Origin of the sequence: uncultured Clostridium sp. (assembly GCF_934754915.1) — a bacterium.
Classification (GTDB): Bacteria; Bacillota; Clostridia; order Clostridiales; family Clostridiaceae; genus Clostridium.
Genome location: NZ_CAKVKB010000010.1, coordinates 1 through 54248, shown reverse-complemented (window position 1 = coordinate 54248; position 54248 = coordinate 1). Strand labels below are relative to the sequence as shown.

49 protein-coding genes, 2 pseudogenes and 2 riboswitches are annotated in these 54248 nt (G+C 28.8%); of the genes and pseudogenes, 45 read left to right on the top strand and 6 right to left on the bottom strand.

Translation table 11 applies throughout. The features are described 5' to 3' along the window. Both Q0F58_RS03465 and Q0F58_RS03460 read left to right on the top strand, forming a co-directional pair. Nucleotides 1–128: pseudogene (locus Q0F58_RS03465) on the top strand (SAM-dependent methyltransferase); the annotation flags it as partial. A 340-nt stretch (nucleotides 129–468) separates the two neighbouring features. Then, nucleotides 469–1395, top strand: coding sequence for a chemotaxis protein (locus Q0F58_RS03460; RefSeq protein ID WP_294372624.1), 927 nt, complete (start codon nucleotides 469–471; stop codon nucleotides 1393–1395). A 105-nt stretch (nucleotides 1396–1500) separates the two neighbouring features. Here the strand turns inward: Q0F58_RS03460 and Q0F58_RS03455 are convergent, their stop codons facing one another. After that, a complete protein-coding gene (locus Q0F58_RS03455; RefSeq protein ID WP_294372622.1) occupies nucleotides 1501–1932 on the bottom strand; it encodes a MarR family winged helix-turn-helix transcriptional regulator in 432 nt (143 codons plus the stop codon). 321 nt (nucleotides 1933–2253) lie between these two features. On the opposite strand from Q0F58_RS03455, the gene Q0F58_RS03450 reads away from it, so the two are divergent. The 5 genes from Q0F58_RS03450 (at nucleotide 2254) to Q0F58_RS03430 (ending at nucleotide 8994) form a co-directional block, all read left to right on the top strand. Continuing rightward, nucleotides 2254–3408 carry an HlyD family secretion protein gene (locus Q0F58_RS03450; protein ID WP_294372619.1) on the top strand — a complete coding sequence of 385 codons (1155 nt, stop codon included), beginning with the start codon at nucleotides 2254–2256 and terminating at the stop codon, nucleotides 3406–3408. A gap of 10 nt (nucleotides 3409–3418) precedes the next feature. Continuing rightward, entirely contained in the window at nucleotides 3419–4696 is a 1278-nt protein-coding gene (locus Q0F58_RS03445) for an ABC transporter permease (protein ID WP_294372615.1), read from the top strand. Next, nucleotides 4693–5913: an ABC transporter permease gene (locus tag Q0F58_RS03440; protein ID WP_294372613.1), complete on the top strand. Its 1221-nt coding sequence runs from the start codon at nucleotides 4693–4695 to the stop codon at nucleotides 5911–5913. The genes Q0F58_RS03445 and Q0F58_RS03440 overlap by 4 nt, the downstream gene beginning before the upstream one ends. Before the next feature lie 127 nt (nucleotides 5914–6040). Then, entirely contained in the window at nucleotides 6041–7444 is a 1404-nt protein-coding gene (pepV, locus tag Q0F58_RS03435) for a dipeptidase PepV (protein WP_294372611.1), read from the top strand. 347 nt (nucleotides 7445–7791) lie between these two features. Beyond that, entirely contained in the window at nucleotides 7792–8994 is a 1203-nt protein-coding gene (locus Q0F58_RS03430) for a stalk domain-containing protein (protein ID WP_294372609.1), read from the top strand. Between the two features lie 190 nt (nucleotides 8995–9184). Here Q0F58_RS03430 and Q0F58_RS03425 read toward each other — a convergent pair whose 3' ends face one another. Continuing rightward, nucleotides 9185–10354, bottom strand: a complete 1170-nt coding sequence (locus Q0F58_RS03425; RefSeq protein WP_294372607.1) for an aminotransferase class I/II-fold pyridoxal phosphate-dependent enzyme — start codon at nucleotides 10352–10354, stop codon at nucleotides 9185–9187. Between the two features lie 397 nt (nucleotides 10355–10751). Here Q0F58_RS03425 and lexA point away from each other — a divergent pair, with 397 nt between their 5' ends. The 23 genes and pseudogenes from lexA to yedF all read left to right on the top strand — a co-directional run bounded on the left by lexA (nucleotide 10752) and on the right by yedF (nucleotide 34159). Continuing rightward, nucleotides 10752–12395: a transcriptional repressor LexA gene (gene lexA, locus Q0F58_RS03420; RefSeq protein WP_294372605.1), complete on the top strand. Its 1644-nt coding sequence runs from the start codon at nucleotides 10752–10754 to the stop codon at nucleotides 12393–12395. Between the two features lie 244 nt (nucleotides 12396–12639). Then, nucleotides 12640–13185, top strand: a complete 546-nt coding sequence (locus Q0F58_RS03415; protein ID WP_294372602.1) for a hypothetical protein — start codon at nucleotides 12640–12642, stop codon at nucleotides 13183–13185. Between the two features lie 257 nt (nucleotides 13186–13442). After that, nucleotides 13443–14420: a hypothetical protein gene (locus tag Q0F58_RS03410; RefSeq protein ID WP_294372599.1), complete on the top strand. Its 978-nt coding sequence runs from the start codon at nucleotides 13443–13445 to the stop codon at nucleotides 14418–14420. 17 nt (nucleotides 14421–14437) lie between these two features. Next, nucleotides 14438–14866 carry a hypothetical protein gene (locus Q0F58_RS03405; RefSeq protein WP_294372596.1) on the top strand — a complete coding sequence of 143 codons (429 nt, stop codon included), beginning with the start codon at nucleotides 14438–14440 and terminating at the stop codon, nucleotides 14864–14866. Nucleotides 14867–14868: 2 nt separating this feature from the next. Beyond that, on the top strand, nucleotides 14869–15885 hold the full coding sequence (locus tag Q0F58_RS03400) for a type II toxin-antitoxin system antitoxin SocA domain-containing protein (RefSeq protein WP_294372593.1): 1017 nt from the start codon (nucleotides 14869–14871) through the stop codon (nucleotides 15883–15885). A 73-nt stretch (nucleotides 15886–15958) separates the two neighbouring features. Further along, nucleotides 15959–16729 carry a PHP-associated domain-containing protein gene (locus tag Q0F58_RS03395; RefSeq protein ID WP_294372590.1) on the top strand — a complete coding sequence of 257 codons (771 nt, stop codon included), beginning with the start codon at nucleotides 15959–15961 and terminating at the stop codon, nucleotides 16727–16729. Between the two features lie 27 nt (nucleotides 16730–16756). Continuing rightward, nucleotides 16757–17953, top strand: coding sequence for an Mbeg1-like protein (locus tag Q0F58_RS03390; protein ID WP_294372587.1), 1197 nt, complete (start codon nucleotides 16757–16759; stop codon nucleotides 17951–17953). Nucleotides 17954–18213: 260 nt separating this feature from the next. Continuing rightward, nucleotides 18214–18843, top strand: a complete 630-nt coding sequence (locus Q0F58_RS03385; protein WP_294372586.1) for a histidine phosphatase family protein — start codon at nucleotides 18214–18216, stop codon at nucleotides 18841–18843. A 109-nt stretch (nucleotides 18844–18952) separates the two neighbouring features. Beyond that, complete coding sequence (locus tag Q0F58_RS03380) at nucleotides 18953–21691, top strand: AAA family ATPase (RefSeq protein WP_294372583.1); 2739 nt, start codon at nucleotides 18953–18955, stop codon at nucleotides 21689–21691. Nucleotides 21692–21737: 46 nt separating this feature from the next. After that, nucleotides 21738–22367: pseudogene (locus Q0F58_RS03375) on the top strand (DUF2238 domain-containing protein). Between the two features lie 231 nt (nucleotides 22368–22598). Further along, nucleotides 22599–23756 (top strand): pyridoxal phosphate-dependent aminotransferase, encoded by a 1158-nt coding sequence (locus Q0F58_RS03370; RefSeq protein WP_294372581.1) that lies wholly within the window; start codon nucleotides 22599–22601, stop codon nucleotides 23754–23756. A gap of 121 nt (nucleotides 23757–23877) precedes the next feature. Continuing rightward, a riboswitch (SAM riboswitch) is annotated at nucleotides 23878–23994 on the top strand. 175 nt (nucleotides 23995–24169) lie between these two features. Next, on the top strand, nucleotides 24170–25021 hold the full coding sequence (locus Q0F58_RS03365; protein WP_294372579.1) for a MetQ/NlpA family ABC transporter substrate-binding protein: 852 nt from the start codon (nucleotides 24170–24172) through the stop codon (nucleotides 25019–25021). A 39-nt stretch (nucleotides 25022–25060) separates the two neighbouring features. Beyond that, complete coding sequence (locus Q0F58_RS03360) at nucleotides 25061–26089, top strand: methionine ABC transporter ATP-binding protein (protein WP_294372575.1); 1029 nt, start codon at nucleotides 25061–25063, stop codon at nucleotides 26087–26089. Beyond that, nucleotides 26090–26752: a methionine ABC transporter permease gene (locus tag Q0F58_RS03355; RefSeq protein ID WP_294372573.1), complete on the top strand. Its 663-nt coding sequence runs from the start codon at nucleotides 26090–26092 to the stop codon at nucleotides 26750–26752. A 144-nt stretch (nucleotides 26753–26896) separates the two neighbouring features. Next, nucleotides 26897–28258 carry an FAD-binding oxidoreductase gene (locus Q0F58_RS03350; RefSeq protein WP_294372570.1) on the top strand — a complete coding sequence of 454 codons (1362 nt, stop codon included), beginning with the start codon at nucleotides 26897–26899 and terminating at the stop codon, nucleotides 28256–28258. 253 nt (nucleotides 28259–28511) lie between these two features. Next, on the top strand, nucleotides 28512–28877 hold the full coding sequence (locus tag Q0F58_RS03345) for a nuclear transport factor 2 family protein (RefSeq protein WP_294372566.1): 366 nt from the start codon (nucleotides 28512–28514) through the stop codon (nucleotides 28875–28877). A 245-nt stretch (nucleotides 28878–29122) separates the two neighbouring features. Next, a complete protein-coding gene (locus Q0F58_RS03340; RefSeq protein ID WP_294372564.1) occupies nucleotides 29123–29623 on the top strand; it encodes a CarD family transcriptional regulator in 501 nt (166 codons plus the stop codon). A 44-nt stretch (nucleotides 29624–29667) separates the two neighbouring features. Beyond that, the gene (locus Q0F58_RS03335) at nucleotides 29668–30132 is read left to right on the top strand and encodes a prolyl-tRNA synthetase associated domain-containing protein (RefSeq protein ID WP_294372561.1); all 465 of its coding nucleotides are present in this window, start codon (nucleotides 29668–29670) and stop codon (nucleotides 30130–30132) included. Nucleotides 30133–30276: 144 nt separating this feature from the next. Then, entirely contained in the window at nucleotides 30277–30549 is a 273-nt protein-coding gene (locus Q0F58_RS03330) for a hypothetical protein (protein WP_294372560.1), read from the top strand. Between the two features lie 270 nt (nucleotides 30550–30819). Next, nucleotides 30820–31530, top strand: coding sequence for a selenium cofactor biosynthesis protein YqeC (gene yqeC, locus Q0F58_RS03325; protein ID WP_294372558.1), 711 nt, complete (start codon nucleotides 30820–30822; stop codon nucleotides 31528–31530). Nucleotides 31531–31550: 20 nt separating this feature from the next. Then, nucleotides 31551–32375 (top strand): selenium-dependent molybdenum cofactor biosynthesis protein YqeB, encoded by an 825-nt coding sequence (yqeB, locus tag Q0F58_RS03320; protein ID WP_294372626.1) that lies wholly within the window; start codon nucleotides 31551–31553, stop codon nucleotides 32373–32375. Nucleotides 32376–32418: 43 nt separating this feature from the next. After that, on the top strand, nucleotides 32419–33429 hold the full coding sequence (locus Q0F58_RS03315) for an XdhC/CoxI family protein (RefSeq protein ID WP_294372556.1): 1011 nt from the start codon (nucleotides 32419–32421) through the stop codon (nucleotides 33427–33429). A gap of 133 nt (nucleotides 33430–33562) precedes the next feature. Continuing rightward, complete coding sequence (gene yedF / locus Q0F58_RS03310; protein ID WP_294372553.1) at nucleotides 33563–34159, top strand: sulfurtransferase-like selenium metabolism protein YedF; 597 nt, start codon at nucleotides 33563–33565, stop codon at nucleotides 34157–34159. A 99-nt stretch (nucleotides 34160–34258) separates the two neighbouring features. On the opposite strand, the gene selD is transcribed toward yedF, so the two are convergent. Beyond that, complete coding sequence (gene selD / locus Q0F58_RS03305; protein ID WP_294372551.1) at nucleotides 34259–35296, bottom strand: selenide, water dikinase SelD; 1038 nt, start codon at nucleotides 35294–35296, stop codon at nucleotides 34259–34261. 351 nt (nucleotides 35297–35647) lie between these two features. Between selD and Q0F58_RS03300 the strand changes: the two genes are divergently transcribed. From Q0F58_RS03300 to Q0F58_RS03265, 8 genes are all read left to right on the top strand, one after another. Further along, on the top strand, nucleotides 35648–36970 hold the full coding sequence (locus tag Q0F58_RS03300) for a uracil-xanthine permease family protein (RefSeq protein WP_294372548.1): 1323 nt from the start codon (nucleotides 35648–35650) through the stop codon (nucleotides 36968–36970). A gap of 182 nt (nucleotides 36971–37152) precedes the next feature. After that, the gene (locus Q0F58_RS03295) at nucleotides 37153–37935 is read left to right on the top strand and encodes a xanthine dehydrogenase family protein subunit M (RefSeq protein ID WP_294372544.1); all 783 of its coding nucleotides are present in this window, start codon (nucleotides 37153–37155) and stop codon (nucleotides 37933–37935) included. Nucleotides 37936–38048: 113 nt separating this feature from the next. Continuing rightward, entirely contained in the window at nucleotides 38049–38507 is a 459-nt protein-coding gene (locus Q0F58_RS03290; protein WP_294372543.1) for a (2Fe-2S)-binding protein, read from the top strand. Nucleotides 38508–38511: 4 nt separating this feature from the next. Further along, complete coding sequence (locus tag Q0F58_RS03285; protein WP_294372542.1) at nucleotides 38512–40803, top strand: xanthine dehydrogenase family protein molybdopterin-binding subunit; 2292 nt, start codon at nucleotides 38512–38514, stop codon at nucleotides 40801–40803. Between the two features lie 294 nt (nucleotides 40804–41097). Continuing rightward, nucleotides 41098–41676: a GNAT family N-acetyltransferase gene (locus Q0F58_RS03280; protein ID WP_294372541.1), complete on the top strand. Its 579-nt coding sequence runs from the start codon at nucleotides 41098–41100 to the stop codon at nucleotides 41674–41676. Nucleotides 41677–41721: 45 nt separating this feature from the next. Continuing rightward, on the top strand, nucleotides 41722–42390 hold the full coding sequence (locus Q0F58_RS03275; RefSeq protein ID WP_294372538.1) for a nucleotidyltransferase family protein: 669 nt from the start codon (nucleotides 41722–41724) through the stop codon (nucleotides 42388–42390). 96 nt (nucleotides 42391–42486) lie between these two features. Next, on the top strand, nucleotides 42487–42978 hold the full coding sequence (locus Q0F58_RS03270) for a GNAT family N-acetyltransferase (RefSeq protein WP_294372534.1): 492 nt from the start codon (nucleotides 42487–42489) through the stop codon (nucleotides 42976–42978). Nucleotides 42979–43111: 133 nt separating this feature from the next. Further along, entirely contained in the window at nucleotides 43112–43744 is a 633-nt protein-coding gene (locus Q0F58_RS03265) for a hypothetical protein (RefSeq protein ID WP_294372532.1), read from the top strand. A 98-nt stretch (nucleotides 43745–43842) separates the two neighbouring features. Here the strand turns inward: Q0F58_RS03265 and pdxT are convergent, their stop codons facing one another. The 3 genes from pdxT to Q0F58_RS03250 form a co-directional block, all read right to left on the bottom strand. Then, nucleotides 43843–44427, bottom strand: coding sequence for a pyridoxal 5'-phosphate synthase glutaminase subunit PdxT (gene pdxT / locus Q0F58_RS03260; RefSeq protein WP_294372531.1), 585 nt, complete (start codon nucleotides 44425–44427; stop codon nucleotides 43843–43845). A 1-nt stretch (nucleotide 44428) separates the two neighbouring features. Beyond that, on the bottom strand, nucleotides 44429–45298 hold the full coding sequence (gene pdxS, locus Q0F58_RS03255) for a pyridoxal 5'-phosphate synthase lyase subunit PdxS (RefSeq protein WP_294372529.1): 870 nt from the start codon (nucleotides 45296–45298) through the stop codon (nucleotides 44429–44431). 139 nt (nucleotides 45299–45437) lie between these two features. Continuing rightward, nucleotides 45438–45956, bottom strand: a complete 519-nt coding sequence (locus Q0F58_RS03250; RefSeq protein WP_294372528.1) for a hypothetical protein — start codon at nucleotides 45954–45956, stop codon at nucleotides 45438–45440. A 277-nt stretch (nucleotides 45957–46233) separates the two neighbouring features. Here Q0F58_RS03250 and Q0F58_RS03245 point away from each other — a divergent pair, with 277 nt between their 5' ends. The 7 genes from Q0F58_RS03245 (at nucleotide 46234) to Q0F58_RS03215 (ending at nucleotide 53863) form a co-directional block, all read left to right on the top strand. Then, nucleotides 46234–46716, top strand: a complete 483-nt coding sequence (locus tag Q0F58_RS03245; protein ID WP_294372525.1) for a hypothetical protein — start codon at nucleotides 46234–46236, stop codon at nucleotides 46714–46716. Nucleotides 46717–46779: 63 nt separating this feature from the next. Continuing rightward, nucleotides 46780–47028: a hypothetical protein gene (locus Q0F58_RS03240; RefSeq protein WP_294372522.1), complete on the top strand. Its 249-nt coding sequence runs from the start codon at nucleotides 46780–46782 to the stop codon at nucleotides 47026–47028. Between the two features lie 234 nt (nucleotides 47029–47262). Beyond that, entirely contained in the window at nucleotides 47263–50190 is a 2928-nt protein-coding gene (locus Q0F58_RS03235) for a helicase C-terminal domain-containing protein (protein ID WP_294372521.1), read from the top strand. 149 nt (nucleotides 50191–50339) lie between these two features. Continuing rightward, the gene (locus tag Q0F58_RS03230; protein ID WP_294372517.1) at nucleotides 50340–50912 is read left to right on the top strand and encodes a GNAT family N-acetyltransferase; all 573 of its coding nucleotides are present in this window, start codon (nucleotides 50340–50342) and stop codon (nucleotides 50910–50912) included. 21 nt (nucleotides 50913–50933) lie between these two features. Further along, nucleotides 50934–52310 carry an MATE family efflux transporter gene (locus Q0F58_RS03225; RefSeq protein ID WP_294372513.1) on the top strand — a complete coding sequence of 459 codons (1377 nt, stop codon included), beginning with the start codon at nucleotides 50934–50936 and terminating at the stop codon, nucleotides 52308–52310. A gap of 275 nt (nucleotides 52311–52585) precedes the next feature. Next, entirely contained in the window at nucleotides 52586–52750 is a 165-nt protein-coding gene (locus Q0F58_RS03220; protein WP_294372510.1) for a hypothetical protein, read from the top strand. A 132-nt stretch (nucleotides 52751–52882) separates the two neighbouring features. Next, a riboswitch (purine riboswitch) is annotated at nucleotides 52883–52982 on the top strand. 305 nt (nucleotides 52983–53287) lie between these two features. Next, on the top strand, nucleotides 53288–53863 hold the full coding sequence (locus Q0F58_RS03215) for a xanthine phosphoribosyltransferase (protein WP_294372507.1): 576 nt from the start codon (nucleotides 53288–53290) through the stop codon (nucleotides 53861–53863). The last annotated feature ends 385 nt before the right edge of the window (nucleotides 53864–54248 follow it).

Genomic DNA, 54248 nt, shown 5'->3' with positions numbered 1-54248 from the left:
GAGCATGTAAAGGAAATATTTCAAAAGATAAAAAAGAAAAAGCATTGGAAGAAGTGAATAATCTTGTTAATGAATTTAATTTTGAACCTACTCTATTAAAACTGGTTAAAAATGATAATTTAATGTAATATATAGATGTGGATATTTTATAATCATAGTTTTAAATAATTTAAATCAATATATAGTATCTGTATTTGTTTAAAATATACTATATGTTGATTTGACATTTTACATTTATTCTAATATAAGAAATGTTAAATATAAACATATGTTTTAATTCTTATTTAATAATGTGAATAAAAAGGTTTAATATTCAAATTTTTTGTAAATATAGTTGAAGTATGAAGGCAAAAGTATATATAATATAATTAAAGATGGTATAGTTTACTAGATTTTATTCGATAAATACATATATAGATAACAATAATGTCGAATGAGGAAAATTTTAAATAGTAAGGGGAAGAGAGTATGAATAATAACATATTACTAGAATCAGGTACAGGAGAATTAGAGGTAATTGAATTTGTAGCTAATAAATGTCATTATGCTATAAATGTTGTAAAAGTTAAAGAAATAATAGAAATGCCAATGGATACATTGACAAAACTTCCAGATCCAAAACCAGACATAGCAGGACTTATTTTATGTAGAGATGAAATTCTCACATTAATAGATTTAAAATATATACTTTCTAAAAATAGTGAATCAACTCTTGGTTCAAAGGTTATAATTTGTGAATTTAATAAAGTTAAAGTTGCATTTAATATTGATGATATAGTAGGAGTTCATCGTATTAAATGGGATGATATAAGAAAGCCTGATGATTTATCAGAAAATTCATTATCAGTAGGAAACATATTATTGGATGGAAAAGTTCTTATTATGCTTGACTTTGAAAAGATAGTTACTGATATTGCTCCAAGTTCAGGTATAAGTGAAGACAGGCTTGTTAAAGTGGATTATAAAGACAGATCAAACATAAAAATGGTTTTAGCTGATGATTCAGCCTTAATAAGGAAACTTTTGAAAGAAACTCTTACTAAAGCTGGATTTAAGGGGCTTACAGTATTTAATGATGGTAAACAAGCATATGATTACATTAATGGCCTTAAGGAGAGAAGAGGAGAAGATTTCATGGAGGATATAGATATTCTTATTACAGATATTGAAATGCCTCAGATGGATGGATTGACTCTTACAAGAAAGATAAAAGAAGACGACATTCTTAAAAAACTTCCAGTCATAATATTCTCATCTTTAATAACACAAGAATTAAGGCATAAAGGTGAATCTGTAAAAGCTGATGCACAATTAAGCAAACCAGAAATAGAAGCACTTGTAGATGTTGTTGATAATCTTATAGAAAAGAGCAATGCAGAAAAAGCTAAAGCTTAGTATAAAAAGATAATTATATATGAATAAATAAAAGAGATTGAAGTGGTAAAGCATTCAATCTCTTTTATTTATGATAATGATTACAATAAGCGTTATAACAAAACTTTATTCTTGAGAAACATTTTTTAATACTTTTTGGAGAAGTTCAAAAAGTATTTCAGATTCACCTTTTGTCATTCCTTTAGTAAAGCATGTTTCAAAGTTTAATGCCATTTCAAGCATTCTTTCATGAATATTTTCACCTTTTTCAGTTAAAACAATTTTTTTATATCTTTTATCTTTTTCACTAGTAGTTCTATATAGAAAGCCATTATGCTCTAATCTGCTGATTATATCAGTTACAGTAGAGCTTTTTAAATAGAAGTGTTTTTCTATATCTTTTTGGTTAATTTCAATATTTTTATTAGAAGATATAAAAAATAATATGTTCATTTGAGGTGATGTAAGATTTATTTCTTTTAGGCTCTTATCACTAACTTTCTTAAAAACATTATGAATAGCTCCAAATAACCTAGAAAATTTCAAATCAGAATTCATAAATACATCCCCTATTCATTTTACATTATGTATAAGTGTATTTTATCGCATTTATATATACTTGTGCAAGTTATTAATTCAAATGGAATATTTATGATTAAATTTCAATATAAAGTACATATTGACATTATAAGATAAAAAAACTATAATGAGTTACAGAAAAAATACATAGGATGCTAACTATTTTTAGATTATAATATACCGAATATAAGGAAAATAATACTTAAATAGATTAAAATATAGTTAGTATACTATTTATAATGATGAATTTAATAAAATAGGAATATTTCTAAAGATAAATTGCAAATCGGGAGGATTATTATGAAATTAAAAAAATTGTCAGGATTATTTTTAATACTATTAGCAGCAAATGGTTTTACAGCATGTAATCTGCCTTTTGCACATGCAACAGGAGATGAGATAGTAGCTGGAAAGGCTGATGGCTTGGTTGTTCAATCAAATATAAAAATGGAAGAAAGTAATGTAAACTCGTTGACTGGAGGACAGATTTTGGAAGTTCTTGTGAGTGAAGGAGATACTGTAACTAAAGGACAGCCACTAGTTTCTCTTGACTGTGATTCATTGCAAGCTCAGAGAGCACAGGCACAGGCAGGTGTAGACCAAGCAAAGGCAGCATTAGGACAAGCACAAGCAGGAAAAGCTCAGGCAGAAGCAGCCTTGCAGAAAGCTAAGAATGGTGCAACAGAAGAAGAAATAAATCAGTTAAAGTCTGCAATCAATATAGCACAGTCTAATGTTGAAAATGCACAGTCTGCATATGATGTTGCAAAAGCATCTTATGACAGGACAAAAGCATTATATGATGCAGGTGCAGCAACTCAGGTTGAATTGGAAGGTAAGGAAATGAGTCTTCAAAATGCTCAGACAGGATTAGATAATGCAAAATCAAATCTTAATATTAACAATGAAAAATATAATTCTGCAGTAAAGGGTGCAACACCTGAAGATATTGCACAGGCGCAGGCAGGAGTGGATCAGGCTCAAGCTGGAGTAGGACAGGCAGAGGCAGCAGTGCAGCAGGCAGAAGCAGCAGTACAGCAGATAGATGTAACATTAGAAAAATGTTCACTTGTATCGCCAGTAGATGGAGTTGTTACATCACTAAATGTAAAAAATGGAGATCTTGTATCGTCTGGAATGCCTGTTGTTGTAGTTACTGATACATATAATCCATCAATAACATGTAATATAAAAGAAACTGAGCTTGATAAGGTTGAAATGGGTCAGGAAGTTTCAATAAAAATTCCTGCATATGAAGATAAGGAGTTTAAAGGAAAAGTTACTAATATAAATAAGAATGCAGATTTTGCAACTAAAAAAGCAACAAACGATAATGGAGATTTTGATATTTTATCATATGGAGTAAAAGTGGAATTTGAAGATTTTGAAAGCCTTAAAGAAACAGGAATAGATCTTCGTGCCAATATGACATCATTTGTTGATTTTGGAAAGTAGAGTGATGTACATGAAATTAGATATAGTGGATAAAATACAAAATTATATACATATAATTTTAGGAAAATTTAAACTTTTTAAATATCTATTTAGATTTATATATAAGCGTATTTTAAAGCACAAATACATGATAATTCCAATTATAATTTTATTTATAGCACCAATTGCAATAACTCTTGTATTTGGTTTTGAATTTATAAATCTTCCTGTAAAAAATGTACCTACAGTAATAGTTAATCATGATAAATCAGAGACAGTTAACAGTCTTGTTGAAATGATTGCAGAAAATGATGCTTTTAATGTTATAGAATATGGTGACAGTGTAGAAGATATAAAGGAAAGTATGGATAGTGGAATAGCAATGGCAGGAATAATTATTCCTGAAAATTTTTCTGATGATCTTTTAAATGGAAAAGATGCAACTATGGTTACATATGTAGATGGATCAGTTACATCTCCATCAAGCAGTGTAAAAAGTGGTATATCAGAAATAATTGGAACAATAAAAAGTGGATATCTTATGAGTCTTGCAGAAGGAAAACTTGGAATGACACCTCAAAATGCAATGAATTTAATTTCTCCTATGGGATATAATTATAGATTTATAGGAAATCCCACAAAAAACATGGCATATTTTATGGTTGAAGGCCTTACTCTAAATAGTATACAGATAGCAGCAGCAACAGTTGGAGTTTTTATAAGTGAAAAGAAAAATTATCTAAAGCTTATTGGAAAAGGAATAATACTTGGAATTCTTGCATCTCTTTCATCTTTAATATGTCTTTATATATATACTAAATATTTTAATATTCCGTACAGAGGAACCTTTAAAGGGGGAGTATTGCTGACTCTTTTCTGCAATATAGGATGGGTTTTCTTTGGAATAATTTTAAATTACAGTAAAAAAGGAAACAAGCTTGAAGCTGCATCTTCATGTGGAATTGTTTCTATGACTATGCTGTTTTCAGGTTATACATTTCCAGTCTTGGCTATGCCTGATTTTTTCTCAAAGATTGTAAATTATATGCCTAATACACATTTTATTATTCCATTAAGAGATATATCTCTTCTTGGAAATACATTTAGTGATGTTCAGCCACATATAATATGGCTTATAAAGTTTATGCTCATAATGATTGGACTTGTAACTTTTCAATTTATATTAGGCAGAATTCCTAAAAAAGAAAAAATAGATCAAGAAAAGAAAAAATCAATTGGAAATCTATTTAAGATAAAATCAGGCAAAAGACAAGAAGGAAAGAATACAGAAGAGGTGATACAAAGATGACTTATTTTAAATTGGTATTTAAAAAGATTTTTTCAATATTAAAAGAAGAATCAAGTACATTAATACAGGCAGTTGTGTCACCGGTATTAACATTATTTCTTCTAGCATATGTATGGAGCAATGTATATGTAGAACACATACCATTTGGAATAGTTGATAAGGACAATACAGCTTTATCAAGAACTGTAATAGAGCAGTTATCTAATTGTCCATCTTTAAATATAACAAATTTTTTTGATTCAGATTCAGAGCTAGAGCAGGCCATAAAAGAAAGAAAAGTACATGGAGGAATTATAATACCTGACAATTTTAGTACTGATGTAAGCATGAAAAAGTCACCAAAAGCAGAAGTTCTAGTAGATGGAACCAATATGCTTATTGGAGGAAATGCATTAAGTGGAGCAGCCACAGTTTTAAGTACATTGAGTGCAGGAACAGAACTAAAAATGCTTCAGGGAAATGGATTATATCCATCAGTTGCAAAGACAGCTATAGGTACATTTTCATGTGTGCAGAGGATAATGTATGATTCCCAGGGAAGTTATATAAGAAATATGTCATATACTTTAGTTATTCTTATAATTCAAATGGTTTTTCTATCAAGTTTTTTTATACCTCTTCTCATAAAGAGAAAAAAAACATTTGCAGAGATAAAGATTGGTTCAAAAGAATTTATATTTAATCTTTTGGATATAGCTTTTAGAATTTTATTATATATAGTGATTATAACTATAACAAGTTTTATAAGTTTGTGTCTTATAAAGAAATATTTTTCGCTTCCAATGAAAGGTGAAGTATGGATATATTGTGTACTTATGGTTGCATTCTTCTTTAATCTAATTGGCTTTGGTCTTGTATTTGGAGCAATATTAAAGAAAATGGATTATTTTGTTTATACATATTCATTGTGGTCATCACCGTTTACTCTTGTAAGTGGAGTGGCATATCCATTTTATATGATGTCTCCTGGCCTTGTGAAAGTCATTAAGGCAATCGTACCACTTTCTCAGGTAGCAGTACCATTAAAGATGTTGAATATTAAAGGATCTGGATGGGAAGCTATTCTTCCATATTTAAAGGAAAGCGTAAGGTATTCTATATGCTGGATATGTGCTGGAATTGTTTTATATAGTGTAAATATAATTTATGAAAAATATAAAATTTCAAAATTAGATAATAAATCTTTAGAACCAGAAACTGCTTCTGTTATAAATTAAAGAACAAAAATGAGATTATTTTTAATGATTATGAAAAAATATTAAAAATAATCTCATTTTTGAGTTATAATATAAAAGAAATAGTATTAGATACTAATATGCTTATTTAAGGAAGGCAGGTATAGAAATGTATAAAAAGCAGATTGAAGAATATTTTGAAAAAAATAAAGAACAGATACTTAATGATATTTGTAATCAGATAAGAATAAAGAGCGATAAAGGTGAGGCTAAAGAAAATATGCCATATGGTGAAGGACCAGCAAAGGCTCTTGAAGCAGCTTTGAAATTAGCAGAAAGCATGGGATTTAAAACTAAAAATTATGATAATTATGTAGGGACTGTTGATTTTAATGATAATGAAAAGGGACTTGATATATTAGCTCACTTAGATGTTGTTCCAGCAGGAGATGAATGGACTGTAACTAAGCCTTATGATCCAGTAATAAAAGATGGAAAGATATATGGAAGAGGTTCTTCAGATGATAAGGGGCCTGCTATAGTTGCATTATATGCTTTAAAAGCAGTTAAAGATTTAAATATTCCATTAAGCAAAAATGTAAGACTTATATTAGGAACAGACGAGGAATGTGGAAGTTCTGATATAGAACACTATTATGCAGTTGAAGAGGAAGCTCCAATGACATTTTCTCCAGATGCTGAATTTCCTCTTATAAATATAGAAAAAGGACGCCTTGCACCAGACTTTACAAGTGAATATGCTGAAGACAATGCACTTCCAAGAGTCCTAAAGGTAAGCGGAGGAGTTAAAGCAAATGTGGTGCCAGACAAGGCTCAGGCTGTAGTTGAAGGGTTTAAACTTGATACAGTTTTAGAATTATGTAAAAAAGCAGAAGAAAGAACTAATGTAAGATTTACAGCAGAAGAAGATGGTTCAATTATAACAATAAATGCCAAAGGAAAAGGTGCTCATGCTTCAACACCTGAAAACGGATATAATGCAATAACTGCAATAGTAGATTTATTATGTTCAATGGATTGTGCAGATAGTGAAGGATTTAGAAGATTATGCGGTATAAATAAGTTATTCCCACATAATGACCATATAGGTGCTGGATGCAATGCAGCTATGAGTGATGAATTAAGTGGAAATTTAAGTTTAGCGTTTACTATTTTTGAATATAATACTACATCTTTAAAAGGCACATTTGATTCAAGAGCGCCAATATGTGCAAATGATGAAAATTTAACAGAAGTAATAAGAAAGAGAATGGCTGAATTTGGTATAATACTATCAGACTGCAAATTGGACCCTGCCCATCATGTAAGTGCTGATTCAGATTTCGTACGTACACTTCTAAAATGTTATGAAGATTATAGCGGATTAAAAGGTGAATGTCTTGCTATAGGTGGAGGAACTTATGTTCATCATTTAAAAAATGGTGTAGCATTTGGATGCATTCTTCCTGGAACAGATACAAATATGCATGGTAATGATGAATTTGCAGTAATTGATGAATTAATGCTTAGTGGAAAGATATTTGCACAGGCAATAATTGATTTATGTAAATAAATAGAAAACTGAGTAAATAAAAACAGAAGTTTAGAGAAAAATCTTTACTTCTGTTTTTTTTGCTTTTAAAAAAATATTTATTTAAAGTAGAAATAAAATGGGACCTAAAAGCGAAAATTAAATTGTATTATATTATGACAATAAAATAATTTAAAAAATCAGATGAAAAGTTACAATAATGTACAATTAAAGTATTATTTTTACATTTAAATTATATTTAAATATGTTCTTATAATAATAGAAGAAATTATGAGATTTGATAATTAATTTTTAATTATGAATTGTCAATTGTTAATAAGAACATATATAATATTTAAAAATATGCTTAAAAAGGAGGAAATTTATTTATGATAAGAAAAAATTTATTAAGAGGGATTCCATTTGCATTAGCACTAGGATTAATTGCAGCTCCAACAGCTTATGTACAAGCTGAAACTTCTGGAATTGAAGTTTCAAAGCCTATAGATGGTATAGAGTTAGATCCGGGATTTGGTATTGATCCTAAAGTATTTATAAATATGAAAGAAATGAGTGCTGATAATATAAAGATTATAAATAGTCAGGTTTATCTGCCAATTGAAACAGTTGCACATCAAATGGGAAATATTCTTGAAGGTTCATATGAAGATCAATATATGCTTAGAAAAACTGATAAATTAATACAAATAGATGTGAAAAATAATGTATATTATATAAATGGTGAAAAAAATAGTGCAAAATTCGAAATTATAGATGAACAGGCATATGCACAAGTAGATTTCTTTAAAGATGTTTTAGAATATAATGTACAGATGGATGGTATTAATGTTTATATTGGACAGTTTAACAATTCAGGAAATGCAGTATTATCAGAAGATCATCTTATTGATGATGCAATGCTTATTATGCCTGAAGTTTATGTTAATTCTGAAAAATATCCTGAATTTGATATAAAAATAAGTGACGGACAAGTATATCTTCCTTTAGAAGTGATTACAGAAAAAATGGGAGACAGACTTGAAGGTGATTTTACAACTGAATATTATTTAAGAAAAAATGATTCTATGCTTATGATTGATTTTGCAGAGAATAAATACATACTAAATGGTGTTGAAAATACTGTAGTTATGATAAGAGAAGGAGAAAAAGTATATGCACCATTAAGTTTTTATAAAGATGTATTAAAATATAATGTTACTGAAAATGGAAATGCTTTTTATATAGGTGAAATCAAAGAAGAAGAAAAACTTCCAAATACTATTCAGGGAGGAAAATGGTCTCTTGAAAATGGCAGCTGGTACTATTTAAGTAATGGAAACAAAGTTACAGGCTGGGTAAGAGCTGATAACAAGTGGTATTATTTAAAATCTGATGGAGTTATGGCAACAGGATGGATTTCTTTAGATGGAAAATGGTATCTTTTAAACAAAGATGGTGCAATGGAAACAGGATGGGTTATAGATAATGACAATGCATATTATTTAAATAAAGATGGAGATATGGCAAGTAATACTACTGTTGATGGAATTAAGCTTGCTGATAGCGGAGTAGCAATTTCTCTTTATAATTAATAGAATTGATAATTACAGATATTATTTGAACAGATATATATAACTAGTTTTCTTCTAAACTTGAAAGTATAAAAGATATGGCTGAATATATAAGCTGCCCCATAAAAAACACAACTAAAATTTCAAGTATTGTGTTTTTATGGGGCAATTTTTTGATTAATATAAAATTTCAAGTATTAAAATATTGTAGTTATTTCAAAATATCACTTTCAGCAATTTTATTTACTGCTTCTTCAATTACAGGAACAGGAAGTACAAGCGCAAATCTTACAAATCCTTCACCAAGGGAACCAAAGGCACTTCCTGGAGTACAGATGACTCCTGTCTTTTCCATAAGTTCCATGCAGAATTCAGTGGAAGTCTTAAATTTTTCAGGTATAGGAGCCCATGCGAACATGCTTCCTTTACTGTCAGGAACATTCCAACCTATTTTTGTAAGTCCTCTGCATAAAGCATTTCTTCTTCTTTCATATTCTTTGCAATGTTCTTTTACGCTATTCTGTGGTCCAGTGAGTGCAGCAATTGCAGCATGCTGGATTGGTGTGAATATACCATAATCTATCTGTGAACGAAGCATTTTAAAATGTTTTACTATTTCACTGTTTCCAAGAACAAAAGATACTCTTGAACCAGTTATGTTAAATGATTTTGATAATGAATAGAATTCAACTCCAACATCTTTTGCACCTTCATGGCATAAAAATGATCCACCTGTCTTTCCATCATAAACTATATCAGAATATGCATTATCATGAACTATGATTATATTATGTTTTTTAGCAAATGCTATTAGTTCATCATAAAATTCTGAAGGAGCTGTAGCACATACTGGATTCATTGGATATGATACAATCATAAATTTAGTTCTTTTTAAAGTATCTTCATCTATTGAGTTTAAATCTGGAAGATAGTTGTTTTCTGGTAAAAGTGAATAGTAAACTATTTGTGCACCAGAAAGGTAAGGCCCTATTTCAAATATTGGATATCCTGGATTTGGAACAAGAACAATATCATCTTTATTGCATAATGAAAATCCTATATGTGTAAGCCCTTCTTGTGAACCATATACAGACATTATTTCATCAGAATTTAACTTGACATTAAACCTCTTTTTATAATATGAAGCAAGTGCATTTATAAGTTCAGGCATATCTCCTAAAGAATATTTCCAATTATTAGAGTCCTTTGCTGCTTCTATAAGAGCTTGTTTTACATGTTCATCAGGTTCAAAATCAGGTGTTCCTACTGAAAGGTTATAAACTTTTTTGCCCTGTTTTATGAGCCCATTTTTCTTTTCATCTAAAATATTAAAAATTCCTGTCTGGAAGTATTTTAGATTGTCTGAAAATTCAAATTTCATAATAATTCCTCCTAAGTGTGAATGGGTTTTGTTTACTGCAAATAGAATAAAAGTATAAAACTTTTAGGTATTGCATATAAAAAATTGAAATACATTTAATATATATTTTACAATTATAAGATAATAATGGCAAATATTTTGTCAACATATTAAAAATTAAAAGAATATTCTATTTCAATGTTATCAAATCCTTTGCAACAAGGATAAGATTATAGTAATATATTATTATATATAGGCAATACATATAGAGCATATGCTAGTTTGATTTTATACTAATATGAAAAATTTTTATGTGAAAATTGGTGAAATATTGCAAGGATTTCATCATTCATTGTTGATTGAAATATATTATGAAAGAACAGGAAATGAAAAAGTAAAAAATAAAGAGGGAATTAATATGGAATTTAGTTTAGCACAAAAAAGAATAATAAAAAGCAAACCTAATGGAATAAAAGTTATTAAAGGTGAAAAGGGCTGTGGAAAGACTTTTGCTGCAATAAACAGGGCAGTAAAGCTTCAACAGTCTTATTGTGCTATGGCTGATGATGAAATTCTCATAATGGCTAAAGATAATAGACATATTAGAAGTTTAAAAGAGATTCATGAAAAGATAATAAATAAATCAGCAATACAGAAAAGTTTTTTTGATGAAGAAAATAAAAGAAAACTTGAAATGAATGATATTAATTCCCTTATCTTATTATATTTTCAAAAATATAATGATTTACATAAAACAAATTATTTAATTGCTGCTAAAGATGATATTAGAAAATTAATGAAGACAGCAGTTAAAAAGGTAAAAGAAACTGAAAAGGAATTTAAAAAGGTTAAATTTCTTCATGAGGAATATATAGAATTTTTTATAGATGAAATAAAGTGGATTAAAGAGTGTTGTTTTTTGAAACAGCAAGATTATCTTGAAGCAGATAGAAGCAGCAGAGTCAATTATACATATGGAAAAAAAGAAAAAAATATAAAACTTAGAAAAAACTCAACGGCTAGAAAATGTGTGTTCAAAATCATGAATGAATATAATAGGATTTTGAAAAGCGAAAATCTTGTGGATTTTGAAGATGCAGCTATGATGGCAGCAAAGGTATGCAGAAGGAAAAAAAGCAAAAAGTATACACATATTGTAATTGATGAAGCTGAAAAATTTACAAGAATAGAATTTGAAATAATGGATATACTTTGCAATAAGAAAGCATATTCAAGTATAACATTTGTTTTAGATGATGATAAACTTGAAAATTCTTCTGGATGGATAAACAGAAAGAGAAAATTTTCAAGTCTTGGGTACAATATAAAAGGAAAAACAGTGACTTTAAAAGAAAAATTCATATATGGTCATGAAATAGATATAAAGCAAAAAGATGTTGAAAATTTAAATAAGGCAAAAGCAAAGAAAAAGCATAGGAAAAAAATATCAGAAAAAGATGCACAATATCCTTATAGTCTTATAGAATTTGATTTTGATAAAATTAAAGAAAAGCATGTTGAAAATGTTAATTCTGTAGATGAAAATTCAATGAAATCTGAAACTGTAAAGTATATAGATTTAAGTAGAAATGTATGTCATGAATTCATATGTGATTTTTATGAAAGTGGTGAAGTATATACATCTGATGATAATTTTAAAGAAAAGGTTGAAGATGTAGTTAACATACCTGTATTCAATGAAATTGCAGCAGGAAGCCCTATTTATATGAATGATGAAATTGAATATAGCTGTAATATTCCAAAAGACTGGGTAAGAAGCAGCAAAGACCTTTTTATATTAAAAATTAAAGGTGATTCAATGGTAAACAAAAATATAAATGATGGTGACCATGTACTTATTAAAAAAGGAAGATATCCATCAAGCAATGATATTGTTGCAGTTGAAATCGAAGGTGAAGCTACTTTAAAAACTTTTAAAACAAAAGGAAAGCAGATTATATTGAAACCAGAAAATGATAAATATGATCCAATAATACTTACTGGTGAGCAAAAATGCAGCATTCTTGGTGTGGCAATTGGAATATTGAAAAACTTTTCGTAAAAATCATCAATACATATTTTGAATATTAAAATTTATATTATACATGTAAAATATGAAATACAAAAAATCTTGAGAAGATTTCATTCTTGATAATCAGGTACAAATTGTTGATTGTAATATAGATGCTTTGATTTGGAATATTTCAAAATTTTATAAAAGCAGGCATTCTCAAAATGGTTATATATTAGGAAATGACTTAATATATTGATAGTAGTGAATATTGTAAAGGGAATGTGATTTGAAGATGGGACGAAATATATTTTATAACCATGGTGACTTAAGCTATGATGAAGTATGTGAAAGATTCAGCTATGTTAATGATGAATACAGCATAGATGAAGAGATTAGAAAAGAAGTTAAAGAAGAGATGAATTGTGAGTCCCAGTACACAAAAGAAGAAATTGAAATTATTCTTAAGGAATGTATAGAAAGTATTATTAAAGAATTATCTGAAAAGGTATTAAAAATTTATGAAAACTCAAACGGAGTATATAATACAAATATAAAATCATGGAATGAAACAATAGCATATATAAAAAATAATGATAATGTAATTGAACTTAAACTTACAAATGATTTTATCTGCGATTTTAAAGATGATTTAAATTATGTGTATTTAACATTATATAAAAATGGGGAAGGAATTTTTACTGAATGCATTGAACGAGTTCATGAAGAATATGAATTTATTGGTTCAGCATTTATTCCTATCTATCAAGATGAAGTATGCTTTAAAACTCTTAATAAAGAAGAATTTGTAAATAGAGTATTAAAAGAGCTGAAAAGTTAATAATAGAAATTTGAAAAATTATCATTAAGGATGGAAAAGTGTTAATTAAAGGCACTTGAGTATAGTTAAGCAGGCTTTCTCAAGTGCTTTTTGTATACGTTTTATATATAGTGTTACAAAAAAGAAATTATGAAAAGAATATAACCACTGATTGACAGTAAAACAATTGAAATTCTATAATAATATATAATGTGATAAATAACTTTAGTTATCTGTAATGTGATTTTGTCGTAAAAGTATTAAACTGAGGTGGGGATATGGGACTAAGTGTAAAAAGGAGTGCAGTTATTTCTTTGAATTCCAGGCTTGAACTGGACAAAAAAGGAGTCGCAGTAAATCTGGAAGGGAGAAAGTTAAAGGATATTTTGAATTCCTTTTGCAAGAAAAATGCAAATAAAAAGAATGAAAACAACAAAGATTCAAAAGAGAATGAGGAACACATATCATTAGAAGATATGAAAAAAATTCATGAGAAATATCTTGCAGAAATACAATGGCAGTATTTAAAAGATGTCAATCCGCCATATGATTTGAATTGTAATGGTCCAGAAAAAGCTAAAGCATGTGAAGAATATGATGAATTTAAACCTACTTTTTTAGAAAAGATTTTTAAAAATTTAGGAGAAAAGAAAAAAGAAAAATTATTAGAAGCTGTTAAAGAAGCTGAAAAAAAGGATGAAAAAATTTTAGGTGATTATAACAAAATTCATCAACTGAGCTGCAATGTGCTATGTGGTGACATAGATAGTTATTTCCAGGTTATAGATGAAATGAGACCTTTTGATATGCTTTTAGAATTGGGAAGTGAAATTGAAATCGGAACTAATGATTCCTGCTCAATTGAAGTAGAATTTAAGGTGAATTCAGAAAATGTAATGCCTAAAAACAAATTCAATAAGGAAGTATATGAAAGTGATGAGGAAATTGAAATTGCATATTATGAATTTATTGAAGAATATGTATGCAGCAGTATACTTCTTATTGCAAAGAATATAATGAATCTTATACCTGGGATAAATAAAGTTATTGTACATGCTGTTGACAATGTAGTGGATCTTGATAAGGGAATAAAAACAGATGTAACAATTTTATCAATTGTAATTGACAGAGAAACTTTGAACAAGCTCAGTATGAAAAATATAAATCCAATAGATGCAATGGACTATTTTATATGTAATATAAGACATCAAAAGGCAGCTGGATTTAGAAGTGTTGAAAGAATAACTCAATATTAAAATAAGGTGGAAGAGATTTGATATTAAAAGATTATACTAAAGAAATGATTTCTAATTTAATAAATATTATAAAAGACTGTGCAATGGAGGGCAGAATTTCTATATCTCTTGAAGGAAGCAGAATGGAAAATATGCAGTTTATTGAAGAATACAATATAAATGAAGAAAAACTGGTTCACATTCTTTGTAATCTTAAGGAAGAAGATTTCTGCTATGGACTAAAAAATATGAAGGATGGGATTGAATATAATGACCTTTACATATTCTGCCCTATAAAAAAACTCTACAATATAACAGGCGAAAAAGAAAATGTAGAAGTGTATATGAGGTTTAATATTTTAGAGGAAGATGGAAAGGTTCAAAGAGTACTGGTTTCATTACATAAAAGGAACAAACCTATTACATATTTATTTCATAAAGAGAAAGTTCAGAAGAGGAGTCATTAAAAATGAAAAAGTATGCATTTTGTGAATACTGTTTGAAAGAACAGCCTTATACAGTAATTGAAAATAGAAAGACTGCTATCTTGAATGAAGAAGAAATATCATATAATGGAAGAGAAGCATATTGCAGCAGATGTAAAAATGAGATATTTGTAAATGATGTAAATAGAAAAAATCTTTCAGAATTATATGATGAATACAGAAGGAGATATAATCTTATAGAACCACATAAAATTACAGCAATATTAAAAAGATATAATATATCTCCTGAGGGACTATCAGCACTTCTTGGATTTGAAGCTGGCACTGTTTCAAGATACATTAAAGGTGATATGGTATCCATTGATGATTCAGAAGCTTTAAAAAAAATATACGATGACGTTCAATGTTATTCCTTTATTCTTCAGACAGAAAAAGATAGGATAACACCTGAAGAATACTATAGAAGCAGCAAAACAGTAAATTTCATAAGAAGTACAGCAAAAGTTGAAAAAAAGGTGGATAATGCAATAAAATATATACTTACAAGATATGATGATGTTACACCTCTTATAATTCAGAAACTTCTTTATTATATGCAGGCTTTTAATTATGTTTTTACAGATAATTTTCTTTTTGAAGAGGACTTTAAAGCTGGAGACAGAGGGCCGTTTCTTGAAAGTGTAATGGAAAGATATAATTTTTATGGTTTTGATTATATAAATGATGAGATAATGAAAAATGACAATCTTAAGCTTGAGGATATGGAAATAAGTATTGCTGAAGGAATAATTAAATTTTATGGATGTTATAGTGGAAAAATTCTTGAAAAGATGGTAAAAAATGAATCTCCATGGATTATCACAAGAAAAAAGATGATTCAAAAAGATAATAAAGAGAAATATATTTCAGAAGAAGAAAATGAAATAATCGATAAGGAACTAATATCAATTTATTTTAGAGGAATAAAGGATAAATTTGTGATGACAGATATTATTGACTTAGAAAAATATAGCAGAGATATTTTTGAAAAGATATATTAACTTTTATATATTTATATTCAACTGAAGAGATTATGAATATAATATTAATATAACAAGTTTCAGGGGTAAATATATGAATATGGATTTTCATGTTCATGGAATTTTAAGTAAAAAACTAAAATTTAATGAAGAACTGTTTCTTCAGGGAATTGAATTTGCAAAAAATAGCATGCTTGATGCTGTTGTTTTATGTGAGCATTTTAATGCTGTTGATATAGATTCAACTTTTTCATTTCTAGAGGAACATTATCCATATGAAAAAGAAAGATATGACATTAATGGGTTTTACGTTTATATAGGCATGGAAGTAGATATAAAATATGGAGGACATGTTATTGTTTTTGGAAACAGGAAAAATATACATGAGATAAAAGAAGTACTTAAGATTCATAGAAAAAAATCTGATTTTATTCATTTTGAAGAACTCTTAGATATGGCAGAAGAAAATAACTGTATTACAATAGGAAGTCATCCCTATAGAGAGAAACATAAACTTTATCTTCAAAGTGAGAAAAATTTGAAAAGACTGGATGGGTTGGATCTGAATAGTAAGGATATATACAAAAGGGGACTTGAAGTAGTTGAAAGAGAAGTTTCAGAATTGTCGGAAAAGCTTAGTATTCCTTATGTTACTGGAAGTGACAGCCATTATCCTATAATGCTTGGATGTGTTAAGACATGTTTTAAGAAGGATTTTCAGAGTATAAGAGAACTAAAAGAAGAAATTAAAAGTGAAAATTATGAAAGAATTATAAGTAGTGATTTGAAGTTAAAGATATATAGTGCAAAAGTTTCGAAAAATTATATAAAGAAAAAGATAAAGGAAGAAAAATTAAAAAAGTAGAGCAATAATCAGGGAGATGAAGAAAAAGTGTGCAGACTGAGTAATGATGAATTCATACTTTTAGATGAATTGATATACTTGGAATGGGATGCTTATGATAATGAAACTGTAGAGGAACTTGTACTTGATATTTTAAAAGATGATAATCTAGCAATACTTATGGATAAAATGAAGAACTGTTTGATAATATCAACAAAAGAGGAGTGGAAACAGACACTAGACTTGATTTTAAAGAAACCAGAGCTGCTGAAGCTTAAAATAGTAAATATTGAGAATCATAAAAACGGAATGAGAATAGCTTCTTTTAAGGATTTTGAAGGAAATATAATTGTTGTATTCAGGGGAACAACATCTATAAAAGAATGGGATGATAATGGTCAGGGAGCTTATGAATATGATACAAAGCAGCAGATTTATGCTCTCAATTATGTTAACAGTATAGAAAGTGATAGGATTATTGTTACAGGACATTCAAAAGGTGGGAATAAGGCACAGTATACGGCAGTATTAAGTCCTAAGGTTATAAAATGCATATCTATAAATGGACAGGGATTTTCAAATGAGTTTATAAAAAAATATAAAGATTTTATAGAAAAAAACAAATCAAAAATTGTTGCAGTTAATTCAAAATATGATTATGTAAACTGTCTTCTCAATTCAATTGCAGGTGAGAGTCATTATATAAAAACATCTTTTCAATTTAATCCTCTCTTTTATCATAAAGGAACAATAATGCTTGATTATGATGGAAACATGAGAGAAGAAACTGGCAGAAGCATTTTTGCCAAGATAATTAATGATTTTTCAACTTCATTTATATCAGATCTTCCAGATGAATTGAAAAGTCTGACAATTGATGGAGTGATAAGCGGAATTGAAGCAGTAATGTGCAGAAAGCAGTCAATAGATGCTCTCGTGAAAATAATAGGAAGTGTGCTTATAATGATGACTTATGGAAAGTATTTTAAGATAAAAGAGACTTTTGTTTTAAGTTATATGGTTATTCAAGTTCTTGTACTTCCACTTCTTTTCTGGGCAGATTTTATAAATGCAGAAGAAACTCATTCAAATGAGGTTCTTAAGGATATATTATACAAAATGAATAAAGGAGCAGAAATTATATTCAAAAAGATGAAGTATGCAGATGAAAGTCAGAATCCAATAAGAAAGAATCTTTATAATAAGTTCTGTGTATTTATGAATAAACTTCAAGAAGCTTTGTGAAAATAAATATTAATTATATTGAAATATGTATATAAAAATTATGGTAAGAACTATAGGTGAAGGCTGGAACAGTTTATATTTTTCTATGGGAAATTATATTCGTCAAGAGTTTGTGTATAACTTTAGAAAGGGATATAAACAAATAGTCTGAGAAGCAGATTTTTTTATTATAAATCAAAAAGATACCTTTGCTTAAGTTCTTACTTGAAATATGATACAATGTTAGAAGAATGAGATAAAAGGTTTTGAAAGGAGCACATATGAAGACTACAGTATTATTGATAAGGCATGGTGAAACTGAATGGAATATACTCGGAAAATTTCAAGGAGGAACTGATATTCCATTATCTGAAGAAGGAATTAGACAAGCTAAAATGCTTAAAAAAAGGCTTAACGGAGAGTTTGATTATGTGTATGCAAGCCCTTTGAAAAGAGCACAGGCAACAGCACAGATAATATGTGAAGGAAGCAATAAAGAAATAAGAATTGCAGAAGATATAAGGGAGATAAATTTTGGACAGTGGGAGGGACTGACTGTAAAAGAAATCTCAGAAAAATATCCTGAAGTTTTTAAAGCCTGGAGAACTGATAAGGAAGAAGGAAAGTTTTGTGGCGGAGAAATGAGCACATTAAATGCTGTAATAAGAGCAAAGAATTGTATTATGGATATAGTGAAAAAACATCGAGGGAAAAAAATTGCAATAGTTGCTCATGGAGGAATAATAAAGGCAGGACTTATTGGAATATTTGATTGGGATATGACAATGTATCATAAAATAGCTCTTGGAAATACATGCATAAACACAATTACTTTTAATGATGATTTGAAACCTGCAATTACAGGAATTAATGATACAAATCATCTAGATTGTGAAGTTACTCAGGTTTAATAATTATGAATGTTTCAGTTGGCAATTAAGTATGTAATGTTTTTGAAGTGCATAATAATGAAATATGAAATAATTTTTTATAATTAAAATAAAGAAGGGAGAAAAAATTTTGAAATATACAGATTTGTTTGATGTGTATCAGTTTAATAAATTCAAAAATGACATAATGTATTGCAATGATTATATGGAATTTAGTCAGTCAACAGCCATTTTGAAAAATTCAATAAATTGTTTTCCATATCATCCAGGACTTTATTATCTTCTTGCCCTTACTTATTTTAAAAGTAATGAATATATTAAAGGAAGTCAGTGTTTTGAAAAGGGAATTAAATATGATCAAAAAAGCAATAGATATCTTGGACTTATAAGCTGTATATTATTTCAGATAAATGATATAGAAAGTTCATATAGTTATGCATGCAAGGCATTAGAATTGGATAAGAATAATATTGATGCAATAATTACTCTTGGAAACATTGAACTTATTAGAAATAATTATGAGGAATCATTATCATATGGAGTAATGGCGATTGAAATTGAAAAATCTAATTTCAGAGCAATAAGACTTTTAAGCAAGATTTATATAGCAATGGGAATTGATGATGAAGATACATTAAAAATTCTTTATAGAGCAAGAGAATCTGGAAAAGATTATGATATTGATCTTGATATAATAAAGATATTGTTTCTTACAGAAAGGGACTTAAACTGTCTTAAGGAATGTAGAGATGCTCTTATAAATAATTGTACAGGTTATACTGCTGGAAAGATAACTAAATATGTTGGGAAAATATATGAACGGACTATGAAAACTCAATCTGTACAGACACAGGCTGAATCAATATCAATGCTCAGCAGTGGAGAAAGTTCTGAAGCTTCAAATGTTGGAAGTTCAAAATTTGAAAATAGCAGTACTAACAAAGCTGTAAGGAACAGATTTGTAGAAAATATAGAAAATATGATTACAACATTAGAATCAAGAAAGTGTGAAGATGAAAAAACTGATTCAAAAGAAAAAAGTATTTCCTATGATGAGAAAGATAAAGAAAATAATAATGATAACAATGTGTTTCATGACCCTGAATCAAATGAAAATTCAGTAAAAGATGATAATAAAGTTGAACTGAAAAAATCAGAAAGTCATGAAGAAAGTACAAGAAAATCATTGCATGGAAGAGAAAGAACAGGCAAAAATAAAGAAGAAAGAAAATCTGAATCACTTGAAGAAGCTTTAAATAAACTCAATAATCTTATTGGCCTTGAAGGTGTAAAAAAGGAGATTGACAGAATAGTACGACTTATAAAATATGCAAAAAATAGAAATGAGATTTTGAATATAGATAAAGAACCTAAGTTGTCATATCATTTTGCTTTTCTTGGAAATCCTGGGACAGGTAAGACTACAGTTGCTCGTCTTATTGGAGATATATTTTATTATCTTGGAATTTTAGAAAAAGGTCATATTGTTGAAGTTGATAGAAGTGATATTGTAGGAAGATTTATAGGTGAGACTGCAAAATTAACTAAAAAAGCTATAGATAAAGCTATGGGGGGAATACTGTTTATAGATGAAGCCTATTCTCTTGCAAAAGGTGGAGAAAATAGTAATGATTATGGAAAAGAAGCTATTGAAACACTTCTTAAAGCAATGGAAGATAACAGAGGAAAATTTACAGTTATTTTTGCTGGATATACAAAGGAAATGAAAAATCTTATAAACATGAATCCAGGTCTTCAAAGCAGAATAAATTTAATGATAAATTTTGATGATTATAGTGATGATGAGTTGACTGAAATTGCTGAGAGTATCGCACATGAAGAATATTATAAATTAAGTGAAGATGGGAAAAAGGCTTTTGTTGAAAGAATAAGTCATGAAAAAGTGGACGAAAATTTTGCAAATGCACGTGCAGTAAGAAACCTTATTGAAGAAGCTGTAAGGGAAAAAGCTTTTAGAACAGGAGATGAAACAGCAAGTGAAGAGGAACTTACTACACTTACAAGCGAAGATTTTGGAGTTGATTTAAGTTTCACAGCAAGGGATAATGTAAAGAAATATGAGAATGAACTTGAAAATCTTGTTGGACTTGAAGACGTGAAGAAACTTATCAAGAATATTCTTGATAATGTTGAGCTTATACATAGAAAAAAAGAAATGGGAATAAAGTGTGAAGATATATCACTTAATATGATCTTTTCAGGTAATCCAGGAACAGGCAAAACGACTGTAGCCAGAATTGTGGGAAAAATACTCAAAGCTATGGGTATATTAAAGAAAGGACATATGGTAGAAGTAACACGTTCAGATCTTGTTGGACAATATGTTGGACAAACAGGGCCTAAAACTCTTGCTAAAATAAAAGAAGCGTATGGAGGAATACTGTTTATAGATGAAGCTTATTCTCTAAACAGCGGAAGTGAAAGTGATTTTGGAAGTGAGGCTATAGCAACACTTATAAAAGAAATGGAAGATAATCGTGATAAGCTTATTGTAATAATGGCAGGATATACAAAAGAAATGAAAGAACTTATGAATGTTAATCCAGGGTTGGAAAGCAGAATTAAGTTTAATATTGAATTCAATGATTACAGTGGAGAAGAATTATTCAAAATTTTTAGATCATTATGTAAAAAGGAAAAATATAAAATTTCACATAATGCTTATAAAAAACTTAAAGAAGATTTTGATGAGATTGCACAGCAAAAAGGAAGAAATTTTGGAAATGGACGCTTAGTGAGAAAATATTTTGAAAATATAAAAATGACTCAGGCTACAAGGATTATACGTGAAAATATTAATGATAAGGAAGAAATTTTAAAAATAACTATTGATGATATTATTACATAATCAAAAATTTTGAAAATTCAAATTAAACTGATAACAAGGAGAAAATATGAAAAATAATAGTAGGTTTCATATGACGTTATTGTTTGTAATAATTGTTCTATTGATTTGGTCAGTAATTAATCCTAAAGATTTATTTACATGGTTTTTGGAAGTAATGCCTGTACTAATAGGTATAGGCATATTGATATTTATATATCCTAAATATAAATTTTCGAATTTCACATATGTGTTAATTACAATTGAATCCGTAATTCTAATTGTAGGAGGACACTATACTTATGCTGAAATGCCGCTTTTTAATTGGATTAAAGATATTTTTGGATTTAATAGAAACTATTATGATAGACTAGGACATTTTGCTTAAGGATTTGTTCCAGCAATAATAGTTAGAGAAATACTCGTAAGAAATAATGTGATAAATAAAAAGAGATATTTATCGTTTATTGTTATAAGCATATGTCTTGCTATCAGTGCATCTTATGAACTTATTGAATTTACAGTGGCAAAATTTACTGGAAGTAGTGCTGAAGCGTTCTTAGGAATACAAGGTGATATTTGGGATACTCAATGGGATATGCTTATGGCATTAATAGGTTCAGTTATATCAACTAAATTGTTTACATCATATCATGATAAAAAATTAGCTGAGATATTAACTGAAAAAAATATTTTATGAATATTAAACAATTAATTTATAAGTTTTTTTGAGTTATATTGAAAAAATTATAATATTTGCTATAATAGAAATAAATCATATTATTCTGATATGATTTATTAAATATTAAAATATTTCACAGCATATATTGTGTAAATAATATATAATTGACAATTTATAATATGAATGAAGAAATCTTTGCAAGATTTCTTGGAAGTAGATATTACAAATAAAGGCAATGGAGGAATAGAAATGACACAATTAAGCACACGTTTAGAAGGTTTTACAGAATCAGTAATAAGAAAAATGACAAGGATATCTAATGAATATAATGCAATAAATTTATCTCAGGGATTTCCAGATTTTGATCCGCCAAAAGAAATAACTGATAGATTAAAAGAAGTTGCAGATGAAGGTCCACATCAGTATTCAGTTACATGGGGAGCTCAAAATTTTAGGGACAAGCTAGCTGAAAAGCAGAAAAAATTTATGGGAATAGACATAAATCCAAATGAAAATATAGTTGTAACATGTGGAAGCACTGAAGCAATGATGACTGCAATGATGAGTGTATGTAATATAGGTGATAAGGTTATAGTTTTCTCACCATTTTATGAAAATTATACAGCAGATACAATACTTTCAGGATCAGAACCTATTTATGTACAACTTAAGCCTCCTTATTTTAATTTTGATAAGGATGAACTTAGAAAGGCTTTTGAACAGAAACCAAAAGCTATTGTTGTATGTAATCCTTCAAACCCAACTGGAAAAGTATTCAGCAGGGAAGAACTTGAATATATTGCAGGGCTTGCTGTTGAGTTTGATACATTTGTAATAACAGATGAAGTATATGAACATATGGTTTTTCCTCCATATAAACATACATATATGGCATCACTTCCAGGAATGTTTGAACGTACTATTTCATGCAGTTCTTTATCAAAAACTTATTCAATTACAGGATGGAGACTTGGATATGTAATAGCTTCAAAAGAAGTTATAGAACAATGTAAAAAAGTTCATGATTTCCTTACAGTAGGAGCAGCAGCACCGCTTCAGGAAGCAGCTGTTGTAGGACTTGGTTTTGGACAGGATTATTATGATGAGTTAACAGCACTGTATGATAAAAAAAGAAAAATGTTTTTAGATGGTCTTGACAAAATAGGATTGAAATATTTTGAACCACAGGGTGCATATTATGTTATGGTTGATATATCACAGTTCGGTTTTGAAAAAGATTATGATTTTGCAGTATGGCTTATAAAGAATATTGGAGTTGCAGGAGTTCCAGGATCAAGCTTCTTTAGAGAAGATGTAAATACTTACATAAGATTCCATTTTGCAAAGAAAGAAGAAACTTTAAAAGAAGCATTGAAAAGATTGGAAAAATTAAAGGAATATATGTAAATAAACAAATTTGTTTTGGGTTAAATTTTAATATTTAAGTAAATAAAAGTATTAAAATTAAAAAAAGTGTTGACAAATATAAAAATGGAAATTATACTAGATTTATCAACTTAATAAAAGCAGCTTATCAAGAGTGGTGGAGGGACTGGCCCTATGAAACCCAGCAACCAATATATTGTTCATTTACATTATGTATGGTGCTAATTCCTGCAGTTTTATTTAAACTGATAGATGAGAGAATAATTAATGTGTAATAGTGATTTATTGCGCCAGAGTTTATTCTCTGGTGCATTTTTTAATTTCTAGTAAAGTATAAATATCTGAAATGGTGAAGTATTATCAATTAATTCAGAGTAACTAGATAATAATAATTAATAATCTAAAAATAATGAGAATCCAAGGAGGAATTGAAAATGAAAATTTTAAAAAAATTAGGGGCATTAGCTGTAACAGGAGTTTTAGGATTAAGCCTTGCAGCATGTGGAGGGGCAGACAATAAAACTACTTCACAGTCAGATTCAAAAGCGGGAGAAACTAAAAATATAACAGTTGGTGTATGTCCAGGCCCTTATGGAGATATGGTTAAGGAAGTATTTACACCTTTATTAGAAGAAAAGGGATATAAAGTTGAAGTAAGAGAGTTTAGTGATTATATTCAACCAGATCAAGCACTTAACAATGGAGAAATACAGGCAAACTTAATGCAACATACTGAATATTTAAATAAATTTGCAAAGGATAATAATCTTCAAATAAGTGCAGTAAAAACAGTTCCAACATTAGGAATGGGAATGTTCTCAAACAAATATACATCAATAGATGAAATTCCAGATGGAGCTAAAATAGGTGTTCCAAATGATGGATCAAATTTAGCAAGAGCATTAAATGTATTGAGTGTAAATAACATAATAAAATTAAAAGATGAAGTAGATCCAGCAAAAGCAAGCAAACTTGATATTGCTGAAAACACAAAAAATATTGAACTTGTTGAAGTTGAAGGAGCTCAGCTTGCAAGAAGTATTGAAAGTACAGATGCTTCACTTGTTCCTGGAAATTATGCTTATGCATCAGGTCTTGATTATTCAAAAGCACTTGCAATTGAACCATTAACAGAAAATTATAAAAATGTAGTTGCAGTAAAGACTGAAGATTTAGATAAGGATTTAGGAAAAGATTTTAAAGAAATTATTGAAAGTGATAAATTTAAAGAAGCAATAGAAGGAAGCAAATTTAAAGATTTTTCTAAGCCAGAATGGTGGAAATAATTACAATTATTAAGAAATGACAAAAGGAGGCTTTAAAACATGATTGAGTTAAAAAATATAAGTGTTGATTTTAAAGATAAAGGTCATACTGTTCATGCAGTTGATGATGTAAGTCTTCATATTAATAAAGGAGAAGTTTTTGGAATAGTAGGTTTGAGTGGTGCAGGAAAAAGTACTCTTGTAAGAGTTATAAATCTTCTTCAAAAACCTACAAAAGGCCAGGTGATAATTAATGGAGAAGATATTACCAACTTAAGTGGAAGCAAGCTAAGAAAAAAGAGATTAAATATAGGAATGATTTTTCAGCACTTTAATTTAATAAGTGGAAAAACAATATATGAAAATATTGAATTTGTATTAAAAGCAGATAATTATCCTAAGGAAAAGAGAAAAGAACGAATTGAAGAACTTCTTAAGCTTGTAAATTTAAGTGATAAAAGAGATTCATATCCTTCAAACCTTAGTGGAGGGCAAAAGCAGAGAGTTGGAATTGCAAGAGCGCTTGCCAATAATCCAGAAATACTTTTATGTGATGAAGCAACATCAGCGCTTGATCTTGAAAATACAGATGAAATAATAAATCTTTTAAAAGACATTAAAGAAAAGACAGATATCACAATCGTGTTTATAACTCATGAAATGGATGTAGCAAAAAGACTTTTTGACAGGGTTGCAGTAATGAGCAGTGGTAAAATCGTTGAAATAAATGATGTATACAGCATATTTTCAAATCCTCAGCATGAAGTTACAAAGTCTCTTGTTGAAAGAAATTCAAACATGGAGCTTCCTAAAGAAGTATTTAACCTTATAAAAGAAGGCGAAATTATAAAGGTAAATTATAAAGGCGATGAAAGTTTAAATCCAGTAATATCAGAAGCTGTAAAGAGTTTTAAAGTTCATATAAGCATAATTCATGGAAAGATTGACTATATTGGAGGAAAACCATTAGGAAGCCTTATAATAAACATAATTGGAGAAAAAGAAGAAATTGCAAAAGCAAAGGAATTTATAAAAGAAAATTCATTTCAGACAGAAAGAATTGTAAATCAGTATTTGGAGGTGGTTTAGATGGAAAATACAATAGAAATTTTACAGGCTGAACTTGGAGGAGCAATAGCTGATTCTTTAAAAATGATAATAGCTGCCATGGTAATATCATTTTTTGTAGGGGGAGCATTGGGACTTATATTATATCTTACTTCGAATAAGCTTTTCTTTAAAAATAAAGTTGTAAATTATTGTGCTGGATTTATTATAAATATAATCCGTTCGCTTCCATTTGTAATTTTACTTGTTCTTTTAATACCACTTACAAAGCTTATAACAGGAACTGGAATAGGACCAGAAGCAGCAACAGTTCCAATTACAATTGCATCAATAGCATTTTTTGCAAGACTTAGTGAAGGTGCATTTAATGAAGTAGATAAAGGAGTAATAGAAGCTGCTATTGCAAGTGGAGCAGGATTTTTCTTGATATTAAAAGATGTTTTGATAGTTGAAGCGCTTCCAAGTCTTATAAGGGCAGTAACAGTAAATCTTATAAGCCTTATAGGATTTTCTGCAATGGCTGGTATTGTAGGGGGAGGCGGAATAGGAGACCTTGCAATAAGATATGGTTATTATAGATATGAAACTGGTGTAATGATTGTAACTGTTGTTATTCTTGTAGTTCTTGTTCAGTTTATACAGATAAGTGGTGATTTTATAGCTAAAAAATCTGACAAGAGATAGTATTTAATATGGAAGAAAACATGATGATAAAATACAGATAGAAGTTCTATTGCAATTAAGGATAATTACAAAATATAGGAATAGTTAAATTCTGAGATTGTATGAATTCAATATAAATAAGGAAATTGAGGGGGCTCTGTACAAATGAAATATGAAAGATTGAAAGAACTTATTGATAATAAAAAAATTGTTTTTAAGGATGAGATAGAAGAAAAATATCTTACTGACGGACTAGGAATAAAACATGGTAATGCTGAAGTGCTCGTTTTTGCAGAAAATGAAGATGATGTAAAAAAAGTTATAGATTTTGCAAATGAAAATAAGATAAATGTTACAGTAAGAGGAGCGGGAACAGGACTTACAGGTGCAACTATTCCTATACATGGAGGGATAATACTTGATCTATCTAGAATGAACAAGATTATTGAACTTGATGAAGAAAATTTTACTATAACTGTAGAGCCAGGAGTTCTTCTTAAAGATCTTCAATCATTTGTAGAAGAAAGAAATTATTTTTACCCTCCAGATCCAGGGGAAAAAACTGCAACAATAGGTGGAAATGTAAGTACTAATGCAGGTGGAATGAGAGCTGTAAAGTATGGAGTGACAAGAGATTATGTAAGACAGCTTCAAGTTGTTACTGGTGATGGAAGATCAATAACTGTTGGAAGCAGCACAATAAAAAATAGTTCAGGACTTGATTTGAAAGACCTTATTGTAGGTTCTGAAGGAACACTTGCAGTAATAACAAAGATAGTTCTTAAGATAATTCCAAAACCAGAAAAATGCATAAGCGTACTTATTCCATTTAATACTCTTAAAGATGGAATAAATTCTGTTACGTCAATTATAAAAGCAGACAGCAGCCCTACTGCAATTGAATTTATGGAAAGGGACGTTGCTTCAAATGCTGAAAAGTATCTTGATTTAAAGCTTCCTTATGATGGGGGAAAAGCATTTCTTATTTTAACATTTGATGGTAATGAAACGTCTATAAATATCAACAAGGAAAAAGCTAAAAAAGCTGTATTTGATAATAAAGCATTAGATTTTATTGAACTTGATAGTAAAGAATATGAAGATACTTGGAAAATAAGAGGTGCTTTATGTAGTGCAGTTACTGCTGGAAGTGAGCAGATTCCTATAGATATTGTAGTTCCTATTACAAAAATTTCTGATTTTGCAGAGTCTGCTGCTTATCTTGGAAAAAAACACAATATAAAGGTCATATATTTTGGACATGCTGGTGATGGTAATATTCACTTATGCGTGGTACGTGGAAACCTTGATGAAAAATCATGGAATGAAAGATCTCATAATTTCCTTGTTGATTTATATGGAAAAAGTCATGAATTTAAAGGAATACCATCAGGTGAACATGGAATAGGACTTGATAAAAGGGCATATTTTATTAAGTATGAAAATGAAGAAAACATAAATATTATGAATCAAATAAAAGGTGTTTTTGATAAGAATTTCATATTAAATAAAAATAAGGTTTATTAAAATTATTATGTTATGCGCGATTTAGCTCGAGATACTACTGTGCACATTTAAAATCTATCCTGCAGTTATGTGACAGTTAATACCTTCCGCCTAAGTGTCATAACAGAATATTATGAAATGTTAGCAAGAAATCTGTTCTTATTTAAAACTGCATATAATTCAATATGCAGTTTTTATTTATTTTATAATTTTTAAAAATAGCAGAAGTATATAGAGATGCTTTTTTATATAAAGTTTTGGAGGAAAGGCAATTATGGAGGAAATTATAAAAAAGTATTTTCAATGTTGGCTTGAAAAAAATAAAGAAGGAATAAAAGAAGTTTTCTCTGATGACATAGTATACAGTGAATGTTATGGACCTGAATATCGTGGAATTAATCAGTTATTCAGGTGGTTTAAAGAGTGGAACGACAGAGGAACTGTTTTGCAATGGGACATTAATCAGATTATTTCAAGTGATAAAACTACAATTGCAGAATGGTATTTTAAATGTGAGTATGATGGAAAAATCGAGGGCTTTAATGGTGTTACAATTGCTAAGTTTAATGATTCTATGAAGATATGTAATTTAAAGGAATTTCAATCTAAGGCAGAGCATTATTATCCTTATGGAGAGTGAATATATTTTGATTTTAATGTGTTAACAGAAAAAAGTTCTTACGAAAAAAATTTTTTTCTGTTAAAATATATTATAGAAGAAAAAGAAATAATTTACATAGACTTTTAGAAAATTTATTATTGCATTCAAAAAGTTTCTGTTTTTGTAAAAACAGGGATTTTTATTTTGCATTAATTTTGAAAAATTTTCAGCTGAGATGTACTATGTAGTATTATTTGAAATTAAAAGAATGGAGGATAAAATATATGTTTAAAGTTGATGACTATATTATTTATGGAGGAAATGGCGTATGTAGGGTTGCAGATATAGGTGTACCTGAAATAAGCAGGTCTGATATTGAAAGAGAATACTATACTCTTGAACCTATATATGAAAGTGGAAGAATATTTGCACCAGTAGATAATGAAAAAATTGTCATGAGAAAAGTTATAACAAAAGAAGAAGCAGAAAATATTATAGAAAATATTCCTTCAGTAGAAGTCAATTGGATTGATGACATGAAAGAAAGAGAAAATCAATTTAAAGATATTATTCATCATTATGACTGTAGTGGCTTTGTAAAAATAATAAAGACGCTTCTTGAAAGAAAAAAGAAATGTGCATCTGCTGGCAAGAAAATGTCTACAAGTGATGCAAATTATTTGAAAAAAGCGAAAGAATATTTATGTGGCGAATTTGCTATTGCATTAAATATTCCAAAAGATAATGTTGATGGATACATAAAAGAAAGGCTGAAATCAATGTAACATATTAACAGATATAATTATAGATAAAGTAAGGTGTATAACAGATGAATGAAGTTTATGAGCTTTTGGAAAAGCTTAATATAAGTTATGACAAAGTAGAGCATGAAGCTGTTTATACAGTGAAAGATGCAGAGAACGTAGAAAAATTTATCTGCGGTATTGGGTGTAAAAATTTATTTTTGAAAGATAGAAACAACCGATGTTATATATACATGCTTAAGGAAGAAAAAAGAGCAGATTTTAAAGAACTTTCACATATACTCCAATGTGGCAGAATTAAGTTCGGTTCTGAGGAAGAATTATATAATCATTTAAAACTTAAAAGAGGTAGTGTTACTCCATTAGGTATATTAAATGATAATTCTAAAGTTGTAGTAATTCTGGATAAGGAATTAAGAGGTCATAAAGTTCTTGTTCATCCAAATATAAATACTGCTACGATCTCTCTGGAATATGAAGATTTATTGAAAATAATAAAATATTGTAATAATTCATATATTGAAATTTGAATTGCTAACAGTACCAAAATCATCTCATGATAATTGTATTATATTGTATAAGATATTTATGGATTGATTGAATAAAAATTAACATATAGGTCAATAATATATTTGAATCAATAATATCATACAATAGAAATAGAGGTGAGTAATATGGGAGAAAATATTAGAGCTATACGAAAAGGCTGGAAAGAATTCAATGGAACATGGTATTATTTTGATAATGAAGGGAAAAAGAAAACCGGATGGCTTAATTTCAAAGGAACCTGGTATTACTTGGATCAAGATGGAGCAATGGTACATGATACTGTAATTGATGGATATAGAATAAATTCAAATGGAGTATGCATGAATAGAATGAATAAAAATGATGAAGAAACGATTCTAGATTATATGGTTTTTGATGAGTATGGCATTACAAATTAAAATAAAGTGTGTAGATTAAGAATATTAACTTTAAAGTATATTAAGTTAATATTCTTAATTTATATGTTAGTGTATTATGTTAATATATAGAGAGAAAACAGTGCATAAAAAATTATTAGCAAATACTTATGAAAACTGTATATTAATGCGGATTGTTTTGATATAATTTAGTTGATTAAAAAACATGAATTTGGAGAAATGTCTTAAGTGAAGATATTTAATTATAAAAATAATCATCTTATGAAATTATAAAATTTATATAAAGGTATTATGATTGATATAAAAAGAAAATATATAATTTCTTTTGTTGGAGCTGGAGGAAAGACTACTTTAATCTTCAATTTGGCAGAAGAGTTAAAAAAACTTGGAAAGAAAGTTATTATAACTACAACTACAAATATGTTTATATGTGAAAAATATTTTCTGCCAATTAATGATTTAACTGAAATTAAAAGAAATTTAGATATACACTCTATAACTGTAATAGGAAAACCTGTAAATAATAAGAAATTTACTGCTTTAGAAAATATAAATTATAATGAACTTTTGGCTTTATGTGATTTTGTTCTTATAGAAAGTGATGGATCAAAAAGGCTTCCATTAAAAGTGCCAGCAGATTATGAACCAGTTATAGCTGATGGAACAGATATTATTGTTGGAGTTTCTGGAATTGACTCAATAGGAAAAACCATAAATGAAGCGTGCCATAGAAAAGAACTTGTATGTAGTTTTTTTAACACAGATGAAGAACATATCATATCAGAAAATGATATTGCAAAGATACTATCAGATAGTAATGGCACAATGAAAGGATTAAGAGAATTGGATGAAAAGAGAGTATCTGAAGGAAAGGGCAAAGTCACTTATGTTGCAGTTATAAACAAGTGTGATACAGATGAGTTTCTTAAAAGAGGAGAAATCATTGGAGCTTTATTAGAAGAAAAAAAAATTAACAATCTTATTACGAGTTTTAAGGAATGAACGAAAGGAAGAAAGAAATAATGATATTAATAAAAGGAGCTGGAGATCTGGCAACAGGTATAGCGCACAGATTAAAAGTATGTGGATTTTCAATTGTCATGACTGAAATAGAGATGCCGACTACAGTGAGAAGAACAGTAGCCTTTTCTCAAGCAGTATTTGATGGAAAAACTGAAGTGGAAGGTGTAAAAGCGGTATTAGTTCATAATTTTAATGAAATAAATGAAGTCCTAAATGATGGTAATATACCTGTAATTATTGATCCAGAGTGCAAAGCTGTTAAAAAAATAAAGCCAGATATTGTTGTAGATGCAATTATAAGTAAAGTAAACTGTGCTAAAACATTTATAAATGATGCTCCTGTAGTAATTGCTGTAGGTCCAGGATTTAAAGCAGGTGCTGACTGTCATTGTGTTATTGAAAGTCAAAGAGGACATTATTTGGGCAGAACTATTTATCATGGAAGTGCTATACCTGATACAGGAATTCCAGGAAATATTGGAGGATATACTGTTGAAAGAATAATAAGGTCATGTGAAGACGGAATTATTATACCTATGGTTAATATAGGAGACTATGTTGAAAAAGGACAGACAATAGCATATGTGAAAACAAACTCTGAAAAAGCAGATGAATATAGAAAAAAATATATCTATGCAGAAATATCAGGAATTGTAAGAGGAATGCTTCAAGAAGGAGTTAAAGTTTATAAAGGGATGAAAAGTGGTGACATTGATCCTAGATGCGAGAAAAAACATTGTTTTACCATATCAGATAAAGCACGTTCAATAGCAGGCGGAGTTCTGGAAGCTATATTAACTTTGGCTAATAAACGAGAGTTGTAACATATAAGCAAAATTAATAAGACATATGGATGGAGAGCTTAAAATGGGGAATAAATTATATGAAAATTTGATAGAAGAAATAAATGAAAATGGAGAAGCAAAGGTACTCACTGTTGTTAGTAATAATGAGAATTTTGGAAAAAGAATAGTTATTAATAAAGGCAGCACGGATGAATTTTTAAAAACTATCATTAATGAAATTGATTTAAATAGTGGAACATCTCTATATAAAATTGGGAATGAAGAAGTATTTTTTGAAAATATAGCAGGAAAACCTAAACTTATAATATGTGGAGGAGGTCATATTGCACTTCCTCTAAGCATAATGGGTAAAATGCTTGAATTTGAAGTTGTAGTTATAGATAACAGAAAAGAGTTTGCTAATATGGAAAGATTTTCTCATGTGGACAGAGTTATATGTGAAGATTTTGAAGAAGCTCTTAATAAAGAAAATGTAAATGGTAATACATATATTGTAATTGTTACAAGAGGACATAAAGATGATAAAAAATGCTTGAAAAAAGTTTTAAGAACAAATCATAAATATTTAGGAATGATAGGCAGCAGGGGCAAGGTTGCAATTACTTTTAATTCGTTAAAAGAGGAAGGCTATACTCAGGAAGAACTGGATACTGTATATAGTCCTATAGGATTGAAAATAGGTGCACAGACACCTGAAGAAATATCTGTAAGCATATTTGCAGAAATAATAAAAGTAAAAAATGAAAAATTATGGTGCAATATTGAAGACAAAATTCTTAATAAAATAAGTTCTGAAAAAGAAGATATGGTACTTGCTACTATAATTGAAAAGAAAGGATCTTCACCAAGAGGAATTGGAGCTAAAATGCTTGTATTAAAAGATGGGTCCTTTATTGGAACTGTTGGTGGTGGAAGTGTTGAAAATGCAGTTTATGAAAAAGCAAAGGAACTTATAAAACTAAAAAAATCTCATGTTGAATCTTACAATTTATCTAATTCAAAAGCTTCTACACTTGGCATGATATGTGGAGGAACTGTAAGAGTATTTTTTGAATATATAAAAGTTCAATAAGCATGTGGCGTTTAAAATCCATGTTATTAAGTTTGAAAATAGATAATAAAAAATTTGTTACGTTATTTTTAATTATTAGAAATTGTATTATTAATTAGAAAATATGTATTTGAAGAACAGAAAAGGAGAAAAAATGAACAAAATAATTGATGCAAAAGGGAAAAATTGTCCGATACCAGTTATAATGGCAAAAAAAGAAATTGATAATGGAGGAGACTCTTTCATTGTTGAAGTAGATAATAAAATAGCAGTTGAAAATCTTAAGAAACTAGCTAAAAATCAAGGATTTTATAGTACTGTAAAAGAGGAAGAAAATAAATTTTCAGTAGTATTTACTAAAGAATGTGAAGAATGCAATGAAATATTATCGAAATTAAATAATAAATCTTTATTAGGAAATTGGGCTGTGTTTATTGGAAAAGAAATAATAGGAGAGGGAGACAATGAACTTGGAAAAAATTTAATGAAGATGTTTTTCTATACATTGAGTGAAAGTGATAATCTTCCTAAATATATATTGTTTATGAATGGAGGAGTAAAAGTTCCTACATTAAATGAACAGGCAGCAGAACATTTGAAAGATATTGAAGAAAAGGGTACAGAAATAATGGTCTGCGGAACATGTTTAAATTTCTATAATCTTGAAGACAAACTTAAAGCAGGAAAAGTGAGTAATATGTATGATATATCCAATGCCATGAAAGAAGTAGATAAGGTGATAACTTTATAATTAAGAATGATTATTTATGTTATATATAAATTATTATTGGAGATTTAATTCAAATAATGGGGCTGATGCATTATTTTTTAGGCATAGTCCCATTATTTGCTATTTTATAATTATATGTTTTTCAGTAAACTCTTTAGTCTGTCCTATAATTTTGCAGTATGGAGTGAATTCTTCCATTCTTGATACATATTCCAAAGCATCTTTTTCAGGCATTGATAAAAGAAGGCCTCCAGAAGTTTGAGGATCAAGAAGAACATCTATTGTTTCTTGTTGTACATTTTCAGCAGTTTTAAAATTCTTTTTAAGATATTCAAGATTATTATACATCCCCTCTGGAATTATTCCCATAGAAGCATAATTTAATGCATCTTTTATAATAGGAACATTATCTGAAAATATTTCAATAGTTTTATTGCTTCCTTTTGCCATTTCAAAACTATGTCCAATTAAACTGAATCCAGTCACATCAGTACATGAATTTACTTTTAGTCCCAATGTGTTTTCTTTTGCAAGTTTGTTTAAGGTTGTCATTATGTCTGAAACTTCTTTTATTTTAGCATCTGTAAGAAGTTCTGCCTTTGATGCAGTATTCATTATTCCTATGCCGATAGGTTTGGTAATAACAATAAGATCACCATCTTGTGAATTACTGTTTGTGAGAATTTCATTTGGATGTGCAAAACCACTTACTGACAATCCATATTTGGGAATAGGATCAGCAATCGTATGTCCTCCTGCAATTACTGCTCCAGCTTCTAAAACCTTATTGTATCCTCCTGCAAGGATTTCATGCATTATTGCTGGGTCAAGACAGGATGGAAAACAGAGAAGATTCATAGCAGTGGCAGGATTTCCTCCCATTGCATAAATATCACTTAAAGCATTAGCGGCTGCAACTTGACCAAATGTATAAGGGTCATCTACCATTGGAGGGAAAAAATCTACTGTTTGAATTATTGCAGTTGATTCATTTATTTTATAAACACATGCATCGTCATTTGTATCAAATCCTACTAAAAGATTGGAATTTTGAAATTTTGGAAGGGTTTCTAAAGCTTTCTCTAAGGTTGCAGCACCAATTTTAGCAGCACATCCTGATGTTTTTGCAAGAGAGGTCAATTTTATTTTTTCTTTCATGTATTTATTCACATCCTTAATTGAAATATATATTTTTTAATTTGGTTTATAACATATTTTAAGTTCATAATTTAATAATAGTATTCTAAACCCCATTTTTTATTATATCATGTATAGTATAGGAATCAATTAATATACAAAAAATATTAAAATTCGTGAAAATAATTTGAAAATGTATATAAAACAAATGAATATTGAATTTTACATGAAGTATAAGAATAAAAAAATTTAAAAAACGTACAATTAATAAAAAAGTCTACACATTTTCGTAGAAATATGATAAAATACAAAAGAAATACGTACAATTTGTTGAAAAGAATATAAAATATTCGGAAAAACTAGGGGGATAATATGAAAAAAGGAAGCATTTATGAATTAGACGGAAGAGTATCATTAGGGCAGGCAATTCCATTAGGAATTCAACATGTTCTTGCCATGTTTTTAGGAAATGTTTCACCACTTATTATTGTGTGTGGACTCTTAGATATTCCAATTGAAACAAAATCTATACTTATACAGAATTCAATGTTTGTAGCAGGTATAGCTACTATGATTCAGTTATATCCATTTTTTAAAGTTGGAAGCGGACTTCCAGTAGTAATGGGGACAAGTTCTGGATTTATTGGAACAGAAAAAGCAATTGGTTCTGCTTATGGGTATAATGCTATAATGGGAGCTTCGTTAATTGGAGCATTGCTTGAAATAATTTTAGGATTTTTTATAAAACCACTTAGAAAATTATTTCCACCAATAGTTACAAGTCTTGTAGTAATATCTATTGGTTTATCACTTCTTCCTGTAGGAGTAAAGTATTTTGCAGGAGGTGCAGGTGCTGCAGATTTTGGGTCACCAAAACATTTGCTTGTAGGAACTATAGTAATAACTGTAATAGTTGTGCTTCAGAATTTTGCAAAAGGTTTTGTAAAATCATCAGCAATACTCATTGGAATAATAACAGGGTATATTGTGGCTGTATGTATGGGAATGGTTGATTTTACAGCAGTTAAGGAAGCAGTATGGATAAGCCTTCCAAAACCTTTTGCAATGGGATTTGAATTCAGACTGGATGCAATAATTTCAATGTGCATAATGTATGTAGCAACAACAGTGGAAACAATTGGAGATATATCTGCAATTGCTGTTGGAGGACTTGACAGAGAAGCAACTGATAAGGAATTATCAGGAGGGGTTGTTGCAGATGGAGTATCAAGTTTAATTGCAGCGTTATTTGGCATAGCACCAAATACATCATTCAGCCAGAATGTAGGTCTTGTTGCAGTTACAAAGGTAGTAAATAGATTTGTAATAATGACAGGTGCAGTATTTTTAATTTTAGCAGGATTTTTCCCAAAATTAAGTGCACTATTATCTGTAATGCCTCAGTCAGTGTTAGGAGGAGCAGCAGTAATAATGTTTGCAATGATTTTTGTAAGTGGCCTTCAATCATTAATGCGTGAAGGGTTAGATGGAAGAAATGGACTTATTGTTGCATTAGCAATTGGAATTGGTGTTGGAATCGGAAATGTACCAGAATCATTAGGCCAGCTTCCAGCATATATAGGACAAATATTTGCAGAAAATGGAATAATAATGACATTTGTTATTGCTACTATTTTAAATCTTATACTTCCAAAAGAAAAAAATCAGAATAATACAGACAATGTGGAAATGTGATGATTTTTAGTGTTCAACAAAGTGCAGTTAAGATTAAAAATATAATATTTTTCAAAAATTTGAATTTTTATATATTATTTATTATAATGATTTTAATATAAAGAAGATCCACTAGCTATAAATATGGTAAAGTGGATTTTTCTATGGCATAAACAAAAGTACAAGGTGTGGAGGGAAAATATTTGTTTACAATCAAAAATTATGTAGTTGCAGAGAGCTTGGAACAGGCTTATGAACTTAATCAGAAGAGAAACAATATTATTTTAGGTGGTACAGGATGGCTTAAAATGGGAAGCAGAAATATACAAACAGCAATTGATTTGTCAGCTCTTGGATTAGATACTATTGAAGAAGATAAAGAATATTTTAAAATAGGATGTATGTGTACATTAAGGCAGTTAGAGGTAGATAAGAATTTAAATTCTTATTTTGATGGTGCTATTTCTAAGGCATTAATTCATATAGTAGGAGTACAGTTTAGAAACTGTGCAACTATTGGAGGAAGCATATATTCACGATTTGGTTTTTCTGATATTCTCACTTGTTTTCTTGCATTAGATTCATATGTTGAGTTATATAAAGGTGGAATTATTCCATTAACTAAATATAAAGACATGGATTATGATAATGACATTGTAGTCAGAATAATAGTAAAAAAAGATAATAGAAGAGTGTTTTATCTTACTCATAGACATTCTGCAACGGATATTCCTGCACTTGCTGTAGCAGTTTCTAAAGAGGATAACAAATGGAATATCGTAATTGGAGCAAGGCCACAAAGAGCTATTAGTATAGATGGAACAGAGTTCTTAAGTGAAAATCCTACAGAAGAGGAAAGAAGCAATTTAATAAAATATATAATGAAAAATGTGAAGTTTCAAGGTAATATGAGAGGAAGCAAGGAATATAGAAAAGTATTAGCACAGACTCTTATATTAAGAAGTATAGATGGAGTTTTGAAATAGATAAATTAAAAGAATTGTTGCAGATTATTTGTATTTATTTAAAAGAATAATAATGAAATTTGATTGAATGATTAATCCGTGCAATATATTTTAGATGAAAATAGGAGGAATATATGGAAATTAAATTGTGGATAAATGATAAATTATATATAGACAATATTGAACCTGATATAATGCTTGTTGATTTTGTAAGGAGTAAAGGATATTTCAGCGTGAAAAGAGGATGTGAAACTGCTAATTGTGGGTTGTGTACAGTTCATTTAGAAGGAAAACCTATTTTATCATGCAGTACTCTTGCAGTCAAAGCTAATGGAAAGCATGTTACAACTTTGGAGGGGCTGCAAAAAGAAGCAGAAGAATTTGGAGCATTTATGGCTGATGAAGGAGCTGAACAATGTGGATTCTGTAGTCCTGGATTTGTTATGAATGTTATTGCCATGAAAAGAGAATTGAAAAATCCTACAGAAGAAGAAATAAAATACTATTTAGCAGGTAATTTATGCAGATGTACAGGGTATATGAGTCAGCTTAGAGCTGTTAAAAAGTATTTGAATGAGGTTAAGGAGGACTGATTATATGAAATTTGTAAATAAAGGAATAAGAAAAAAAGATGCTATGTCACTTATTACTGGAAAGCCAGTTTATACAGATGATTTAGCACCAGCAAATTGTCTTATAGTTAAAGTGCTTAGAAGTCCTCATGCTCATGCTTTAATTGATGAAATAAACATTTCTATAGCAAAAAAGGTTCCAGGAATTGAATGTATTCTGACTTATAAAGATATGCCCAAATCAAGATTTACAATGGCAGGCCAGTCTTATCCAGAACCAAGTCCATATGATAGACTTATTTTAGATAAAAGATTAAGATGTGTAGGCGATCCAGTTGCAATTGTAGCAGGAGAAAACGAAAAAGCAGTAAATAAGGCTTTGAATTTAATAAAGGTTAAATATGAAGCTTTAGAACCAGTTTTAGATTTTAGAAAAGCCAAAGATAACAAGATTTTAGTTCATCCTGAAGAAGATTTTAAAGCTCTATGTGATGTTGGGGCAGATAATAAGAGAAATTTATGCGCTACTGATAAATTTGAGTATGGAAATGTTGAAGAGGAACTTAAAAAATGTGCTCATGTAATAGAAAAAACATATCATACAAAAGCAAATAGTCAGGCTATGATGGAAACATTTAGAGCATTTACACAACTCGATACATATGGAAGATTAAATGTTACAAGTGCCACACAGATTCCTTTCCATGTAAGACGTATTTTATCAAATGCTCTTGAAATACCAAAATCAAAGATACGAGTAATAAAACCTAGAATTGGCGGCGGATTTGGTGCAAAACAGAGCGTTGTTGCAGAAATATTTCCAGCTATAGTTACATTAAAGACAGGAAAACCTGCAAAGATGGTATTTACAAGAAAAGAAACTTTTACAAATGGAAGCCCTAGACATGAAATGGAAATAAAGGTGCGTTTAGGATCTGATGAAAATGGAATAATTAAAGCAATTCATGTATATACCTTATCTAATGCAGGAGCTTATGGAGAACATGGACCAACAACTGTAGGCCTTTCTGGTCATAAATCAATGCCATTATACAGTACTCCAAAAGCTTATAAATTTGACTATGATGTTGTTTATTCAAATACTATGGGCGGAGGCGCTTATAGAGGATATGGTGCTACACAGGGAATATTTGCCGTTGAATCAGCAGTAAATGAACTTGCAGCAGAACTTAATATGGATCCAATTAAATTAAGACAGATAAATATGGTGAAAGAAGGCGACATAATGCCTGCCTATTATGGTGAAAAAGCTGACAGCTGTGCACTTGATAGATGTCTTGAAAGAGCAAAGAAAATGATTGACTGGGATAACAAATATCCAGCAAGGGATATGGGAAACGGAAAAGTAAGGTCAGTGGGAATGGCACTTGCAATGCAGGGATCAGGTATTTCAAATGTAGACACTGCAGCTGTTGAAATAAAATTAAATGATGATGGATTCTATACTCTTATGATTGGTGCAGCTGATATGGGAACAGGGTGTGATACAATTCTGTCACAAATGGCAGCTGACTGTTTAGACTGTGATGTTGATGATATAATTGTTCATGGAGTTGATACAGATCAGTCACCATATGATACAGGATCTTATGCATCAAGTACTACTTATATAACAGGGGGAGCTGTTGTTAAGACTTGTGAAACATTAAAGAAAAAAATTCTTGATGAAGCATCCAAAGAACTTGATTGTTCTGTTAAAGATCTTATTTTTGAAGGAAGAAAAGTGGTTTCATTAGATGGTACTAAAGAAATTACTTTAAAGGATTTAGCCAATAGAAGCTATGTGGCAGGAGTAAATACAATAAGTGCAAGTGAAACAAATTATTCACCAATATCTCCACCACCATTTATGGTAGGTATGGTTGAAACAGAAATAGATATGTATACTGGTGCAGTTGAAATAATTGATTTTGTTGCAGTTGTTGACTGTGGAACTGTTATAAATCCAAATCTTGCAAGAGTTCAGACTGAAGGAGGTATTGCACAGGGAATTGGAATGGCTTTATATGAAGATATAACTTACAATGAAGCAGGAAAAATGCGAAATGATTCATTCCTTCAATACAAAATCCCTTCAAGACTTGATGTTGGAAATATAAGAGTTGAATTTGAAAGCAGCTATGAGCCTTCAGGACCTTTTGGTGCAAAATCTATAGGAGAAATTGTTATAAATACTCCATCACCAGCTATTGCTCAGGCTGTATATAATGCAACTAAAGTTAATATAAGAACTTTGCCTATAACATCTGAAAAAATAGTTATGGGTATGATTAAGAACAATAAAATTACTAAATAAATAGAGTTTTTTATTCAGGATAAAAAATAGGTGTGTTAAAATAAAAATATATTTAATATCCATAGTTATTAAAGCCATAGAAATAAGTTCATTCATCATATTTCTGTGGCTTTTATATTTATCTGGTGGTATTATTATCATATAAAATTTCTAATTTGATTAATAAATAGCTAGCGATTAGATGTATTTTGATATTTATAGTAGTGTAAAGATGTATAATAATCATAAATATAATACTAGAGTACATTGAAGAAGATTTTATTATTTAATGTTTTAAAAGGAGACAATATTATTATGAATTATGATATAAAAATAAGGACTGCACGTTTAGAAGATGCAGAGGAACTTTTAAAGATTTATGCACCATATGTAGAGAATACAGCAATTACATTTGAATATGAAGTTCCATCAGTTGAAGAATTTGCTGGAAGGATAAAAAGTGTTTTAGAAAAATATCCGTATCTTGTAGCAGAATATGAAGGTGAAATTTTAGGATATGCATATGTAAGTCCTTTTAAAGAAAGAGCAGCTTATGACTGGGCTGTTGAAACATCTATATATGTGAAAATGAATAAAAAAAGAATGGGAATTGGAAAAAAGCTATATAATGAATTAGAAAAAATTTTAAAGGCTCAGGGAATTTTGAATTTGAATGCTTGTATTGGATATCCTGAAAAGGAAGATGAATATCTTACAAAAGATAGTGTAGCTTTTCATAAAAAGCTTAGATATAGTCTTGTAGGACAATTTCATAAATGTGGTTATAAATTTAACAGATGGTATGACATGGTTTGGATGGAAAAGCATATTGGAAAACATTTAGAAAATCAGTGTAGTGTAAAATTATTTAAAGATATAGAAGAAGGAATATAAGATAATTTATAAAACAGCATTATTTCAATTTAGGAGGGTTAATGTGTGAAAATAAATCTTATATTGCTTGCTTCAGGTTTCAGCAGAAGATTTAATAAAAACAAGCTCCTTACAGATTTTAAAGGAAAGCCTCTTTACATGCATGTTATTGATACAGTTACAAATATGACATCAGATTATCAGTGCAAAAAAGTCTGTTATAATGAAAATGAAGCATATATATTTAGCAAAATAATATGTGTAACACAGTATAAAGAAATAGAGAAAAACTTAAAAGACAAAAAATCAGGAATTTATGTTGTCATAAATAATAATGCTTATCTTGGAATTTCTAGTTCTATAAAAGCAGGTATAAGTTATGATACTGAAGCTGACGGATATATGTTTATGGTATGTGATCAGCCTTATATAACTCAAGATACAGTTTTTAATATCATAGAGGAATTTGTACAGGGGAAAAAGGAGATAGTTGCAGCAGGAATTAAATATGAAAAAAAGTTATCAGAAGATGAAGAAAATATAACTATAGGAAATCCAGTTGTGTTTTCAAAAAAATATATTGGTGAACTTATGAAACTCACAGGGGATAAGGGAGGAAAAAAAGTAGTAATGAATCATCTTGATGATGTTGAAATTGTTTATTGTAGAAATATATCAGAACTTCAGGATATAGATACATATGAGGATTATAAGATTCTTAATAATAAATCATAAACTTTTATATAGTAGTCATATAAGAAATTTATTTAAGGATTTTTTGTAAAATATTTTATAGGATTTATTAAATTTAACTTTTGGAGGAAAATGTAAATGAGTATTGAAATTAGAAAATATGAAGAAAAGTATATTAAAGAAGCAATTAATATATGGAATGAAGTAGTTGAAGATGGAGTAGCATTTCCACAGCTTGATTTTCTTACAGAGGAAAATGGAAATGAATTTTTTAAGGAGCAGTCATTTACAGGAATTGCTTATGATGATGATACTGACGAAATTGTTGGATTGTACATACTTCATCCCAATAATATAGGAAGATGTGGACATATATGCAATGCAAGTTATGCAGTAAAAAAGGAAATGCGAGGACATCATATTGGAGAAATTTTGGTTACTCATTGTATAGAAAAGGGAAGTGAACTTGGATTTAAGATTCTTCAATTTAATGCTGTTGTAGCTTCAAATAAGTATGCACTTCGTCTATATGAAAAACTAGGATTTATTAAACTTGGAACTATTCCAAAAGGTTTTTTAATGAAAGATGGAACTTATGAAGATATAATTCCTCATTACCATATGTTATAAAAAACACAAGTATATTAAATATGTATTTTTTCACTTAACAATGTACAATTGGTTTATCAAATTTTCATATGGTAACATGTTGTTAAAATACAATGTTGGAATTTATATGAAATAATATGGGGGAAAAATAGGTATGAATGATGTAGAAGTAAGATTTGATATTAAAAAATTAAAAGAAAATTTTTTTTATTGTGTAAAAGAAGAATTGAATAAGTTTGCAAAAACCAAAGAGAATAAAGACGTGTATGCAATAGTATTTGATTGTGATAATAGTGTTGGACAAGTAGTTATAAGAGCTGGTAATATAAAGAGATACAAAGAAAGTCTTATAGATTTTGATAAGTATGCAGATATGTATGAACCTTATGGAAAAATTGGAATTAGAGGCTATAAATATAGTGTGGGAGATTTTGATTTTATTGAAGTAACATTTAATGAATATGTCACAAAATTTTTTGATATATATTATTATGTAATGACTGGAGAAGAACCTTATTATGATTATGAAGATGAGGATTATGAAGAAGAAACAGTAATTGACGTTACACTTGAAATGAAACAGGATTATAAGATATTTTTTGAGGAATTGATACTTGACTGTATAAATAAATTAAAAAATGTTACTGAAAATATAGATAAAACAGATGATTTTATAATGTACATGTGTTATCATGACTGCTCTGATGAAGATGCAGAAGAACTTATGAAAAAAACAGTAGATAAGGAACTTTTTGAAAAACTTCTTAAAGACAGCTATATAAATTAATGTTTAAATTTTTTGTTTAAAATTAGAGATAAGATTTCATATAAATATAAAATCTTATCTCTATAATAATATGTATTAATGCATGTTAGAACTGGATTTTAATTGTAAGGATTACTTTTAACAAAATTTTCTATAAAATAATTTAGAAATCTTACATCATCTGTAAGCTCTGGATGAAATGATGAAGCAAGCATGTTTTTCTGTTTTACAGCAACAATTTTATCTTTTACTTTACAAAGAACTTGCACATCTTTATCTACTTCAACAACATAAGGAGCTCTTATAAATACAAGTTCAATTTTATCTTTTCCTACTTCATCAATTGTTTCATATGTTTTAAAACTGTCAATTTGAGTTCCAAAAGCATTTCTTTTAACTTTTATATCCATAATTCCTAAATGTTTTCTCTGATCATTTTCTATGTCTTTTGCAAGAAGAATCATTCCAGCACAAGTTCCCCATACTGGAAGTCCATTTAGTATTTTGTTTCTTAAAGGTTCCATAAGTCCTGTGATATTTAAAAGTCTTCCAATTGTTGTGCTTTCACCACCAGGAAGTATAATAGCATCAATATAATTTAAATCTTCTTCTTTTTTTACTTTAATAGGTTCATGACCAAGCTTTTGTATCTGATTTATATGTTCAATGATGTCGCCTTGAAGTGATAAAACGCCTATTTTCATTTTACCATCCTCTTTCTGCATATTTGGTAGCAACTTCTTTAGCATTTATACCACTCATTGCACCACCTAAATCTTCAGATACTTCAGCAAGTTTTGCTGGATCATTATAATAAGTAGTAGCAAGAACAATTGCTTTTGCTCTTTTTTCAGGGTTGTCTGATTTAAAGATTCCAGATCCTACAAAGACACCATCACATCCAAGTTGCATCATTAGAGCTGCATCTGCAGGAGTTGCAATTCCACCTGCTGCAAAGTTAACTACAGGAAGTTTTCCGTTTTCCCATACATATTTTACTAAATCATAAGGAGCACCATGATTTTTGGCAATTGTCATAAGTTCTTCCTTTGAAGCTTTCTGTATTTCTTTTATCTGTTCAGTCATTGTTCTCATATGTGTTACTGCATTAACAACATCTCCAGTTCCAGCTTCGCCTTTTGTTCTTATCATTGAAGCACCTTCACCAATTCTTCTTAAAGCTTCACCAATGTTTGTTACACCACATACAAAAGGAACTTTAAAGCTTTCTTTGTCTATATGGTATTTATCATCAGCTGGAGTAAGAACTTCGCTTTCATCAATAAAATCAATATTTAATGCTTCCAAAATCTGAGCTTCAACAAAATGTCCTATTCTAACTTTGGCCATAACTGGTATTGACACAGCCTCTTGTATTTCTTTTATCATTTTAGGATCAGACATTCTAGCGACTCCACCTTCTTTTCTTATATCAGAAGGAACTCTTTCAAGTGCCATTACTGCACATGCCCCAGCTTTTTCTGCAATTATTGCTTCTTCTTTGTTTGTTACATCCATTATAACTCCGCCCTTTAGCATTTGAGCAAGATTTTTGTTTACATCTTTTCTATTCATAATTTTAAAACCCCCTTTTGTTTATGAACTTATGTTACTATATATACCCATACATTTCAAATGTATGGGTACAATTATAAAAAAGAAATTATATGCCAGAAATTTTGTGATAAAATTCTGGCAGTATATATGATTGAAACTAACAACATTCTGAATCGCAGTCACAATCAGAACTACAACAGCATTTACAATGCTTTTTATGCTTACAGTGTTTTTTTTTATTGGAATTTTTTTCAGAACCTGTATTACAGCATTTGGAACAGGTTTCTACGGCATTATCGACTAATTTGTCGAGAATACATGATACATTGTTTACAAGCTGAGAATTTGAGTTCATAAAATAATTTGCAGTATATTGTGTAGTCCACCAATAAAGAATTATGAGAAGTATTATTAAGGCTTGATACTGCTTTGAAATGAGACCAAATCCCTGAAGACCGTTAACTTCTCCGGCACGGTAAGCATTTTCGTAACAATGGTTTAAACATGCATTTTCATCTGAACAGGTGCTTGAAGTACTACTGCGGGAAGTATCACTATAAGAAGTATCACTACGGGCAGTGTTTCTCATTCCAAGGGTTTCATTAAGTTCATTAATACTGTTGCTTAAGTTATTAAAATCACAGTTAAGCTCATTTATGCATCCAAAATCGTCCATAAATTTTTTATCCTTTAAAAATATAATGTTATAATTTTATTCTATGGAAAATATCAGTATTATGCTTATGTTTTCAAACAAAAATTTGATTTTTTATATGCATCAGATAAATATTAATCTTGTAACATGTAACACATGCTGATTTTTTGATAATTTTTCTAATTAAGAATAATTTTAAGTAATATTTTTGATTCACAAATATATAAATATTAATACGATTGATAATTTATGAAGAAATGAGAAAAATCAATCAACCAATTCAAATGGGAGAATATTTATGGAAATAAATAAGGTTGTGAATATAAGAAACAAATTATTAAAAAAAACGAATTATGACTGTATTGATTGTAAGATATATACTCCTGAGATGGTTAAAAAATATAAAGAATGTTTCAAATTTACTATGAAGGTTACAAAACATCATGACAAGACTTTGTTTATAATGTATAAAAAAGTTGAACAATGGTATATGAATAATGATATAAATTGGAATTTAGAAAAAGTTCATATAAGGACCAAACTTGGTTCTTATACAAGTGGAGGATGTGGCATAGAAGCTTCACTTCTTGCAGGTCTTACAGCAAGCGGAATTTTTACATATATGGATGCATATATGAAAAGATTAAATCCAATATCATTGATAATTTATATAGCTGCAATGCTATTTTTGGGAGTAAAAGTCCTTGCTAATGAAGATAGGAATGTGGAGATGTATAATATGTTTTTAGAGGTAATAGAGGAGTTGGAGAAAAAAGTATAAGTTGATTGAGTATATAAATATCAAAATTTACACAATATATTTTTGTGAAAGGATGTGTTGTGCATGAATGATAAATATAGTAGAAAAGATAATATTAATAGCTGTACATGTGAAACATCATGTGGGTGTTGTAGCAAAGAAAAAGATACTTTAAAAAATGAAACAAATATTAAATTATCAAGTGGATATAATGAGAAAAATGATGGAAATAATTCATGGACTTCCGTAGCACAAAATTATGATATAAAAGAATCTTGTAAAGATAACAAGAAAAATGAAGGAAACAATCAATGGTGTTCGACTTGTAAATAACAAACTACAATATTTAAGGTAGTAATAAAAGGGAGCTGGAATAGTTCCCTTTTATTTATGAAAGTAATAGATAGAATATTATAATTAGTGATTATTTAAAATATTCTCAAATAAGAACGTATGTTTAAAAATATATAATTATGATATAATTATGAAATGAAAAAATTATTAATAGTACGAAAAAACTTTCAAGGGAATAATTTCTAAAAGTATAAAGATTAATTAGGAGAATATATGTCAGAAGAGTTAAAAAGTATATTAGATAATGTAATATATTTGGATATAGAAACAACAGGATTAGATGAAGTAAATAGTGAAATAATAGAAATAGGTGCAGTTAAAATTAAAAATAATAAGATTACAACTTTTGAAACATTAATAAGACCAAGAGGGCGTGTTCCTGTTGAAATATACAATTTATGTACAGGATTAAGCAAAGAAGAATTATTTAGAGCGCCATGGATAAATGCTGTCAGAAAAAAATTATTTGAATTTTTAGAGGATTTGCCTATTATATGTCATAATGGAAATTTTGAAAAGAAATTTTTCAAAGTCCATTTTCCGGATATCAGAAATGAGATAATGGATTCCATGGAATTTGCTGCAATACTCGAACCGTATCATAAAGAATATAACTTAGATGCTCTTATGAAAAATATTACAATTATGAATAAAAGTGAAATACATAGAGGACTTGACGATTCTATAAATACTTTGAAAGTTGTAAACAGTCTTTTGTGTAGATTATGGATTAAAGAAGAAAAGCGGCTTAAAAAAAGAACATTATATGAGACCATAAATAAAAATTATCCATATCTTAAAAAATGGGCATGGAATAAATTTCTTTTAAGACCTCCCTTTTTTATTTCTGATGAATATGACTATGTATCATATGAAAAAAAGAAAAAAGAAGAAGTTGTTCTTGATGAAGTTGAGATTGATTATAAATTATATGAAGAGCTTTTAAAAGATGAAAACATATGGAATAATGGAGGAGATTTCGGTTATACTTACAGAAAAAGTCAACTGGAATTTTCTAAAAGAATTCGTGAAAATTATGAAAAAGGAGAAAGAATTTTTATTGAGGCACCTACAGGAAGTGGAAAGACTTTTGCATATGTTATTATTGCAGCTATTGGTACATATTTAAATTCTTTAAAAAAGAGAAAGGAAGATTCAAGTTTTATAATATCAACAAACACAAAAGAGCTGCAGAATCAGCTTATAGAGCGTGATATTCCAAGTATATTAAAAAAACTTAATCTTTATGACAAACTCAAATATGGTGCTATGAAAGGAAAGACAAATTATATATGTGTTGAACGCCTTAATAAATGTGATATTCTTGAAGAAGATCAAGAAGGAAATCTTACGTTATTGTTTTTGAGAAGACTTGTTGAAACTGGAGAATATGGAGATATCGAAAATATAAGTTATTGGGCTATAAAACATTTTAATCTTGAAAAATACTTCAAAGATGTTACATGTGACAGTGATTCATGTAATCTTGAAAAATGCAAAAAACTCTGCTATTTGAGAAAGAGATATAATGAACTTCCAAATGAAAATATTACTGTAATAAATCATTCTCTTTTAGCATGCTGGCCTTATTGTGAGAAGAAAAAGATAAATCATATAATCATAGATGAAGGGCACAATTTAATGGAAAAATGTTATGATTTTTTTGCAGAAGAATTCAGCAGTATGGAATTTCTTGAAAAACTCGATATGATAGATAAAGGTCATCCTAATATAATATGGCTCTTACAGAATCTTAATGGAAGTTATGGATTTAGGGAAACAATTGAAAAAGATAAAATAATGTACCTTGTAAATGATATAATAGTAAATTTAAATCTTCTTATGAATGATTTCAGAACTATGAGACTTGCAAGTGGAGAATACGGGTTTGTAACTGAATTTTTTATTCCACGTGACGAACTTAAGGACATTACCAAATATCTTCTTCCAGAAGTAAGTTCAATAAAGGAAAGCATTTATCCATTGTATAAACTGTTAGAAACATATGTATCTAACATAGTGCTCGATGATGAAGTGACTGGAGATAATGATTTTAAAACATTAAATGATTATATTATTAAATTAAAGAGTACTTTTGATATGCTTGATAAATTTATTGAACCATCAGTATTTTATGCTAAAATACTTGAAATAGATAATGAATATAAAGAATTTCGCCTTAAAAATGTTCCACTTAATGTGGGCGAACTTGTAAATGAACATATGCTTAAAGATGTAAAAAGCACTACATTTTTATCAGCTACTTTACGTATAGAAAATTCATTTAATAGGATAAAAAAACATCTAGGACAAGAAAGAGCTAAAGAATTTTTTATCCCATCTTTATTTGACTTGAAAAAGCAAACAAAGATTTTTGCCCTTAAAGATATGGGACACTATGATGATGCAAATTATATAAATAATATTTCAAGGTTTATATATGAAACAAGCAAAAGAATTAATGGGCATATTCTTGTATTATTTAATAATAATATGAGAAGAAATAGTGTATATGAAGAACTTGAAATGCTGACAAGAGGCAGTAAAATAGAAGTTCATACCAATAAAAAGTCAATAAACATATTAAATGATAAAAACAGAAATGCAATAATTCTTGGAACAAAAGGTTTTTTTGAGGGTATTGATGTACCTGGAGATGGACTTTCATGTGTAATGCTTGATAAACTTCCCAACCATAGTCCAGAATATCCTATTTTAAGAGCTGTTACAAAGTATCAGCATAAAAATTATCAGGATTTTAATTATCCTCAATTATGTATAAAAGTAAAACAGATTTATGGAAGACTTGTACGAAGTACATATGATTATGGCTATTTTATAATACTTGATCCAGGAGAAAATCAATATACAATTCGAAATCTTCAACGAGATTTAAATGGACCAGAAATAGAAAGTGAATATTCTTCAAAAGTTCTTGAAAACATTAAATTAGATTATAACAATTGGAAAAGAAGAAATTTGAATTTAATGATAAAAAAATTAAAGGTGGAAAATAAAAACATTAATTTAGAATTTGAAAATGAAGCAAAAAAACTTAAGCTGTTTTGGGAGTTGAAAAGTGTTGAAAAAGGGGTCTATACATTTAAAAATATAGATTATGAATTAAAAGGCAGGATATAATAGTTTATTTATAAAATATCAAATAATAATTTATAAAAATGAATAAATCATTACAATAAGGACTGAGGTAAATGTTAATTGGAATATATATACTATAAGTTAGGGGATTTGATTTAATAAATATTCATTAAAATGGAGAGATGAATTATATGAGAAATTTAGGGACTATAACCATAGAAACAGAGCGGCTTGTAATAAGAAAATTCAGAAAGGGAGATGAAACAGATATGTATAATAACTGGGCATCTGATAAAAAAGTTACAAAATATCTTAAATGGCCGCCTCATAAATCAAAAGGAATGTCTGAATGTTATGTTAAGTGGGTTATAAAAAATTATGATAAGGATAAGGAGGGGATTGTATATGACTGGATAATAGAATTAAAGGATATAGGACAGGCTATAGGAACAATTGGAGTCGTTGCTATAGATACATATGTTGAAAGTATTCAGATTGGATACTGTATTGGTTCAAATTGGTGGCATAAAGGAATAATGGCAGAAGCTTTAAGAGAAGTTATAAAATTTTTTATGGAGTATGTTGGTGTTAGACGAATAGAAGCAAGATATGATTCTAGGAATGTAAATTCAGGAAAAGTTATGCAAAAATGTGGATTTAAATATGAAGGTACATTACGATGTGCTGAAATAACTAATTCAGGAATATGTGATATTATATTGTGTTCTATTTTGAAAGAGGATTATATGGATATTTATAATTAAAACATAGGAGGAATTATAATTATGAATAATAATATTGATAAAAATACAGAACTTGGAAATGCACCTGTTGGAAAACTTTTATTCAAATTAGCATTTCCTGCAATTATAGCTCAGCTTGTAAATGTTTTATATAATATTGTAGACAGAATGTTTATTGGGAGAACAGAAAATGGAGAATTAGCTATGGCAGGGCTTGGAGTGGCTCTTCCAATAATAACACTTATATCTGCTTTCAGTGCTCTTATAGGAAATGGAGGAGCACCTCTTGCAGCAATAAAGATGGGTAAAAAAGATAATGATGGTGCAGAGAAAATACTTGGAAACAGTTTTTCAATGCTTATTATAATATCATTAATATTAACAACAATTTTTACAATATTTAAAATACCAATACTTATGATGTTTGGAGCAAGTGAAGCAACAATAGAATATGCAGCTGGTTATTTGGGTGTATATGTTATTGGTACTATATTTGTGCAGTTATCTTTGGGAATAAATCCGTATATAAATACTCAGGGATTTGCAAAGTTTGGAATGATTACTGTAATGATTGGAGCAATCGTAAATATAATATTAGATCCTGTATTTATATTTAGATTTAATATGGGAGTTAAAGGTGCAGCTCTTGCAAGTGTAATTGGTCAATTATGTTCAGCTATATGGGCATTGAACTTTTTATTTGGAAAGAAGAGCATATTAAGAATAAGAAAAAGATATTTGTCACCAAATGTAAAAATTATTGGTTCTATTATAGCTCTTGGAGTTTCTCCATTTATAATGCAGTCTACAGAAAGTCTTGTTTTAATAGGATTTAATAATCAGCTTCTAAAATATGGAGGAGATTTAGCTGTTGGCGCTATGGCAATTATGAATAGTGTAATGCAGATAATGCTTATGCCTTTATTAGGTCTTACTATGGGAGCACAGCCCATTTTAAGTTATAATTATGGAGCAGAGAATATGAATAGAGTTGGGAAGACATTCAAAATTTTAATAATATCATGTATTACATATACAATGCTTATGGGGGGAAGTGTTCTTATGTTTCCTGAATTTTATGTAAACATATTTAATGATAAGCCTGAATTAGTTGAAATTGCTTCATGGTCAATGAAAATATTCTTTATAGGAACAACAGTGTTTGGAGGACAAATTGCATGTCAGCAGACATTTTTATCTCTTGGAAAAGCAAAGATTTCACTTATCTTAGCACTTTTGAGAAAAGTTATTTTACTTGTTCCTCTTACTTTTATATTACCTGTATTTTTTGAAAATAAGCTTCTTGGAACTCTAGTAGCTGAACCTATGGCAGATATATTAGCTACAATTACTACAATTACATGTTTTGCAGTATTTTATAAAAAGCTTATGAAAAAGAGCACAAATGAAAATAATTAAATTTATAAATAAATGTTCACATAAATTTTATAAAAAAATACAATATATTATGAATAATATTTGGCTTAACATGGTATAATGTTTAATGTGGTATGATAGTTTATGAATAAAAAAATAATTTTAGGGTTAAGCTTAGAAGTGTTTCAGAATAAAGAAAAAAGTAATTCTATTTTTAATTGCTACTTTATGTTTTTGTTTTGTACATGTTTATGTGAGAAATTATATGCATTTATTCATAAGACATAATATATATAATGATTAGGAGGGATTGCTGAATGGCAGAGAGATTAAGTGAATTGATTGAAGAATACAAAAGCACAAAAGAATCATTAGAATGTGGATTAAAATGGCTTCCAACAAATGATGCTGCAAGATCTAAAATAGATGTTATGAATATGATTATAAGTGATTTAGAACAATTAGAAAGTCAATTTAAATAAAGATTATTGATAAAGCCTGCTTATTTATGGAATATTATTGTATATGACAAATAAATGAGCAGGCTTTGATTTTATGAAAAAGAGATATTTATAAAATTTTTTTTACAAATATCTAGTATTATGTTATAATCACAAAATAATAATATATAATCTCATATATATTCAAGAATATGGCTTGGAAGTTTCTACCTGCTGACCATATCAGCAGACTATGAGATATAATTAAAAGTAACAATTTAGATGCAGACATATTAATTTAAATTGTAATACTATAAATTTGAAAACTATAGAAACTGCCTCCATAAAAATATTATGTTTAATAATGGACATGTGTTTTGGAAGTCAGTTTCTTTTATATTATATGCATATTGCAAGATTAAAATTATATTTTTATGAAACTTGCTGAAATTTAATCGATAACTTACTCAATTCAAATTTGGATAGAAAAGTTGTTGCCATATATTAAAGTCTAAAAAGTGTATATTAAAAATTTTATTAACATAATAATTTAAGTGTATCAAATAAGGAGAGAAACAAATGGAAAGTTTACGTAAAAAGATTTTAGAAGAAGGAAATGCATTATCAAAAACAGTATTGAAAGTTGATTCTTTTTTGAATCATCAAGTTGATTCGCATTTAATGTATGAAATAGGTACATATTTTAAAGAATATTTTAAAAATCATAATATAACAAAGATATTTACTATTGAGAGTTCAGGAATAGCACCAACAGTAATGACAGCAATGCAGATGAACCTTCCAATGGTTACATTAAAAAAACAGGCTTCTAAAATTTTAAATGGAGATGTATATCAAACAACTGTTCATTCATTTACAAAAGGATCAGATTATGAGCTTACATTATCAAAGAAATTTATAAATAAAGAAGATAACATACTTATAATTGATGATTTTCTTGCTAATGGTGAAGCAGCCCTTGGAGCAGCAAGACTTATAGAAGAAGCTGGTGCAAAAGTTGGCGGAATTGGAATCGTAATAGAGAAGTCATTCCAGCCAGGACCTAAAATTCTTGAAGAAAAAGGATATGATGTTTATTCATTAGCAAAAATAAAAAAACTTGATAAAGGCATAATTGAATTTGTAGAAGAATAATATGCATTTCATATAAAATTCAAATAGCTGTTGAAATACATTTATTGTTCTGATATAATCTTAAAGGATAAAAATTTAATACAAGTCAGTTCGAAAGCCTCCTGACTTTAAAAATAAAACTACGGTTGAACAATAAATTAAAAGAGTATTTTATCTAAGTTTATGACAGAAAGTAAAAATGATTTAGATAGATGCTTATATATTTTGCATATAATCGTAGGAATTTCCTACGATTTTATTTTTTTTAGAAAACTATATATAAATGTAGATATTTCATAATTATACTTTCACATGATTTAACTCAACATATAGTACCTATATTTATTTAAGATATACTATATGTTGAGTTGGACTTTGTATTTATGCTAATATGAAAAATCCTCAA

Bases quoted from the DNA above. Each gene is read 5' to 3' on its own strand.
- Q0F58_RS03460 (WP_294372624.1), top strand. From the start codon at position 469: ATGAATAATAACATATTACTAGAATCAGGTACAGGAGAATTAGAGGTA.
- Q0F58_RS03455 (WP_294372622.1), bottom strand. From the start codon at position 1,932: ATGAATTCTGATTTGAAATTTTCTAGGTTATTTGGAGCTATTCATAAT.
- Q0F58_RS03450 (WP_294372619.1), top strand. From the start codon at position 2,254: ATGAAATTAAAAAAATTGTCAGGATTATTTTTAATACTATTAGCAGCA.
- Q0F58_RS03445 (WP_294372615.1), top strand. From the start codon at position 3,419: ATGAAATTAGATATAGTGGATAAAATACAAAATTATATACATATAATT.
- Q0F58_RS03440 (WP_294372613.1), top strand. From the start codon at position 4,693: ATGACTTATTTTAAATTGGTATTTAAAAAGATTTTTTCAATATTAAAA.
- pepV (WP_294372611.1), top strand. From the start codon at position 6,041: ATGTATAAAAAGCAGATTGAAGAATATTTTGAAAAAAATAAAGAACAG.
- Q0F58_RS03430 (WP_294372609.1), top strand. From the start codon at position 7,792: ATGATAAGAAAAAATTTATTAAGAGGGATTCCATTTGCATTAGCACTA.
- Q0F58_RS03425 (WP_294372607.1), bottom strand. From the start codon at position 10,354: ATGAAATTTGAATTTTCAGACAATCTAAAATACTTCCAGACAGGAATT.
- lexA (WP_294372605.1), top strand. From the start codon at position 10,752: ATGGAATTTAGTTTAGCACAAAAAAGAATAATAAAAAGCAAACCTAAT.
- Q0F58_RS03415 (WP_294372602.1), top strand. From the start codon at position 12,640: ATGGGACGAAATATATTTTATAACCATGGTGACTTAAGCTATGATGAA.
- Q0F58_RS03410 (WP_294372599.1), top strand. From the start codon at position 13,443: ATGGGACTAAGTGTAAAAAGGAGTGCAGTTATTTCTTTGAATTCCAGG.
- Q0F58_RS03400 (WP_294372593.1), top strand. From the start codon at position 14,869: ATGAAAAAGTATGCATTTTGTGAATACTGTTTGAAAGAACAGCCTTAT.
- Q0F58_RS03395 (WP_294372590.1), top strand. From the start codon at position 15,959: ATGAATATGGATTTTCATGTTCATGGAATTTTAAGTAAAAAACTAAAA.
- Q0F58_RS03385 (WP_294372586.1), top strand. From the start codon at position 18,214: ATGAAGACTACAGTATTATTGATAAGGCATGGTGAAACTGAATGGAAT.
- Q0F58_RS03370 (WP_294372581.1), top strand. From the start codon at position 22,599: ATGACACAATTAAGCACACGTTTAGAAGGTTTTACAGAATCAGTAATA.
- Q0F58_RS03365 (WP_294372579.1), top strand. From the start codon at position 24,170: ATGAAAATTTTAAAAAAATTAGGGGCATTAGCTGTAACAGGAGTTTTA.
- Q0F58_RS03360 (WP_294372575.1), top strand. From the start codon at position 25,061: ATGATTGAGTTAAAAAATATAAGTGTTGATTTTAAAGATAAAGGTCAT.
- Q0F58_RS03355 (WP_294372573.1), top strand. From the start codon at position 26,090: ATGGAAAATACAATAGAAATTTTACAGGCTGAACTTGGAGGAGCAATA.
- Q0F58_RS03350 (WP_294372570.1), top strand. From the start codon at position 26,897: ATGAAATATGAAAGATTGAAAGAACTTATTGATAATAAAAAAATTGTT.
- Q0F58_RS03345 (WP_294372566.1), top strand. From the start codon at position 28,512: ATGGAGGAAATTATAAAAAAGTATTTTCAATGTTGGCTTGAAAAAAAT.
- Q0F58_RS03340 (WP_294372564.1), top strand. From the start codon at position 29,123: ATGTTTAAAGTTGATGACTATATTATTTATGGAGGAAATGGCGTATGT.
- Q0F58_RS03335 (WP_294372561.1), top strand. From the start codon at position 29,668: ATGAATGAAGTTTATGAGCTTTTGGAAAAGCTTAATATAAGTTATGAC.
- Q0F58_RS03330 (WP_294372560.1), top strand. From the start codon at position 30,277: ATGGGAGAAAATATTAGAGCTATACGAAAAGGCTGGAAAGAATTCAAT.
- yqeC (WP_294372558.1), top strand. From the start codon at position 30,820: ATGATTGATATAAAAAGAAAATATATAATTTCTTTTGTTGGAGCTGGA.
- yqeB (WP_294372626.1), top strand. From the start codon at position 31,551: ATGATATTAATAAAAGGAGCTGGAGATCTGGCAACAGGTATAGCGCAC.
- Q0F58_RS03315 (WP_294372556.1), top strand. From the start codon at position 32,419: ATGGGGAATAAATTATATGAAAATTTGATAGAAGAAATAAATGAAAAT.
- yedF (WP_294372553.1), top strand. From the start codon at position 33,563: ATGAACAAAATAATTGATGCAAAAGGGAAAAATTGTCCGATACCAGTT.
- selD (WP_294372551.1), bottom strand. From the start codon at position 35,296: ATGAAAGAAAAAATAAAATTGACCTCTCTTGCAAAAACATCAGGATGT.
- Q0F58_RS03300 (WP_294372548.1), top strand. From the start codon at position 35,648: ATGAAAAAAGGAAGCATTTATGAATTAGACGGAAGAGTATCATTAGGG.
- Q0F58_RS03290 (WP_294372543.1), top strand. From the start codon at position 38,049: ATGGAAATTAAATTGTGGATAAATGATAAATTATATATAGACAATATT.
- Q0F58_RS03285 (WP_294372542.1), top strand. From the start codon at position 38,512: ATGAAATTTGTAAATAAAGGAATAAGAAAAAAAGATGCTATGTCACTT.
- Q0F58_RS03280 (WP_294372541.1), top strand. From the start codon at position 41,098: ATGAATTATGATATAAAAATAAGGACTGCACGTTTAGAAGATGCAGAG.
- Q0F58_RS03270 (WP_294372534.1), top strand. From the start codon at position 42,487: ATGAGTATTGAAATTAGAAAATATGAAGAAAAGTATATTAAAGAAGCA.
- Q0F58_RS03265 (WP_294372532.1), top strand. From the start codon at position 43,112: ATGAATGATGTAGAAGTAAGATTTGATATTAAAAAATTAAAAGAAAAT.
- pdxT (WP_294372531.1), bottom strand. From the start codon at position 44,427: ATGAAAATAGGCGTTTTATCACTTCAAGGCGACATCATTGAACATATA.
- pdxS (WP_294372529.1), bottom strand. From the start codon at position 45,298: ATGAATAGAAAAGATGTAAACAAAAATCTTGCTCAAATGCTAAAGGGC.
- Q0F58_RS03250 (WP_294372528.1), bottom strand. From the start codon at position 45,956: ATGGACGATTTTGGATGCATAAATGAGCTTAACTGTGATTTTAATAAC.
- Q0F58_RS03245 (WP_294372525.1), top strand. From the start codon at position 46,234: ATGGAAATAAATAAGGTTGTGAATATAAGAAACAAATTATTAAAAAAA.
- Q0F58_RS03240 (WP_294372522.1), top strand. From the start codon at position 46,780: ATGAATGATAAATATAGTAGAAAAGATAATATTAATAGCTGTACATGT.
- Q0F58_RS03235 (WP_294372521.1), top strand. From the start codon at position 47,263: ATGTCAGAAGAGTTAAAAAGTATATTAGATAATGTAATATATTTGGAT.
- Q0F58_RS03230 (WP_294372517.1), top strand. From the start codon at position 50,340: ATGAGAAATTTAGGGACTATAACCATAGAAACAGAGCGGCTTGTAATA.
- Q0F58_RS03225 (WP_294372513.1), top strand. From the start codon at position 50,934: ATGAATAATAATATTGATAAAAATACAGAACTTGGAAATGCACCTGTT.
- Q0F58_RS03220 (WP_294372510.1), top strand. From the start codon at position 52,586: ATGGCAGAGAGATTAAGTGAATTGATTGAAGAATACAAAAGCACAAAA.
- Q0F58_RS03215 (WP_294372507.1), top strand. From the start codon at position 53,288: ATGGAAAGTTTACGTAAAAAGATTTTAGAAGAAGGAAATGCATTATCA.